The 57,671-nt window shown below is 29.8% G+C and carries 60 protein-coding genes and 1 pseudogene (1 of these 61 running past the window's edge); 49 read left to right on the forward strand and 12 right to left on the reverse strand.

Annotated elements, in window-relative coordinates:
• Positions 1–149 precede the first annotated feature (149 nt).
• The 3 genes from HBE96_RS09920 (at position 150) to HBE96_RS09930 (ending at position 4,641) form a co-directional block, all read left to right on the forward strand.
• Positions 150–1,925: an ABC transporter ATP-binding protein gene (locus HBE96_RS09920; protein WP_169297620.1), complete on the forward strand. Its 1,776-nt coding sequence runs from the start codon at positions 150–152 to the stop codon at positions 1,923–1,925.
• A complete protein-coding gene (locus tag HBE96_RS09925) occupies positions 1,918–3,648 on the forward strand; it encodes an ABC transporter ATP-binding protein (protein ID WP_169297621.1) in 1,731 nt (576 codons plus the stop codon). Before HBE96_RS09920 ends, HBE96_RS09925 begins: the two co-directional genes overlap by 8 nt.
• A gap of 123 nt (positions 3,649–3,771) precedes the next feature.
• Entirely contained in the window at positions 3,772–4,641 is an 870-nt protein-coding gene (locus HBE96_RS09930) for an NAD(P)/FAD-dependent oxidoreductase (RefSeq protein ID WP_169297622.1), read from the forward strand.
• A 246-nt stretch (positions 4,642–4,887) separates the two neighbouring features.
• On the opposite strand, the gene HBE96_RS09935 is transcribed toward HBE96_RS09930, so the two are convergent.
• Positions 4,888–5,448 (reverse strand): Uma2 family endonuclease, encoded by a 561-nt coding sequence (locus tag HBE96_RS09935; RefSeq protein WP_169297623.1) that lies wholly within the window; start codon positions 5,446–5,448, stop codon positions 4,888–4,890.
• A 333-nt stretch (positions 5,449–5,781) separates the two neighbouring features.
• On the opposite strand from HBE96_RS09935, the gene HBE96_RS09940 reads away from it, so the two are divergent.
• The 21 genes and pseudogenes from HBE96_RS09940 (at position 5,782) to HBE96_RS10030 (ending at position 19,137) form a co-directional block, all read left to right on the forward strand.
• Positions 5,782–6,105: a DMT family transporter gene (locus HBE96_RS09940; protein ID WP_169297624.1), complete on the forward strand. Its 324-nt coding sequence runs from the start codon at positions 5,782–5,784 to the stop codon at positions 6,103–6,105.
• Positions 6,106–6,153: 48 nt separating this feature from the next.
• The gene (locus HBE96_RS09945; RefSeq protein WP_169297625.1) at positions 6,154–6,600 is read left to right on the forward strand and encodes a MarR family transcriptional regulator; all 447 of its coding nucleotides are present in this window, start codon (positions 6,154–6,156) and stop codon (positions 6,598–6,600) included.
• Between the two features lie 335 nt (positions 6,601–6,935).
• Entirely contained in the window at positions 6,936–7,064 is a 129-nt protein-coding gene (locus HBE96_RS26660) for a hypothetical protein (protein WP_281064339.1), read from the forward strand.
• A pseudogene (locus HBE96_RS09955) lies at positions 7,042–7,827 on the forward strand (MutS-related protein); the annotation flags it as partial. The gene HBE96_RS26660 and the pseudogene HBE96_RS09955, both read left to right, overlap by 23 nt.
• Positions 7,828–7,925: 98 nt before the next feature.
• A complete protein-coding gene (locus tag HBE96_RS09960; RefSeq protein WP_169297626.1) occupies positions 7,926–8,372 on the forward strand; it encodes an HIT family protein in 447 nt (148 codons plus the stop codon).
• A gap of 134 nt (positions 8,373–8,506) precedes the next feature.
• Positions 8,507–8,929, forward strand: coding sequence for an N-acetyltransferase (locus tag HBE96_RS09965; protein WP_169297627.1), 423 nt, complete (start codon positions 8,507–8,509; stop codon positions 8,927–8,929).
• A 71-nt stretch (positions 8,930–9,000) separates the two neighbouring features.
• Positions 9,001–9,282 (forward strand): YbhB/YbcL family Raf kinase inhibitor-like protein, encoded by a 282-nt coding sequence (locus tag HBE96_RS09970; protein ID WP_169297628.1) that lies wholly within the window; start codon positions 9,001–9,003, stop codon positions 9,280–9,282.
• A 698-nt stretch (positions 9,283–9,980) separates the two neighbouring features.
• On the forward strand, positions 9,981–10,739 hold the full coding sequence (locus HBE96_RS09975) for a class I SAM-dependent methyltransferase (protein ID WP_169297629.1): 759 nt from the start codon (positions 9,981–9,983) through the stop codon (positions 10,737–10,739).
• 85 nt (positions 10,740–10,824) lie between these two features.
• A complete protein-coding gene (locus HBE96_RS09980; RefSeq protein WP_169297630.1) occupies positions 10,825–11,340 on the forward strand; it encodes a GNAT family N-acetyltransferase in 516 nt (171 codons plus the stop codon).
• 29 nt (positions 11,341–11,369) lie between these two features.
• Entirely contained in the window at positions 11,370–11,744 is a 375-nt protein-coding gene (locus HBE96_RS09985; protein WP_169297631.1) for a DUF3795 domain-containing protein, read from the forward strand.
• Positions 11,745–11,835: 91 nt separating this feature from the next.
• Complete coding sequence (locus tag HBE96_RS09990) at positions 11,836–12,285, forward strand: hypothetical protein (RefSeq protein WP_169297632.1); 450 nt, start codon at positions 11,836–11,838, stop codon at positions 12,283–12,285.
• A gap of 185 nt (positions 12,286–12,470) precedes the next feature.
• Entirely contained in the window at positions 12,471–12,980 is a 510-nt protein-coding gene (locus tag HBE96_RS26255; protein WP_243186887.1) for an alpha/beta fold hydrolase, read from the forward strand.
• Positions 12,977–13,276 carry an alpha/beta fold hydrolase gene (locus HBE96_RS26260; RefSeq protein ID WP_243186888.1) on the forward strand — a complete coding sequence of 100 codons (300 nt, stop codon included), beginning with the start codon at positions 12,977–12,979 and terminating at the stop codon, positions 13,274–13,276. The genes HBE96_RS26255 and HBE96_RS26260 overlap by 4 nt, the downstream gene beginning before the upstream one ends.
• 220 nt (positions 13,277–13,496) lie before the next feature.
• Entirely contained in the window at positions 13,497–14,771 is a 1,275-nt protein-coding gene (locus tag HBE96_RS10000; protein WP_169297633.1) for an alpha/beta hydrolase, read from the forward strand.
• Positions 14,772–14,989: 218 nt separating this feature from the next.
• Positions 14,990–15,310, forward strand: a complete 321-nt coding sequence (locus HBE96_RS10005) for a hypothetical protein (protein ID WP_169297634.1) — start codon at positions 14,990–14,992, stop codon at positions 15,308–15,310.
• A 63-nt stretch (positions 15,311–15,373) separates the two neighbouring features.
• Entirely contained in the window at positions 15,374–16,069 is a 696-nt protein-coding gene (locus HBE96_RS10010; protein ID WP_169297635.1) for a class I SAM-dependent methyltransferase, read from the forward strand.
• Positions 16,070–16,170: 101 nt separating this feature from the next.
• Positions 16,171–16,587, forward strand: coding sequence for a nuclear transport factor 2 family protein (locus HBE96_RS10015; protein WP_169297636.1), 417 nt, complete (start codon positions 16,171–16,173; stop codon positions 16,585–16,587).
• A 128-nt stretch (positions 16,588–16,715) separates the two neighbouring features.
• On the forward strand, positions 16,716–17,306 hold the full coding sequence (locus tag HBE96_RS10020) for a GrpB family protein (protein WP_169297637.1): 591 nt from the start codon (positions 16,716–16,718) through the stop codon (positions 17,304–17,306).
• 230 nt (positions 17,307–17,536) lie between these two features.
• Positions 17,537–17,857, forward strand: coding sequence for a TfoX/Sxy family protein (locus HBE96_RS10025; protein WP_169297638.1), 321 nt, complete (start codon positions 17,537–17,539; stop codon positions 17,855–17,857).
• Positions 17,858–17,908: 51 nt separating this feature from the next.
• The gene (locus HBE96_RS26665) at positions 17,909–18,037 is read left to right on the forward strand and encodes a hypothetical protein (protein WP_281064340.1); all 129 of its coding nucleotides are present in this window, start codon (positions 17,909–17,911) and stop codon (positions 18,035–18,037) included.
• A 626-nt stretch (positions 18,038–18,663) separates the two neighbouring features.
• Positions 18,664–19,137: a DUF3888 domain-containing protein gene (locus tag HBE96_RS10030; RefSeq protein ID WP_169297639.1), complete on the forward strand. Its 474-nt coding sequence runs from the start codon at positions 18,664–18,666 to the stop codon at positions 19,135–19,137.
• Between the two features lie 89 nt (positions 19,138–19,226).
• Here HBE96_RS10030 and HBE96_RS10035 read toward each other — a convergent pair whose 3' ends face one another.
• On the reverse strand, positions 19,227–19,790 hold the full coding sequence (locus HBE96_RS10035; protein WP_169297640.1) for a TetR/AcrR family transcriptional regulator: 564 nt from the start codon (positions 19,788–19,790) through the stop codon (positions 19,227–19,229).
• Positions 19,791–19,903: 113 nt separating this feature from the next.
• On the opposite strand from HBE96_RS10035, the gene HBE96_RS10040 reads away from it, so the two are divergent.
• A complete protein-coding gene (locus HBE96_RS10040; RefSeq protein WP_243186889.1) occupies positions 19,904–20,953 on the forward strand; it encodes a sugar phosphate isomerase/epimerase family protein in 1,050 nt (349 codons plus the stop codon).
• 110 nt (positions 20,954–21,063) lie between these two features.
• Here HBE96_RS10040 and HBE96_RS10045 read toward each other — a convergent pair whose 3' ends face one another.
• The 3 genes from HBE96_RS10045 to HBE96_RS10055 all read right to left on the reverse strand — a co-directional run bounded on the left by HBE96_RS10045 (position 21,064) and on the right by HBE96_RS10055 (position 22,806).
• A complete protein-coding gene (locus HBE96_RS10045) occupies positions 21,064–21,771 on the reverse strand; it encodes an SMI1/KNR4 family protein (protein WP_169297641.1) in 708 nt (235 codons plus the stop codon).
• A gap of 14 nt (positions 21,772–21,785) precedes the next feature.
• Positions 21,786–22,145, reverse strand: a complete 360-nt coding sequence (locus HBE96_RS26955) for a transposase (protein WP_169297696.1) — start codon at positions 22,143–22,145, stop codon at positions 21,786–21,788.
• A 199-nt stretch (positions 22,146–22,344) separates the two neighbouring features.
• The gene (locus tag HBE96_RS10055; RefSeq protein WP_243186891.1) at positions 22,345–22,806 is read right to left on the reverse strand and encodes an EamA family transporter; all 462 of its coding nucleotides are present in this window, start codon (positions 22,804–22,806) and stop codon (positions 22,345–22,347) included.
• A 134-nt stretch (positions 22,807–22,940) separates the two neighbouring features.
• Between HBE96_RS10055 and HBE96_RS10060 the strand changes: the two genes are divergently transcribed.
• From HBE96_RS10060 to HBE96_RS10125, 13 genes are all read left to right on the forward strand, one after another.
• Positions 22,941–23,855, forward strand: coding sequence for an AraC family transcriptional regulator (locus HBE96_RS10060; protein WP_169297642.1), 915 nt, complete (start codon positions 22,941–22,943; stop codon positions 23,853–23,855).
• A 295-nt stretch (positions 23,856–24,150) separates the two neighbouring features.
• Positions 24,151–24,828, forward strand: a complete 678-nt coding sequence (locus HBE96_RS10070) for a response regulator transcription factor (protein ID WP_169297643.1) — start codon at positions 24,151–24,153, stop codon at positions 24,826–24,828.
• Positions 24,829–24,945: 117 nt separating this feature from the next.
• Positions 24,946–25,845 (forward strand): ABC transporter ATP-binding protein, encoded by a 900-nt coding sequence (locus tag HBE96_RS10075; protein ID WP_169297644.1) that lies wholly within the window; start codon positions 24,946–24,948, stop codon positions 25,843–25,845.
• A 51-nt stretch (positions 25,846–25,896) separates the two neighbouring features.
• A complete protein-coding gene (locus HBE96_RS10080; RefSeq protein WP_169297645.1) occupies positions 25,897–26,655 on the forward strand; it encodes an ABC transporter permease in 759 nt (252 codons plus the stop codon).
• 102 nt (positions 26,656–26,757) lie between these two features.
• Entirely contained in the window at positions 26,758–27,441 is a 684-nt protein-coding gene (locus tag HBE96_RS10085; RefSeq protein WP_169297646.1) for an ABC transporter ATP-binding protein, read from the forward strand.
• A gap of 5 nt (positions 27,442–27,446) precedes the next feature.
• Entirely contained in the window at positions 27,447–30,071 is a 2,625-nt protein-coding gene (locus tag HBE96_RS10090) for an ABC transporter permease (RefSeq protein ID WP_206154887.1), read from the forward strand.
• A gap of 48 nt (positions 30,072–30,119) precedes the next feature.
• Positions 30,120–31,025: a sensor histidine kinase gene (locus HBE96_RS10095; protein WP_169297648.1), complete on the forward strand. Its 906-nt coding sequence runs from the start codon at positions 30,120–30,122 to the stop codon at positions 31,023–31,025.
• Positions 31,026–31,837: 812 nt separating this feature from the next.
• The gene (locus HBE96_RS10100; RefSeq protein WP_169297649.1) at positions 31,838–33,871 is read left to right on the forward strand and encodes a methyl-accepting chemotaxis protein; all 2,034 of its coding nucleotides are present in this window, start codon (positions 31,838–31,840) and stop codon (positions 33,869–33,871) included.
• Positions 33,872–34,223: 352 nt separating this feature from the next.
• The gene (locus HBE96_RS10105) at positions 34,224–34,718 is read left to right on the forward strand and encodes a GNAT family N-acetyltransferase (protein ID WP_169297650.1); all 495 of its coding nucleotides are present in this window, start codon (positions 34,224–34,226) and stop codon (positions 34,716–34,718) included.
• A gap of 201 nt (positions 34,719–34,919) precedes the next feature.
• A complete protein-coding gene (locus tag HBE96_RS10110) occupies positions 34,920–35,876 on the forward strand; it encodes a serine hydrolase domain-containing protein (RefSeq protein WP_169297651.1) in 957 nt (318 codons plus the stop codon).
• 84 nt (positions 35,877–35,960) lie between these two features.
• Positions 35,961–37,340, forward strand: a complete 1,380-nt coding sequence (locus HBE96_RS10115; RefSeq protein ID WP_169297698.1) for a TldD/PmbA family protein — start codon at positions 35,961–35,963, stop codon at positions 37,338–37,340.
• Positions 37,341–37,357: 17 nt separating this feature from the next.
• Complete coding sequence (locus HBE96_RS10120) at positions 37,358–38,710, forward strand: TldD/PmbA family protein (protein ID WP_169297652.1); 1,353 nt, start codon at positions 37,358–37,360, stop codon at positions 38,708–38,710.
• Positions 38,711–38,901: 191 nt separating this feature from the next.
• Positions 38,902–39,591, forward strand: a complete 690-nt coding sequence (locus tag HBE96_RS10125) for an SMI1/KNR4 family protein (RefSeq protein WP_169297653.1) — start codon at positions 38,902–38,904, stop codon at positions 39,589–39,591.
• Between the two features lie 670 nt (positions 39,592–40,261).
• On the opposite strand, the gene HBE96_RS10135 is transcribed toward HBE96_RS10125, so the two are convergent.
• The 6 genes from HBE96_RS10135 to HBE96_RS10160 form a co-directional block, all read right to left on the reverse strand.
• The gene (locus HBE96_RS10135) at positions 40,262–40,909 is read right to left on the reverse strand and encodes an ABC-2 transporter permease (protein ID WP_169297654.1); all 648 of its coding nucleotides are present in this window, start codon (positions 40,907–40,909) and stop codon (positions 40,262–40,264) included.
• Positions 40,909–41,751 (reverse strand): ABC transporter ATP-binding protein, encoded by an 843-nt coding sequence (locus HBE96_RS10140; protein WP_169297655.1) that lies wholly within the window; start codon positions 41,749–41,751, stop codon positions 40,909–40,911. The genes HBE96_RS10135 and HBE96_RS10140 overlap by 1 nt, the downstream gene beginning before the upstream one ends.
• Positions 41,748–41,978: an AbrB/MazE/SpoVT family DNA-binding domain-containing protein gene (locus tag HBE96_RS10145; RefSeq protein ID WP_169297656.1), complete on the reverse strand. Its 231-nt coding sequence runs from the start codon at positions 41,976–41,978 to the stop codon at positions 41,748–41,750. The genes HBE96_RS10140 and HBE96_RS10145 overlap by 4 nt, the downstream gene beginning before the upstream one ends.
• A gap of 679 nt (positions 41,979–42,657) precedes the next feature.
• Positions 42,658–43,791, reverse strand: coding sequence for an alpha/beta fold hydrolase (locus tag HBE96_RS10150; protein WP_169297657.1), 1,134 nt, complete (start codon positions 43,789–43,791; stop codon positions 42,658–42,660).
• A gap of 190 nt (positions 43,792–43,981) precedes the next feature.
• Entirely contained in the window at positions 43,982–44,422 is a 441-nt protein-coding gene (locus HBE96_RS10155) for a hypothetical protein (protein WP_169297658.1), read from the reverse strand.
• Positions 44,412–44,867 (reverse strand): LytTR family DNA-binding domain-containing protein, encoded by a 456-nt coding sequence (locus HBE96_RS10160; RefSeq protein ID WP_169297659.1) that lies wholly within the window; start codon positions 44,865–44,867, stop codon positions 44,412–44,414. The genes HBE96_RS10155 and HBE96_RS10160 overlap by 11 nt, the downstream gene beginning before the upstream one ends.
• Positions 44,868–45,161: 294 nt before the next feature.
• Between HBE96_RS10160 and HBE96_RS10165 the strand changes: the two genes are divergently transcribed.
• The 5 genes from HBE96_RS10165 (at position 45,162) to HBE96_RS10185 (ending at position 49,608) form a co-directional block, all read left to right on the forward strand.
• On the forward strand, positions 45,162–46,703 hold the full coding sequence (locus HBE96_RS10165) for an AAA-like domain-containing protein (protein WP_169297660.1): 1,542 nt from the start codon (positions 45,162–45,164) through the stop codon (positions 46,701–46,703).
• A gap of 220 nt (positions 46,704–46,923) precedes the next feature.
• Positions 46,924–47,457 (forward strand): histidine phosphatase family protein, encoded by a 534-nt coding sequence (locus HBE96_RS10170; protein WP_169297661.1) that lies wholly within the window; start codon positions 46,924–46,926, stop codon positions 47,455–47,457.
• Between the two features lie 29 nt (positions 47,458–47,486).
• A complete protein-coding gene (locus HBE96_RS10175; protein WP_169297662.1) occupies positions 47,487–48,302 on the forward strand; it encodes an EFR1 family ferrodoxin in 816 nt (271 codons plus the stop codon).
• A 78-nt stretch (positions 48,303–48,380) separates the two neighbouring features.
• Positions 48,381–48,758, forward strand: coding sequence for an HIT family protein (locus HBE96_RS10180; protein WP_169297663.1), 378 nt, complete (start codon positions 48,381–48,383; stop codon positions 48,756–48,758).
• A gap of 16 nt (positions 48,759–48,774) precedes the next feature.
• Entirely contained in the window at positions 48,775–49,608 is an 834-nt protein-coding gene (locus HBE96_RS10185) for a hypothetical protein (RefSeq protein WP_169297664.1), read from the forward strand.
• Positions 49,609–49,677: 69 nt separating this feature from the next.
• On the opposite strand, the gene HBE96_RS10190 is transcribed toward HBE96_RS10185, so the two are convergent.
• Complete coding sequence (locus HBE96_RS10190) at positions 49,678–50,076, reverse strand: NUDIX domain-containing protein (protein ID WP_169297699.1); 399 nt, start codon at positions 50,074–50,076, stop codon at positions 49,678–49,680.
• 140 nt (positions 50,077–50,216) lie between these two features.
• Between HBE96_RS10190 and HBE96_RS10195 the strand changes: the two genes are divergently transcribed.
• The 6 genes from HBE96_RS10195 to HBE96_RS10220 all read left to right on the forward strand — a co-directional run.
• Complete coding sequence (locus tag HBE96_RS10195; protein WP_206154888.1) at positions 50,217–51,893, forward strand: AAA family ATPase; 1,677 nt, start codon at positions 50,217–50,219, stop codon at positions 51,891–51,893.
• A 253-nt stretch (positions 51,894–52,146) separates the two neighbouring features.
• Entirely contained in the window at positions 52,147–52,821 is a 675-nt protein-coding gene (locus HBE96_RS10200; protein WP_169297666.1) for a response regulator transcription factor, read from the forward strand.
• Positions 52,818–53,846, forward strand: coding sequence for a sensor histidine kinase (locus tag HBE96_RS10205; RefSeq protein WP_169297667.1), 1,029 nt, complete (start codon positions 52,818–52,820; stop codon positions 53,844–53,846). Before HBE96_RS10200 ends, HBE96_RS10205 begins: the two co-directional genes overlap by 4 nt.
• A gap of 277 nt (positions 53,847–54,123) precedes the next feature.
• A complete protein-coding gene (locus HBE96_RS10210; RefSeq protein ID WP_169297668.1) occupies positions 54,124–55,380 on the forward strand; it encodes a S41 family peptidase in 1,257 nt (418 codons plus the stop codon).
• Positions 55,381–55,784: 404 nt separating this feature from the next.
• Positions 55,785–56,549, forward strand: coding sequence for an ABC transporter ATP-binding protein (locus HBE96_RS10215; protein ID WP_169297669.1), 765 nt, complete (start codon positions 55,785–55,787; stop codon positions 56,547–56,549).
• A protein-coding gene (locus HBE96_RS10220) for an FtsX-like permease family protein (RefSeq protein ID WP_169297670.1) crosses the window boundary here: on the forward strand, positions 56,536–57,671 show its 5' portion. 751 nt of this gene lie beyond the right edge of the window; only the first 1,136 of its 1,887 coding nucleotides appear in the window; its start codon is at positions 56,536–56,538; the stop codon falls past the right edge of the window. The genes HBE96_RS10215 and HBE96_RS10220 overlap by 14 nt, the downstream gene beginning before the upstream one ends.

Raw genomic sequence — 57,671 nt, forward strand, 5'->3', positions numbered from 1 at the left:
TTGTTTGGTGAGAGATTCAATTATAACATGAAATAGGGGGTCATTGTTTTTTTATTTAAAAAACTCTGTAACCCTTGATATATAAAGAAAATTTATAAAAATAGTGTAAAAAAATTTTACACTAACAGTTAATTAAGGGGAGGATTACTATGAGAATAAATGCCAAAGTAGAAAAAAGTAGTTTGGTTCAACAGAATGAGAATTATAATCAAGGTATATGGAAATCATTTTTTCATCTGTGCCTCTATGCTAAACTTCCTATTGTCTTGATTTTGGTGTACTGTGCAGTAGCAATGGGGTCATCAAAATTAATGCTGTTGATACCAGATAAAACAGGACAACTATTTGCAGGTAATGTAAGTTCAAAACTTGTATTTACAGTTATTGCACTTCAGATTACTGGCAGCTTAATTTCACAAGTTGTTATATTAATTCTACAAATTGTAAATGCAAAAATAGATCGTAATTTTCGAAATGTATTGTGGAAAAAGTTGTTATCATTGAAACCTGCGTTTTTTGACAGAATTCCAGCAGTTAGTTTAATTAGCCGTATTACTGGCGATACGCAAAATTTACGTAGTTTTATTATGGATATTATTATACAAGAATTAATTAATATATATACTTTTTACATTACTCTGTCTAAAATTTCACAATATGATAAAAGTTTAATGTATATTTTGCTCGTATTTATCCCTATATCCTTTTTAATAGCTTTTTTCTTTGGAAGATTATTTATGAGGGTATCTATAAAGGTACGTGATAATGTTTCTAATTTAACCGGATTTTTGAGCGAATTGATTAATTGCATTCCACTTATAAAATCATTTAATAAGGAAAAGTATGAAAGTAAACGTGGTAATGCTGTAATAGATGATTTATATAAGGCAAATCGCAGTCAAGTATATGTTGATTTATTAAGATCACCTATAAATACAGCAGTTTCATTATCACAGCAAGTTATATTAGTGCTTGTGGGTATTCCTTTCTTGAAGAGCGGAAAGTTGGACGTCGCTGGATGGTATGCATTCTACATGTATGCAATAACCTTGCTCACCGAAATCATGGGTAAATCCCAGAAATGGCAGGACATCAAAGCTGTACAGGGTTCTGTATATCGTATATCAAAAGTTTTAGAAGAACCTGCAGAAGGTATAGAATCTTATGAAAAGGAAGTAATGGAGTCAGGAGATATTATTATTGATAAGGTAACTTTTGGATATGACAAGACGGATATTTTTAAAGAAATCTCCTTTACGATTCCGGAGAAAAAAACAACTGCAATTGTGGGAGGTAGTGGTGCTGGAAAGACCACAATATTGAAATTGATAGAACGCTTTTATCAACCTAGAGGAGGTCGCATTCTTTTTCATGGAAAATCAATTGATGAATATGATATTAAGAGCTGGAGAGCCAATATTGCCTATGTGTGCCAGGAAGTTTCTATGATGTCAGGTACCATTCGAGAAAATATGGTTTATGGTGTAAAGCGGGATGTTTCAGAACAGGAACTGATGGAGGCGGCTAAGCTTGCTAATGCTTATGATTTTATTCAGAAACAACCAAAGGGATTTGATACTCAAGTTGGTCAGTTTGGTTGCAGGCTTTCTGGGGGTCAGCGACAAAGAATTTGTATTGCCCGTGCATTTTTACACAATTCAAAATATTTGGTTTTAGATGAGCCTACTTCAAATTTGGATGTTGTTTCTGCAGCGGAAGTTGTTAAAGGTATTGAGAACTTGAAGCGTGGCAGAACAGTGTTGGTGGTTGCACATGATACAAAGGCAGTTATGAATGCAGATAATATCATAGTCTTTAATGATGATGGATCTGTATCTTCAGGTTCACATAATGAACTTTTGATATGTAATTCCTTTTATCGTAGTATGGTAAAAAGGCAAAGGGGTGGTATAAAAGATGAATAGCAACAAGAATAAAAAAAATCAGCATAATTCATGGAAAGCATTTTTTAAATTTTATAAAAATGTAAAATTACCATGGTTGCTTTATCTTGGAACTTTTATATTAAGTTTTGGAGTGACAAAAGTTAATCTTATGCTTGTACCATATACAACACGTTTGTATCAAGGTGAAATTGGGAAGGAAAATTTTTTGAAGGGTTTTGTGATTTGGACATTAGTCAGTGCTGCAGTGTCGCTAGCTTATTCAGTTGTGTGGGGATTTTGTAAAATTATTTCCTATAGAAATACAAGAAAAGTTTTATGGGAGAAAATACTTCGCATACCAGTGTTTGTATATGACAGGGAACAGCCTCAGGGATTGATTTCAAGAATTACTAACGATGTGGAACTAGCAGTTAATGCTCCGGGTTGTGTTGCAACATTTTTTAGTTCCTTATATGGAATAACAATGGCGTATATTGAAATGAACAAAATATATCCTACTCTCGCTAAACTAATACTTTATGTAATTCCAGTGGCCATTATCGTTATTATGATTAATGGAAAAATGCAATTTAAAATTAATTTTGTTGTACAGAATGCATTTTCTGAAATTACTAATTTCTTTGGAGAACGTTTGAACAATATGAAGCTTATAAAGAGTATGAGTACCGAGGATGAAGAATATAAAAAAGGGATTATGGCTAGCCAGATAAAATATAAAGCAGATGTTTTAGCAGGAATATTGTTTACTCTTCAGCTTCCAATTGGATATATAGTACAGTATACTATTATGGTTATTGTTTTTTTGGGGGGAGCATATTATGTTCGTTCTGGGCAGATGAAGATAGATGGTTTGGTTGCTTTCTACAATTATTCCATGATTCTCATACCGTCCTTCTTTGAAATTGTAACTCAATGGCAGTCAATTAAGAATTCACAAGGTGGTTGTGCAAAGATTATTTCATTAATGCAAGAAGAGGAAGAAAAACAAGAGGGTACAGTATCTATGCAGGTACCTGATGAGAATCTTGCATTTGAAAAGGTATCTTTTGCTTATGATGAAGGCAGCGAAATACTTTCTGATATTAGTTTTATTGTTCCAAAGGGTAAAGTCACTGCCATTGTCGGTGAAAATGGATCTGGTAAAACTACTATATTTAAATTACTTGAACGCTACTATAAACCAAAGAGCGGAAGTTTAAAATTTGGTTCTAAAGACATTGCAAATATTAAATTGAATGAATGGAGAGATGCAATTGGCTATGTTTCACAAAATAGTCAGCTGATTTCTGGAACTATTCGTGATAATATTGCCTATGGAGCTTCAAATGGATATACAGAAGAAGCAATCATTAGAGCAGCTAAGCTTGCCAATGCTTATGACTTTATTCAAAGCTTTGAAAAAGGACTGGATACAGAAGTTGGTGAATATGGAGAGAAGCTTTCAGGTGGTCAGAGACAGAGGATTGCCATTGCAAGGGCTATCATGAAGGATCCTGATTATTTGATGCTAGATGAGTCAACAAGTAGTCTTGATGTAGTTAGTGAAGCAGAGGTTGTAAAAGGACTGAAAAATCTTATGGATGGACGTACAACTTTGATGATTAGCCATGATATGGAGATGGTGAAAAAAGCAGATCATATTGTTGTCATAAAGGATGGAAATGTTGAGGCACAAGGACATTATGATGATATTATAAAGACTAGTGAATCCTTGAAAAAGTACACGATGGCACAAGTATAATACAAAAAATTTTATTTCTTAAATTAAAAAACTTTCTTTAAAGTAATTTACGTCACTAAGTAAATTACTTTGGCCTTTTTTAATGAATATTATTTATAATTTATATATGAGGAGATTGAGACAATGGAGAATGAATATGATATTGCAATTGTAGGAACTGGCCCTGCAGGACTATCAGCTGCTATTAATGCTAAGATAAGAAATAAAAGCATAATAGTATTTGGAAATAAGGATTTAAGTAGCAAGTTAATAAAAGCACCCAAAATAAATAATTATTTAGGCTTTTATGGTATAACTGGTAAACAGTTAAAAGAAAGCTTTGAAGCACACATTAGTAATATGAAGGTAAATATTACAGAGGAAAGAGTAAATGCAATTTATTCTGTTGGAAATTATTTTGTTCTTATGGTAAATAACAAATGCTATGAAGTAAAGGTGGTTATTATTGCAACAGGTATGGAGTACACAAAACCTATAAAGGGAGAAGAAGAGTTCCTTGGAAGAGGTGTAGGATATTGTGCAACCTGTGATGCACAATTGTATAAGGATAAAGTAGTTACAATTATAGGATATACAAAGAAAGATGAGGAAGAAGCTAACTATGTAAATGAGTTTGCATCGAAATTGTACTATATACCAATGTATCATAGTGACTACAACTTAAAAAGTGAAATAGAAATTGTAAAAGATAAACCAATTGAAATATCAGGACAAGATAAAGTTAATAAGCTTATATTAAAATCATCTGAAATTTTAACTGATGGAGTATTTGTTTTGAAGGAAAGTGTTTCACCAGCACAGCTTGTCCCAGGCCTTATAACAGAGGGAGAGCATATAAAGGTTAATAGGGATATGAGTACCAATATAAAAGGCTGTTTTGCAGCTGGTGATTGTACCGGAACCCCATATCAATTCATGAAGGCAGCAGGTGAGGGCTTAGTTGCAGCATTAAGTGCGGTGTCATATATAGATTCTAATAGTGAATTGTATTGATGCTAAAGTACAGTATAGGTATATGAAAGAAAATAGAATGCATCTTCTTTTATTTGTTAGGACTAAAAAGTTCAATTCATGTGATACTGTAAATACAATATAAAAACAGGATATAGGTAGTGAGTCATTTTTTAAAGCCTAGAAAAAGGAGCTGTCGCACTAACTTTTTAGTGGGATAGCCCTTCTAAAACTTTTTGGTGGCAGAAGTTTCAAACTGGAATTGATGAAATATTGAATTTTCTAGATTTATTCAAAGATATCTTTCAAATTTATTTTCAATCCATTAAAAGTAGCCGATTCAAATTCTTCTTCGTTTTTGTAAACACCAAATTGTTCATAAAGACCTTTCTTATTTAGAGAGTATAAGGAGGTAGTTTTAATTTTGGGATTTACTATCCAATATTCTTTTACACCAAATCGTTGATATAAATTCATTTTTGTAACCAAATCATGAGCTTCATTTGATGGACTTAAAATCTCTACAATTAATGTAGGTATTCCAATATAGTTTTTATCATTGAGTCCACTTTTATCGCAAATTATACTTATATCTGGGATAACCTTTCTTGGATATTCGGTTTGCTCATTCTTTAATATAATATCAAAAGGAGCTATAAAAGGCTTGCAACTTTTGTTTTTAAAAAAAATATTGAATTCAGTAGCAATATTAATAGCTACAATTTGATGGATTTTTGATGGTGATGCTTGGTTATAAACAATCCCATCAATATATTCCAATAGTTCCTCTGTATTTTCGTCCATATTTATAAATTCATCATATGTAATATGTTTTGGCTCAGTTAACATATAATCAAATCACCTCAATATATAAAATTATATCAAGCTCAGCTGATGCTTCGCAAGTTCCACAGGGAGTGGTTAATAATTTATTATTATTTGTTTGAACATATTATATATTTACTCATTCTATATAATATTTCCTTACATTTTAACAATTAGTCTGTACATACATGTGGCTTGGAATTACACTATAGAAGAATTATACCATATAACTAATGTACACATAACTACTTAAAAATATTTAATGAACTAAAGCTTGTATGTTGACAAACTTCATAAATTAAATTACACTAAAATAGTCCATAAATGGACTATTTTATAATAAAAGGAGTTTTTTATATGGAATGGATTTATTTAATTCTTGCAATTTTATTTGAAATCACGGCAACAACTTTGATGAAAATGTCTTATGGATTTACTAAAATACTGCCAACAATAGGAACATTTTTAGGCTACATAATATGCTTTAGTTGTTTTTCTATGGCATTAAAAAAAATAGATATAAGTGTAGCATATGCTGTATGGTCTGCAACCGGATTAATTGTACTATCAACAATTGGAATATTTGTTTTTAAAGAAAGCATTAGTGTTCTAAAAGTAGTATCTTTAGCCTTTATTGTATTAGGAGTTATTGGACTAAACTTAAGTGGAGTAAGCCATTAATTTGATTAAGATACACTATTTAATAATAAAAGAAAGAGTGAATGAAAAGTGGATAGTAGAGAGAAAATTAATGATCAGATAGATAGTTATTATGATTTGTGGTTTAAGATAAATGATGTATATAGTGATTGGGCAAAAAGACATCATATTCAGGAAAACATTTTGTTTGCTTTGCATGTTATAAATAGTGCAGTGCCATATTGTACACAAAGCCAAATTTGTAATAAGTTATATTTGCCTAAGCAAACAGTATCTCAGATGCTATCTGGGCTTGAAAAAGATGGGTATATATCTAAAGAAACAAATCCCGAAGATCGTAGAAACAAGATTATTAAATTTACTGAAAAAGGGGAATGCTTTGCAAAGCGTATTCTTGAAGAAATGAAATCAGCAGAAATTGAAGCCTTTAGTGAGCTGTCGGAAAAGCAACGCAGCACTATAATAGAAGGTCTTGCTTTGTTAAATAATGCGTTAATTAAAAGTTTTTCCAAATGAAGTTGATAAAATGTATATTTTGATATATAATATTTGATAGTAGATAGATTTCAAAAAAAGAGAGGTATTTTTGTGAGTGTTTAGTATCTAAAATAGGTAACTTAATATTAATTCTAAAATTGAGGGTGTAGTACCTTTAATTGTTATGGAATTAATTACTATTTATAGATACGAGTCCACGAAACTACTTTGGGGTTTATTACCCTTTATTAAGAGAGCAATTGAAGCTGTGGAGTATCCATGGCTTTTTTTATTTTATAATAAACAATGTAGATTGAGAATGAAATCTATCTAGGTTTCGTTGACTTGAATAAAGTTAAGGAAGGAATTTTAGAATGGATAACACAACATTAGAAAAACTACATTATTATGAATTAAAGGAAATAGTAAAGGAATATTGTTCAAGTGGCTTGGGCAAAGCCTTATTAGATAAACTAGAACCTATTTGTAGATATAGGCGATAACCAAAGTATAGAAAATGCTTTGAGTACTTTTTCCTCTCATGTGAAGAACTTAGCAGATATAATAAGAGAAAGCAATAAATCAACATTATTATTATTTGATGAAATTGGTAGTGGTACAGAACCAAATGAAGGTGCAGCTTTAGCCATAGCTATTTTAGAAGAATTGTATCATAAAGGATGTATAATAGTAGCAACAACCCATTATGGAGAAATTAAAAACTTTTCTTGTCAGCATCCAGACTTTGAAAATGCAGCTATGGAGTTTAGATGTGATACTTTAGAGCCATTATATAAGCTTAATATAGGAAAAACGGGAGATAGTAATGCTCTTTATATATCAAAGAAAATGGGCATTTCAGATAATATAATTGAAAGAACTAGAAGATATATACAGTGTAAGGATTATAATTATGAATTAATAAGAGAAAGCAAGGTTAACAAGAAAAAAGACATTCAAGAAGATAAAGGTGGAATATATGAATTTGCGGCAGGAGATAAAGTTCTTTGGATGGATAAGAATGAAAGTGCTATTGTTTATAAAGAGAGGGATATCTATAATAATATAACTATTTTATTTAACAAAGAATTTGTTAGTGTAAATTACAGGAGATTAAAATTAGAGATTAAAGCCTCAGAGCTGTACCCAGAAGGATATGACTTAAATCAATTATTTACTAGCTTTAAGGAAAGAAAGCTTGAAAGAGATATAGAAAGAGGGTCTAAGAAGGCTTTAAAGGAACTTAAAAAAAGTCATTTAAAGTAGATATTTAACTTGTTATACCAAATTATGGTATAATATTTTTATTAATTAAGTTGTAACTGTAATATAATGCGAAGAAAGATTATTTGGGGGGGGATAATATGCAATGCAAGATGTGTGAACAACAAAAGAACATTACAAATGATCCATATTTTATTATGGAACTTGAAACTGGATATGTTATCTTAGGATGGTATCAGAGGTTCAAGGGATATACTGTTTTTAACTGCAAAGAACATGGTCCAGAATTACATAATTTAGAACATGATTTTAAAATTAAACACCTTGAAGAAATGTCGATAGTTGCAGAAGCCGTTTCTAATGTGTTTAAGCCAGACAAAATGAATTATGAGTTGCTTGGCAATGGATGCCATCACATTCATTGGCATTTGTACCCAAGAGTGAAGGGAGATACTCCTATCATAAGCTCGGTTTATCAACTGCCGAATAGTGTATTGTTTGATGAAACCACAAGACCAAGCGATGAAGTAAGAAAAGATTATATAAATAGAATTAAGAATGAAATTGAAAGATTGCTGGCATTGTAAGCATAATTTACAATGCCAGCAATTTCGCATTCTTCATATTATTCGTAGTTATTCAGTATCTAGGATAACTGCATTTGTAACTTAATGGGTCAGTTTTTGTCCCTAGTTATCTATATACAACAAGGAGGTCACACATGATTAGAGATTTTAAAAGGACAGATATTGATAAGGTAATGGAATTATGGCTTGAGATGAATATTCTGGCACATGATTTTATTGATAGTGGATATTGGCGAGATAATTTTGCAGCAGTTAAGGAAATGATGCCAAAAGCAACGATTTATGTGTATGAGCAGAGTGGTGAAGTATTAGGATTTATTGGTTTAATGGAAAACTTTGTGGCAGGAATATTTGTGTCAAATAATTTTCAGTCAAAAGGAATTGGAAAAGAATTACTTGATTATTCAAAAAGTAAAAATAATGAATTGTCTTTGTGTGTTTATAAAAAGAACAACCGTGCGTTAAGCTTTTATTTAAGAGAAGGCTTTACAATTTTTACAGAGCAAATAGATGAAAATACTGGTGAAACAGAGTTTATTATGAAGTGGAAAAGTTGAGAGTAATTAGAGATTTATAAAGTCCAACATTATTTAGTTGTTAATAAACAATATGTAGATATTAATACTTAATGAGACTGGCTGCGAAAGACAACGAGAGTCAGACATCAGATGATTTTATACAAGGTATAAATAGTTGGACTAGTTTACAAGGAAATCAGCAATCAAGAAAACTATCTTGTTATTATGGTGGTATGACACCACCAGATAAATCACATTTATATGAGCTTCATGTTTTTGCTTTAGATAAACTGTTAAATCTAAAAGTAGGTTTCTTGCTAAATGAACTATACCATGAAATGGATGGACATATTTTAGAACAATATACGTTGAAAGGAATTTATGAAAATTAATCTTCACTGGGGATTAAGTTGGAATGTTCTTGTTTAATCAAACAACTGAAAAAATGAACTGTTTGCAAAAACACTGCATTATTCAAAGGTTGAATTGTGTGGTGTTTTTGATTTGTAATTCAAAGATAAAGTGAACTTATTGTAAATTTTCTTCTGATTAATTAATAACTTAAAAGAATTCATATTATTAAAGTTAAGAAAGCTAATCAAAGAATGAGATAAGACACATTAGTAAAATGAAAAAATTATGACACAAGCATTGAAAACAAAAATGCGAACTATGAGCTTTGAAAATTGAATAAAATATGGTGTTACGTTGTGGATATACTTTGTTGTAATTCATGGTATTGGTGAAGAATTAGAAAATATATGTTATAATTTTTAGTAAAAGTAGTAAAATATGTATGAAGAGAAAGGGTGTTAAAAAATAAAAAAGCTATAGGGAATGTTAAAATCAATTTTAGCTAAGAAAATATTTTTCTTATTCAACGTCACAACTGAAAAAACGAACAATTTACGCAACATCGCATTACAAATACGAAAGTAGGTGAGGTCTAAAAATGGGAAAAAATCGAATTAATTACTTAGTGCAGTTATAATAACTGATAGTAGATTGTACTAAGATTAAATTTAAACATACTATCAGGAAACTGCACCAATTTTCTAATAAGCAAAAATAAAAGAAAAGGTGGACAGTTATGGACTATAGTGAATTAAAAGAATTATGGAGAAAAGAGGAGAAAAATGCATTTGAGGGATGGGATTTTTCTTATTTAAAAAATAGATGGAAAGATGAAGGATTACCTTGGGATTATAAAGAGATATTAAAAAAATATTTAAATTCAGATCATAAATTACTTGATATGGGTACTGGTGGAGGAGAATTTCTATTATCATTGAATCATCCTTACAATAATACATCAGTTACAGAAATGTGGGAGCCTAATGTAAAGTTGTGTAAGAAAAAATTAGAACCACTTGGAATTGAAGTAAAGCAGGCATTTAATGATTCAAAATTACCTTTTAAAGATAATGTTTTTGATATGATTATTAATAGACATGGATCTTTTGATATTAAAGAGGTCAAAAGGATATTGAAGCCAAATGGAATATTTATTACACAACAAGTAGGTGGGAAAAATAACGAAAAATTATCTAATGCATTAATTAAGAATTTTAAGCCATTATTTTCCCAAAATACTTTAGAGAATAACCTAAAAGAAATAGAAAAAAACTTTTTCGAAATTTTATATGCTAAAGAGTTTTTTCCATACTTACGTTTTAAAGATATTGGAGCATTAGTTTATTTTGCAAAAATCATTAAGTGGGAATTTCCAAATTTCTCTGTAGATAGTTGTTTTGAAGAATTATGTAAGTTGTATGAAGAATTAAATGTTAAAGGTTATATAGAGAGTATTGAACACAGATTTATTATAGTTTGCAGAAAGCGAAAGTAATTTGTATTAATTAAATTTTTAAGAGCAGGGCAAATTACAATTTTAGGTTGAGTATTATAAATTAGTAATTTGGAGGTGAATTGATATGAATTTGAGATTGGCTAATATAAACGACTTATCCAAACTCAAAGCTGTGTATGGAAACATAATTGATAATATGAACAGAAACAACATACCAATTTGGGACGAAATCTATCCGTGCGAGTTTTTTAGCGATGATATTGAAAATAATCGCCTTTATTTATTGGTCGAGGAGCATGATGATATAGTTGCAGCGTTTGCATTATGTGAATCAAATGCTGGAGAAAGTTATGTGAAATGGGAAAATGCCCATGATAAGGCATTATATCTTGACCGCTTTGGAGTTAATGTTAATTATTCAAGACGAGGAATTGGCGGTATAATGCTTAAACATGCTATTACACTCACTAAGCAGAAGAATGCTAAATATTTAAGGCTTTTTGTTGTGGATATAAATAAACCAGCTATTAATGTATATTTAAAAAACGGATTTAGGCAGGTAGATGGAATCTATGAAGAAAGAATCGATGATGACCTTATATTGCGTGAATATGGATTTGAAATAGAAGTATTAAGGTAACACAAATAGTAATTTGTAGGGGAGTTAAAATGAGAAGAGAATTAAGAATTGCACGTTGTGGACTTGCTTGTTGCTTGTGTTCAGAGAATATAAAATGTTCTGGTTGTAATTCAGGTGAATGTCCAGATAAAGAATGGTGTGAAAATCGTAAATGCTCTATTAAAAAAGATATAACTGCTTGTTATTTATGTAAGGAAGAATGTCATAAGGGGTTATTAAACAAAATAAAGCCTTATGGATTTACTTTATTTATTAAGAGATATGGAATTGAAGAACTTCTTGATTGTCTAGATAGAAATGAAAAAAATGGAGTAGTATATCATAGAGAAGGAATAAATGGAGATTATGATGATTTTGATAATGTTGAGGAACTAATATCTTTTATTAAATCTGGGATTCAATAAATAGTAGCAAGTTCAGCAAAGGCTTCACAACGCCCCCCCGGGGGGCGTTAACAGATTGTTAATAATTTGTTTTGCTATAGGAGGGAAAATTATGGAGAAGTTAAGCAAATGTGCTATAATATTCATCTTATCTTCAGTAATATTCACTATGTTTATAACTTATAGTAATAAACAAAACTCAAAAAACACTTTAGATATGGACCAATTTGTAAATCTAATGAAAGCAAAGAGTTATAAATTTGAGCTGAAAGATGTAGAAAAAGACTTTCTGCCAACTACAAGGAAAAGGATGATAATTGATAAAGAAGCAATAAATATTTACTTATACAATAGCAATAAAGAAGTTGAGAATGATGCAAAAAGAATTGATGATGGTGGTTGTGAGTATAGTGATGGTACTAAATCTATAAACGTTAGCTGGACTTCATATCCTCACTTTTATAAAAAAGGAAGTATAATCGTTCAATATGTTGGAAAAAATGAAAAAGTTATTTCTGATTTGAAGGATATATTTGGGGAGCAGTTTGCGGGATATAAATAATCATTATTACATTATTTAGTTGTTAATAAACAATATGTAGATATTAATGTATAAAATACATTTAGTACTTAATGAGCCTGGTTGCACAATTTTTTATAAAGAATAGATAACAATAAGATGCAATTTAAGGTGAGCAATATAAATAGTAATTTATCGTGAATGATTGCAATGTTACTTAATGTTTTATGCATACGGAAGCGAGGTTGTGTAAGGTGAATGGTAAGGAGTTAAAGACAAGAAGGGGTACTGTTTATTATTGGATTAGTCGCAACAAAAATCCAAACACAAAATGTATCGTTTTTACGCATGGGGTAACCGCCGACCACTCCATGTTTGAAAAACAGGTGGAATACTTTAAACAAGAATATACAGTAATTACATGGGATGTTCCTCTTTATGGTCTTTCACGCCCATATTCAAATTTTACATATGAGAATTGTGCACATGATCTGATGAGAATATTGGATCAGGAAAAAATTGATAAGGTAATATTGGTCGGTATGTCTATGGGTGGCTATCCTAGTCAGGAGTTTGCATTTCATTATGCTGAAAAAGTAGAAGGTTTTATAGCACTTGATACTACACCTTTTGGCATTAGTTATTACTCAGGATTAGATATTTGGTGGTTAAAACATGTTGCTTTAATAGCAAAATGTTTTTCAGCAAATGCTTTGCGAAAAAGTATGGCAAAATGATAGAAATGCTTGCAACATTTACAAAATCTGAAATCATTGAACAAATGGATATTGCTTATGGTACCTTTATAAAGGAAAATAAAGATGTTAGTTTTTCTTTCCCGGTACTGATTTTGCTTGGTGAATTCGATAGAATTGGAAAAGTAAATCAATATTGTGAGGCATGGTCAAAGAAAGAGGGATATCCACTTCATATAATAAGTAATGCATCACATTTTTCAAACGGAGACAATCCACAACAGGTAAATTCTGAGATACAGGAATTTATAAATGTATTAATTAAGTATAATGTATAGAACTGATAAGTTCCAATTTTAGAGTTAAGTATTATAAATAATAAATTAAGTGGTAATAATAAACAAAGCTATAGATTAGCTTTAACTCTTCCTCCTGTCAGAATAAAAAACATAATGGGGTATTTTATTCTGACAGGAGGAAGCAAATCTTCGTAGGTCTTATAATAGTCTCCCTCTGGGCGATAAGAAAGGATATTATATAAAATATATAGAATGAATTATGATTAAAAATAATCTCGAAACAGAATTAATAAAAAAATTAAAATTTAATATTCAAATTGACGAAAAAAAAGCTTTGAATGAATTTCTTGAATTTTTAAAAGAAAAAGGTAATCCAATTATTGAACCAATAATTGATGAAATAGATTATTCATTAGTTACAATATTCCATTTTGCTGAACAACAGATTAACAATGTGCTTATAATTTCACAAATACTACCGGCCTTAACTGATGAGAATATTGAAGAGCATCTTCTTAAGCGTATCCGTGATACAAATTTATGGTATGGGACTTATAAAGTTAGAAATGACATAAAATTTTCGTACAATTTGTTTCCTAATGATTCTCTACTTATAAGATGTAAAGAACGATGCAAAAATATGAGAGCAGATAAATTCAATAAAAATAAACTGACTTTTAATAGACCAGGTAGTTTTAAAGTGGAAATACCATATGTAAAAATGCCTAATTCAGGGGAAAATCTTTGGCTTGAAGAAAGAATCGACATACCAAAAGGAACTATTACAAAGTATGAATTTGAAAGCTCATATTTCATAGAACCTAGAGGCATAAATGTTTACAAACCATCTGGTTATAACAAGGATTCATCACCTTATGGTTTTATTACATTGACAGATGGCTATGATTATATAAATGTTCTTAAAGCAGAACAAGTCTTGAATAATTTGATTGCTGATAAAAAAATCCTGCCTATTGTAGCAATTTTTATTGATTCAACAGATAAAAGATCTGAGGATTTATCGTGTAATGATTTATTTTGTAATTCTGTAGTAAATGAAATGATACCTTGGCTTAGAGAAAAATATAACTTATCAAAGGATCCTCAAAAGGCAGTAATTGGTGGCTTGAGCCTTGGAGGACTAACGGCTACATATATGGGATTAAAACATTCTGAGGTGTTTGGAAACGTACTTTGTCAATCAGGTTCATTTTGGTATAAGCCTATAAAATCAGACAAAAAAAAGGAATGTAAAGTAGAGCTTGAAAAGAGAAGTAGTGAACTTGATTGTTGGATGAGTGAGCAAATAAAGTTAAGTCCAAAACTGCCATTAAAGTTTTATATGAATATAGGCGTTCTTGAAAATAAAAAAACAATGATTAACAATTCATTAAATGTTAAGAATACATTAGAATCATTAGACTATCATGTTGATTTTGAATTTTTTAAAAGTGGACATGACTATCTGAGTTGGGGTCAGATGCTTGCCACTGGATTAATTACACTTATTGGATACCAGGATGATACAGAATAATGTAATAATTATATGAAGGCTATTAAAGTAGGAAGAGAAGCACTTAGAAAGTACTTAAATAGTTAAGTTCGTAATAATGGTAAAGATAAAGTGTATCTATTGAGAATTTAAGATGGATACACTTTATTTTTTATTGCAATAAAGTAAAGTTTGATATTTGTAAACTATGTTATAATTTGGTAAAAGGTAAAATAGTAATTTAGCGAGGTACTTTTGATATGAAATCTGATATTTGGTTAAATAAAGGTTATAAGAAAGGCTATGAAACTGAAATAACCCAAAAAATAAGTTATCATATTTGGACAAATCAGAATGATGAACCTATTGGGGTTACAATTGATTTTGAATATGCCAATGATGTACATTACGAATTAAATTATGAGGATTGGATATTATTTTTACAAAAATTGCTGCATATAACAGTTCCTTCTGCATTTGACGAGGTGTTAAGAAACTCATTTTCAAAAGCTGATTATCTTTCTTTTGAAGAAGAGCTTACTAAAAACGAAATCGAGTTTAGTAAAATTGTCTACTATTAAGCATAGAAAAATTCCAATTTAAGATTGAGTATTATAAATAGTAAATTTATTGGGGGGATACAAATGGATAGTACAAATATTTCAGTATGGGAATTATTGCAAAAGCAAATAACATGGAGTCAGTTAAGTTTTATACATAATAAAAGAGTATTGGATTTTGGAAGCGGAAGGGGAATAACTGCTTCATATTTTGCAAGTGACAATGAAGTGGTTGCAATTGAACCAGATGATAAAATGCTTTCAGAAAGAATTGCTGATAATGATTATACTCAAATACATGGAGATATGCAGGCTCTGAAGGAACTTGAAGATGAATCATTTGATGTTATATTATGTCATAATGTTTTTGAATATGCTCTAGAAAGAGAAGGGATTGCTAAGGAATTTGCAAGGATTCTAAAAAAAGGCGGAGTTCTTTCTATATTGAAACATAATAGAGCAGGAAGAATTATGCAGATGGTTGTTTTATTAAATAATTTTGAGCATGCTAATGAATTATTAGAAGGAAAGAATGGAAAAGCAGCAAAGTTTGGAGATATTCATTATTATGATGATATGGATATTTTAAAGTGGTCAGATGATTTTGAAATAGAAAAAATATTAGGAATGAGAACTTTTTGGGATTTACAACAAAATCAAGATATACAAAAAGATGAAAAATGGCAAAAGCAAATGCTTACTATAGAGCAGAGGGTTTGTGAAAAGGAGGAATTTAAAGCAATTGCATCCTTTCATCATCTGATACTTCGAAAAAAATAATATATTCTAAGGAGAATATGTAGTTTGCAAATTCCAATTTAAGATTGAGTGTTATAAATAGTACCTTGTACACTAGATATTATAGAAAGGATGATTTGATTATGGTTAAGTATGAGCATACAATTGGATTATGGTTCAATATGTGGTTAGAAGGAAAAGACTTAGGTATCAAAAACATTTTTTCTTCCAACTGTATTTATATTGAAAGTTGGGGACCGAAATATATAGGTGTAGAAGCAGTAAAACATTGGTTTGATGAATGGAATACTCGTGGAAAAGTTCTCACATGGGAGATTAAGCAGTATTTTCATAAAGAAAATCAAACGGTTGTAGAATGGTATTTCAAAAACTCAATGAAGGATGGACGAATAGAAAATTTTGATGGGACATCTATTATTGAATGGGATGATGATGGAAAAATTAAATATTTAAAAGAGTTTGGGTGTAAACTTCCAAATTATAATCCTTATGAAAATGGAGATGTTCCAAAATTGAAAAACATTAAAATGTGGACTTAAACAAATTCGAAATTTAAAAGGGACAGTGACATAATATGGTATAATACTTTTATTGATAAATCGTAACTGTAAACAACTGAAATAAAGATTTATCAACAATACTTTTTATGCTATGGAGGATACAAAAAGTGGCGAAAGAATTATGGGAGATGACATTAGAAGAATTATGGGGACTGTTTCCAATTATACTTAAGGAATATAATACTGCATATCCCAAATGGTATGAAATAGAGAAAGAAAAACTGGTAGAGAACTTTGATGATGGAACTATTGTAAGAATCAGCCATATAGGAAGTACAGCAGTTCCAGGAATCATTTCAAAACCCACTGTAGATATTCTAATGGAGATATCATCTAGAAGTAATATAAGTCTAATAACGGATAAGCTAAAATCAATGAAATGGGGACTGATGAATTTTTCAAAAAAACCGATTTTCAGACAAACATACAGCAAAGGCTATACGAAATATGGTTTTGAAGAAAAAGTATATCACCTCCATGTACGTTATGCTGATAATTGGAGTGAATTATATTTTAGAGATTATTTGATTGAACACCCAGAGGTTGCTAAAGAATATGTAGATTTAAAAATGCAGTTAAAGGAAAAATATGAACATAATAGAGATGCATATACTGATGCAAAAGAAGAATTTATTAGTAAATATTCTGAAATAGCAAAAATACAGTACAAAGAACGATACAAGATAACTCCTGTTTAATTACTATTAGGTGAAGGTTTATGTTCTCAAAAAAAAGAGTCACAACATTCATATTATATGTAGCTGACCAATATTTAGGACAGCTACGTTTGTAACTTAATGTGTCAATTTTTGTGTCAAATAATTTTCAGTCAAAAGAAATTTAATACTTAATGAGGCTGGTTGCACAATTTTTTATAAAGAATAGATAAGAATAAGCTGCAATTTAGGTTGTGAAGAGGAGATAAGAGATGGCTTCTAGTCAAGAATATTTAGATTTTATTATTGGACAATTAGATACACTAGATAATATTTCTTCCAGAAAAATGATGGGGGAATATATTTTATATTTTCGAGAAAAGATTTTTGGAGGAATATATGATGACCGTTTTTTGGTTAAGATAACCAAAGCAAGTAGACAGTTGATGCTAAAGGCAACCGAGGAATTACCTTATGATGGTGCCAAACCAATGCTTTTGGTTGATGATGTTGATAACAAGGAGTTTCTATGTCAACTGATTACAGAGATGTATGGAGAACTTCCTACCCCAAAAGTAAAAAAGAAAAAGTAATTTTCAAATTTCAATTTAAGATTTAATATTATAAATAGTAAATTTGAAAGGATGAATGAAGTGATGGCAGTTTTCGATAGGTATGATAATTATTATGATAGAGCAATGGAGGCTTATTGTTCTAATAAGAAAATAGATCCTAAAGATATTAATGATGAGCAGAACAAGATAAAAGCATAAAAAAGCGGATTAACTTTCCATATGATTAGTTTCTTTAACAGTTTTTTTATGCCATTAAATCCATTATAATAACCAGTAAGAATTATAGACATAATACTTGGCATAAATGAGCCTACTATTCGAAAAGGTCCATTTAACCTGGTTGAAGTAAATGCAATGCTCCAAAATATCCAAGTAGATAGAAAAGTCATAATTAAGTAAACTATTAGTTCATGTCTTTTTAAATTTTTTATTATAATCACTTCATATAAGTATATTTGAAAGATAAAAGGTCATACGCATATAACTTATCCCACAACACTAAATAAGTGTATATTTATATATTATACCACCACTTAAATACCAATATATTGATAAAATATATTATATCATCAATAAACCATTGATTTAAGGCAAAATAAGAGAGTGCAAAAATCAATGGAATTTTGTGCTGAAAAATTATTGTATTAAGGTGACAATGTGTCATTTTGATATTTACAAATAAGAATGATAGTATAATATTTTTATTGATTAAGTTGTAACTGTGATTAAATATGTCGTAGTATTTTAGAATATAATCACAAATTATTTTTTATTTATAATAAATCCACTGATAAGAGAAACTATTGATATAACATTCTTTGGAGGTGGCTTTTTTGAAGAAAATTGTGTTTGGAATAAGTTTTTTCACAGTAATTACATCTTTTACATTTCCATGCTATGCCTATGAAGCAACTATAAAACAACCAAATAAAATTGAATCAGCACAACCAACAGAAAATTCAACGGAAATTATATATAGAGATGTAATTACTTCACTGCTTGTGCCCTATATACAAAAAGAAATAAATAATTATTACAAAGAATATTTAACAGAATCTCCTCAACTCTCTGCATATAGTATTGATATAGTAAGTGCTAAGAGAAAATTTAAAACTGGATATTTAATCGAATTGGAAGTTATAGCACATCCATACGTTGGACCACATAATACTGTTGGAGATGACAGAATGATAATTGAAACGGGAGGACTTGGTTCGGTTGAAATTAAGAAATTTGAGCATATTAAAAGTTATCAATTACCTTGGAATTGGCAGCACATAGTAAAGAAACCATACTAAGTACATTTAATGAGTAATGTTCATGTTATCCGTAGTTATTGCATATCTATAATAATTACGGATTGGTTTACAACTGCGTTATGCGATTATCAACTACCAATTGTTCTTCCAGCAATATATAAAATTAAATTTGCTTCTTCTTCTGGTGACTTCAAGCAATCTGAGAGAATCCATTCTTTAAGAAGTCTTACTGTTCCATACTGAACATACGAAGCAATGGCCTTCTTTACCTCCAAATCCAGGTTTTTTGGTAAGTGTTTAATGACCATATGATCAAACTGCGGTAGTGAGATTGTGATGTGGGTGATTAGGTCATAATTATCTAAATCTAATATAAGTTTTGCAAATTCAAGATTGTCTTTCATATATTGTAGAACCCGAGTTAGACATTCGTGGATATTTTTGCCTGCTGCAATATCATTTATAACAGTAAATGAAGTGCTTTGTATGTACATCTCAGCAATTTCATTTAATACATCATATTGACTTCCATAGTGATTATAGAATGTAGTACGATTAATTCCTGCAATTTGGCATAATTCCCGTATGGATATTTTATTAATATTACGTGTCTTTAACATTTTTAATAAAGCCTCATGAATCAAGCGTTTTGTTAACATAACTCTCTGGTTTACATTATTTTTTTCTGACATAGCTCCTCCATTGAATTCAACATTTTTAAAACATCTGTCGGTTGCAAAATAAACAGATGTTGATATTATTATAACGTAGTAATGAAATAAGTCAATGAAAAGGAGATGTGAAAATGAAAAAAAATATGAAAAAAGTATTAACAGTAATCATTGTGTGCATTATGCTTGTGATAATAATTATTGCTGGTTATGAAATCAAAGAAAATGTCCGAATTAATAAAATTGTGGCCTCACACCAAACAGGGCAAAACGCAAAACAAAATGATGTTGTAAGAAGCAATGATAAGAATAATTCTAAACATATTACCACTGCAGTTCAACAGATTATGATAGGAACAATGTGTAATAATTATGATAATGCTTTACACACATTACTTGATATCAAAAACGCAGGATATGAATCTATCGAATTAAATGATTTTATGATTCACAAGTCTCCTATGATTGTAAAACTAATGACAAAGTTCTCAGGAATGCCTATTGGCAATGGTGGTAAGCTTGATTGGACAAAGCTGATTAAAGAAAGTGGACTAAAGGTCATAAGTTTACACAGTGATCTAGGGAGCATTGAGAATGATCCGAAAGCAGTAGCTGATGAAGCGAAAAAATTTGGGACAAACACTGTAGTTATTACTGGTATGTACAAATTTGATTATAGTAGTTTAGATGATGTGAAAAAGCTTGCCAAACGTTTGGATCAGGCTGGAAAAGCTCTTTCTAAAGAAGGAATACATCTTTTGTACCATAATCATAATTGTGAACTGCAAAAGGTAACCTCTAAAAAAACAGCTTATGACATTTTTATTGAAGAAACAGATCCTGAATATGTAAATTTCGAGTTTGATAGTTACTGGATGACCGATGGTGGTGCTAATGTTCCAGTTTTGATGGAAAAACTGGGTAGCCGAATGAAATTATGGCATATCAATGACCGCGGTTGTACCAAATCAGGTCCTTATATGACACCAATACTGGAAGAAAATGCTACTGAATTAGGACATGGAAATATGGATCTTAATACACTCTCAGCAATTGCTATAAAAAACGGAGTAGAAGGTGTTATATTAGAAACTCATAAAAATTGGGTAGATAACGATCCAATTAAAAGTCTACAGGTTAGTGCAAAATATATGCAGGAGAAGTTTGGTGACAAAGAAAATTAAAATAAAAACTGCTGGCAAAAATGTTTGTCAGCAGTTTGAAGAGTTTTCTGTTATAATGTATTTGCATTATTAAAAAATTTTATCAGATCATATTCTGTACCTAAATTATATTATCCCAGACTACCAGGAGTTATACTATTTAAAATTTCAGTAAGCCATTTTTCATACCATTCCATAAATGTAAGTCCGGTAAAAAAAGGTCTTAATTCAGGTTCTACATTCCAGTCCATGTAAACAATCTGTCCTCGTCCAATTCCATTAATGATGCATAAGTTGCTATATGTACACCCTTTAGAACCAATCAATTTAACTCCACGAAGAACAGTGTCATATACATCATTGTCTTTCGATAACTCTTCCAGCATTTTTGGATCTAGCATTTTGGAATCAACTTCTTCGTCACCCATTGCATAATCCCACATAGCGTCGGTTAGGTCTACATCAATAAAAGCTTTTTTAGACATACAATATTTTTCATTGTCCATTATATCTTCTAATGGAAAAATTCCGTAATCTGGACCTGCTCCGCCATCACCAATCTTTGTTAAGAAGAAACGATATTCTTCTGGTAGTACAATTTGGTGCTCTTTTTCGAAGTTTTTTACTTCCTCTTCGGAAATAATAGGATTTAATTTATATTGATGTTTACGTGAACCAAATGTCTTTCTTTCAACATCATACTCTGATGCCTTATTTAGTAAATCCTTAATATAATCTGCATATTTATCCTCTAAAAGCATGTATATAAATTCCTCTTTTCTAATAAGATTTATATCTATCATAGCATATTTTGAAACTTGTTTAAGTAAACTAATCATAACTTCAAGTGACTTTAAAACAGCCTTTTTTGGAGTTTAGGTCCATTGGTTCTTTTGTCAATTGTTTGATTTTCTGAGCAAAGTCTGTTTTTCTCCTTTTCGGAAAAAAGCAAAGTAAAAGCAAGAGGTAAAAAAGTATTGTCGTCTGACCAACCAAGGGTAAGAAGGCGAAAGCTTTTGACATATTTATGGTCAACATGGTTACGAACTCTTGCAAGAAGTTCAACAGATTTACTTCTGCACCTACTGTATAAAGAATCATCAACTACAAGTATATTAACTCTATATTCTGAAGTAAGTGGTACAATAACATTTTTTATGATTATGGAAGAATAAAGATAATAAAAGAATGTCTTTAGCCGCTTTAAAGATATTGAATTTGATTATTTAGCTCTACGTATTATAATTCACATCCTTATAGGGCTAGAGCAAACTACCCGTTTTACGGGTGGTTCTGATTTTGATTTTTGCATAAAACTGCTCAATTTCAGAAACAAATTATAGAACGAAACTGCCACCGCTTATGCGGTTTAGTTCATTATCAAAAATACGAACTGACTGCAGAGAAGAAACTTACTTTTTACTAATAAAAAATAATCCAACAATACATAATAGTATACCTAAAATTTGATTTATTGATATATGTTCTTTATATAATAAGATGCCAACAAATATTAATAAAATCGCAAGACAGATATTTGTTACCAATGAACAAGTACTAACAGTCCAACCTGATCTATATGCTTGAATATAGCCATATTCTGATCCAATTATTAAGAATCCGAATATAAAGCTTGCCCAATTTATATTTTTAAATTGTGAAAAAATGCCTTTTGATAAATTGTTATTCAAACATACTAAAAGAAATGTAAATATAGCAGCTATAGTATATGTTACACTTAATGATGCAAAAGCGTTTGTTTTTTCTGGAATTGATTTAGCACAAATATTGTAGAAAACATTAGAAAACGTAATAAGTATAATTGGAAAAATAAAATTTAACATCTTGTATTCACTCACTTTCTTTACAATCATTTTGAACAAGTTATAAGTATATTGCAAGCATATTGATTTATATAAATAAATATGTAATAATTTTATTACTATTTTAAATATATAACAATTAATATATTGCCAAAAAATAAAACTATATTAGCGAGATGATAAAAATGAAGATGTCAAAAATAGAAGTAGATGACAACTTACAGGATACAACAAGATATGGTTCTTACGATTTTCCAATAGCAATTTATACAGATAAATTTAATCTTTTTGAAGGTGGCTACATCAAGTGGCATTGGCATAAAGAATTACAATTTTCCTATTGTCTTTATGATAAGGTAACTTTTTACGTTGAAAATCAAAAAATTACCTTAGAAGCTGGGGAAGGAATTATGGTAAATTCAAATGTAATTCATCAACTTAAGCCATGTAATAATAATGGTAATAATGATTGTATGGTGTTGTCTATTGATCTAGACCCAACCTTTATTGGGGGCAATAAGAATTCACTTATTGAAAAGAAATATTTAAATCCTATCCTTGAAAGTAATAATCTAAAATTTATCTGTTTAAAGCCTGATGTTTATTGGCAGAAAAATATATTAAAATATATAAAAAAAGTATCTTACTTGTGGAATGAAAAACCCTATGGATATGAACTGGAAATAAGAAATCATCTAGGCGTTCTCTGGTTAAATATAATTAGAGAAGTGAAAGAAGAGTTTAAAGATTCAATATTAATAGTTTCCCATGATGAAGAACGTGTAAAGTTGGCATTGCAGTATATACACGAACATTATTCAGAGAATATTTCATTAGATGATATTGCAATGACAGCAAATATAAGTAAAAGTGAATGCTGTCGTAGTTTTAAGAGGATTTTGAGAGTAACACCTTTTGAATATTTAATGGAATATAGAGCTTTAAAGGCATCAGAACTGCTTTTAAAAAGTAAAAAATCTATTTCTATCATTGCTTTTGATGTGGGCTTTAATGGAATAAGTTATTTTGGTAAAGTATTTAAAAAGTATATGAATTGTACGCCTTCTGAATATAGAAATAAATATAGTAATTATAGATAATCGCCATAAAGAGCGCCATTTTCACTTCCATAACCACATGTAACACGGTATGAAGGCTTGAAGGAAATAGAGTTACACAAAGATAGTGGATAACTTTAGATTAAAATTATGAACATAATTTATCCGATGACTACCCGCTCTAATACTCACGCTTCCTTAAGCGTACGTTCCGAGCGGCTACGTCCCTGGATAACGATTCCTAAGCATCAGGTGGAATTAAAACTCCATCTGATGCCAAGAACTCTGTTTATGGATGAGACGTTTTCCAATATTCTGTCTAGAAGGAGAGATAAGGATGAAAAAGATATTAGTTGTAGAGGATGATCCTAAAATCAATAAAATGGTACAAACTTTGTTGAGAAAAAATGAATATGAAGCAGTAGCTGCGTTTTCTGGTACAGAAGCGCTTTTATTATTAGAAAAAGAGTCTTTTGATTTAATTTTATTGGACTTAATGCTGCCAGGATTAAGTGGGGAAGAAATTTTAGCGAAGATTAATGAACAGTTTCAAATTCCTATTATATGTGTATCAGCAAAAGATGATTTAAACACTAAACTTGAATTGATTCGACATGGGGCAGATGATTATATAACAAAGCCATTTAACAATGAAGAATTAATTGTACGGATAGGTGCAGTATTAAGAAGAATGAATAAGGGTACAACCATAGATAAAACCAACATATTTCGATTTAAAGATTTGGCTTTAGATAATGAAAATCATATTGTAACTATTAATAATGAGCCTATTGAACTTACTGTAAAAGAGTATAGTATATTAGAATTATTAATTAGTAGTCCTAGAAAAGTATTTACCAAACAGAATATATTTGAGAGTGTTTGGTCTGAAGAATATATTATGGATGAAAGAGTGGTAACAGTACATGTTAGTAATTTGCGTAATAAATTGAAACATGGAGAAGAATACATAAAAACAGTTTGGGGAATAGGATATAAAATGCAAGACAATTAATTTATCAAACTTGATACTTTCTTGATAAATTCTAAATTCTATTTTAATACCTTTCATTTATTATTTAAATATAGCATTAAATAATACTTTATCTTAGAAAGAAGGAGGTAAAAATATATGAGTTTAGTATTACAAACTAATGATTTAACTAAAAAATACGGAAAACAAATAGCTGTAAATAAGGTTAATCTTAATATTGAAAAGGGCGATATTTACGGTTTAATAGGGAAAAACGGTGCAGGCAAAACAACAATTATGAAAATTGCCTGTGGACTTATTTATAAGGATCAGGGGGATATTCAACTGTTTGAAAGTAGCAATTTAGAAAAAGCCAGAAAAAGAATGGGATGTGTTATTGAACAGCCAGCACTTTATCCTAACATGACAGCAAGGGAAAACTTGATTTATTATGATAAGCTGCTTGGTATTACAGACTATGGTAATGCGGATGAGGTTCTAAGCTTAGTTGGTTTACAAAATACAGGAAAAAAGAAAACTAAAGCTTTTTCTCTTGGTATGAAACAGCGTTTATCCATTGCAATTTCCTTATTAGGTAATCCTGATTTTCTTATCCTAGATGAGCCTATTAATGGATTAGATCCCTCTGGTATTAAAGAAGTTAGAGAATTACTATTAAAATTAAATAGTGAAAATGAAATTACTATTTTGATTTCCTCTCATATTTTAGGAGAACTTACTAAGATTGCAACAAAATATGGAGTCATACATAAAGGAGTACTTATTGATGAATTTCAAGCAGTAGAATTGGAAGAACGCTGCAAAAAGTGTCTTACCATTATAGTGAGTAATTCTGAAAAAGCAGCCTACGTTTTAAAAAATAACATTAACAGCTCAGATTTCAAAGTATTTGATGAAGGAAAAATTTGCATTTATGATTATTTGGATATACCAGAACAAATTAATAAAGAATTGGTTGAAAATGGTGTTTTAGTATCAAGGATTTGCTTAGAAGGCAATGATATAGAAGGATATTTTGTAAAGTTGATGGGAGGCTAAACAATTAATAATTGTTTAGGACAGCATAAGGAATACAGGAGGGAATTAATAATGATGAATGTAATTTCTAGTGAATTTTATAAAATATTTAGAAGCAGGATTTTTCATGTTGTTTCAGTTATATTGCTAGCAATGAATGTTATTGCCTTTGTTTCTATATTAATAGAAAGATCAACTTCTCTTTCTACTGGGACAAAACATCGGATGATGGAAACGGCAATTTCTAGTTATCAAGAATCCTATAGTGCAGATTTTATTTTCTATATGATCCTCATATTTGTGGCTTGTATGATTACTGCTGAATACTCTGGTGGAAATATACGACAAATGACTTGTCATGGAATAGCCAGATGGAAATTAGTTTTTGGACAGTATATAGCGATGTCTTCTGCCATTACAATAATTCTATTAGGTTTTGGCATTTTAAATTTATTATCAACTATAATGCTATTTCAACTAGGACAAGTTGATGCAGCTGCATTTATTCGAATGAATATTGGAATGATTTGCATGTTTTGGGGTACTGCAGGAATTGGTGCTTTTTTATCTTATCTATTAAAAAACGAAGGTATTACAATTATAATTTCTATTTTGTTAGTGGCAAGCAGCAGTTTCATAGTAAGCCTGTTTACTTTGATAACAAAAAATGATGCTTTTAAAAGGTACTCCCTTACAAATATGCGTAGTACCATAGTTAATTTAAATTCAAAACCAGAGGATGTTGTGAATTATTCAATTGCATTTTTGTTAATTGGAATAGTTACAATTTTTGCATCTAGTTTACTATTCTCAAAGAGAGATGTAGATTGATTGATAAAAATGAACAAAACTTTGTAAGGTATATTACAAAATGTATTTAGATAAATTAGATGATTTGAGAATTGTGTGCTAAAGGAGAGAGGAGAGAATATTTTGGATATATTAAGAACAGAAAATCTTTCAAAAATCTATGGAACTGAAGATACAAAGGTTATTGCATTAGATAACTTGAATTTGAGAGTAGAAAAAGGCGAATTTGTTTCAATAATTGGACCAAGTGGATCAGGAAAATCTACACTTTTGCATATGTTAGGAAGTGTGGATCGTCCTACAAAGGGGAAAATATATATAGAGGGAACCGATATTTCATCAATGAATGAAACCCAGTCGGCTTTATTTCGTCGACGAAAAATAGGACTAATTTATCAATCTTATAACCTAATTCCTACACTGAATGTGGAAAAGAATATAATGCTGCCTATGCTGTTAGATGGTGTAAAACCTAAACAAGAGGAATTTGATGAGATTGTAGGGATGCTTGGCTTAACAGAAAGGCTTAATCATTTGCCAAACCAGCTTTCTGGGGGGCAGCAGCAAAGAGTTGCTATAGGGCGTTCATTAATTTATAAGCCATCCATTATTTTGGCTGATGAGCCTACTGGTAATCTTGATAGAAAAAACACCAAGGCAACTCTTGACCTGTTGAAACTTTCAAATAAGGAATACAACCAGACAATTGTGATGATTACACATGACGAAGAAATTGCCTTATCAGCGGATAGAGTGATTACAATTGTTGATGGCAAAATAGTATCAGACGAGGTGAGCAAGCAGTGAAAATTATGAATGAATACACGTATCACCAAATAAAAAAGAATAAGCGACATACAATTTCTATATTAGTTGCTATAATAATTGCTTCTGCACTGTTGTGTTCATTATGTATATTTCTATATTCTATATGGGATACAAGGGTAAATTCAACAATTGAAAAATCAGGTTATTGGCAGGGAGAATTATGGGATAACGTATCTGGTGATAAATTAAAATATGTTACAGAAAATCCAGCTGTTGAAGCTACAATGATTAAAGGAAACTGGGTTACTGCTAAACTTTCTAATACAAAACGTCCATATCTATTAATGAGAGATGCAGATAAAAATTTTTGGACCGACATGAATCTGAAAAACAATCTTACAAGAGGCAGCCTTCCTAAAAAAACTGGAGAAATCGTCGTATCAAAATTATTCTTTACAGATAATCCTACCTATAAAATTGGTGACAAATTAACACTTCCCATAGGTAATCGTATGATAGATAATAAAATAATTGAAACTCAAGCTTACAAAAATTCTAGTGAAATCTTTGAGAAAACAGGAACTAAAACTTACACAATAGTTGGAGAATTAGACATTTCTGGAATTTCAGCTTATCCAGGATATATTGCTATGGGGTATTTGAAGCTTTCAGATATTCAGTCAAGCGATAAACTTACGGTTTATATGCGTCTTGTGAATCCTCGTAACATATATAAAGAATTACCCAAAGTGGCAAAGTCTGCTGGATTAGCCAAAGATGAATATGGACAGTATGAAGTTAAGTATAATACCCAGTTATTAAGTTTATATGGAATTAGCGATAAAAGCAATACAAACACTGAATTTGCTATAATTTTCGCTATAGTTGCAATTCTATTTTTATTAGTTATGGGTGCATTTGTTCTCATTATATATAATGCATTCTCTTTATCTGCTAACAGCCGAATTAAGGAATTGAGCATTTTAAAAAGTTTAGGAGCAACTCCAAGACAAATTAAGTATTCTGTGCTTTATGAAGGATTTTTGCTGTGGATTATTCAGCTGCCAATTGGTTTAATGATAGGATATGCATTTAGTTATATTGTATTTTCTAAGGTTAATGGAATTCTTAGTATTACAGAAAATTATAAGAGTATACATGTTTCCTTTTCATGGGCAGTAATTGCTTTTTCTGTAATCATCTCCTTAATTACTGTTTTAATCTCAGCATATATTCCGGCAAGAAAAGTGGCGAAGGTGCCAGCTATTTCTGGAATACGTCAGAATAATCAAAACATAAAAATTAAAAAGCAAAAACGCACTTCAATAATCAATAGAATATTTGGTATAGAAGGTGAACTGGCAGGTGCGCAATTTTCCGCTAATAAGAGAAGCTTACGTACAGCTATCCTATCTCTTTCAATGTGTTTTATATTAATAGCAGGATATATTAGTATTATTTCAATATATAATTTAGCTGATTCTAAGAATAACAAAGCGGTTAGTCATGATGTTAAGCTTAATCTAGATATTGTTGATGAACCAAGCGATAAAATGATTAATGAAATTATCTCACTACCTGAAGTTCAAGATAGTGTGGTTAAAAGGCAGGTACGTACTTCAACCTATGTAACATCAGATGAGGAGTCAAATATTTTTGCTAAATCTGGTGGATTTGCTGGACTAAACTATAAGTATAATGTAATAAAGGAAAATGGAAAGTATAGGATTATAGTAAACTTAGTTGGATTAAGCGATAAATCCTTCAAAAAGTATTGCAAAGAAGTTGGCACTGATGCTGACAAATATTATAAGGAAGGTACAGTAGCAGGTATACTTCTAAATAGCACATATCACAAACCTGATAATTCAAAGGTTGTACAACAAATACCTCTATTAAATATAAAACAAGGAAGTAAAATGCTTTTACATGAAAAAGTAGAAGATGATATGGAAACAAATAATAAATTTGATGTTCAAATAGGACATGTTACAGAAGTTTCTCCTAGCGACCTTGGAGGGAATAGATATAGCTTAGCTTTTATTATTCCTATGAAAAATTATGAGCAGATAGTTAGTGGCTTTTCATCAGATCGTAAGCTTGAGTCTAGCATAATGTCAATTGATTTGCTAGTGGGAGATAAGGTTAGTCCAAAGGTAAAGGAAAAAATAACAAAGATTTGTAATTCCTACTTAGGTTCACAGGACTTTAGAATATGGACTTTAGTGGAAGAGAGGAATCATAAAGAACTGCTTCAGAAAGCTATTACAGTTGGTGTTTATGCTGTTGCATTAATGATTGGCATAATTGGTGTTTTTAATGCATTTTCCACGGTTTCAAATAATATCAGGCTGCGTAGAAAAGAATTTGCTATGCTTCGGTCAGTGGGATTAACACCTAAAGGATTAAATAAAATGTTGATATTAGAAGGTCTGTTCTTTGCATTAAAACCAATTATTATTAGTATTCCAGTGGTGATCATTATTTGTTGTTATATGTTAAGCTTAGCATCAATAATATGGAATGAATTTATGACTGTTTTTCCAGGTGAAGCAATTTCAATTTATGCTATACTAATATTTGTAGCTATATTTTTATCCTATTGGTTTTCTTCAAAATCAGTTAAGAAAAGCAATATTATAGAAGCAATGAAGGACGAAATAGTATAATTGTTATATTTGTTATAGGTACGGATTAAGTAATGCAAAGGAGTTAATATGGAAAGCATTTGGATAGTTACAACTTTTTTATTAATGTTTATGTTTATCATACTTGTTTTTTATCATCTGTATTATCGCAGGAATATTAAGCATATTACAAAACAATTAGAGGAAATTATGAATTTAACAGATACCAATCAGTTATTGACAGTAGTAGCAAAACAAAAGGATATTGCAAACCTTATTAATCAGCTCAATAAGTTAATAGGAGATGTCAGACTGTCCCGTATACGAATTAAAAGGTTAAACAAGAATTTTAGACAGAGCATAACTAATATTTCACATGATTTACGCACTCCGCTTACAACTGCTAGTGGGTACGTTCAAATGCTACAAACAAGTTCTACAGAGGAAGAACACCAAGAGTACTTAGCGATAATATTAGAACGACAAAATATGGTTAAGATGCTGCTGGAACAATTATTTGAGTATGTACGTATTGAATCAGGTGAGATTACTTATGAACATGTGACTATAGATGCAAAAAAAATTTTGGTAGATACACTTGCCATGTACTATGACGATTTTTATAAAAAAGGACAAGAACCAACTGTTCATTTGCCAGAGCAACCCTGCATGATACTAGGAGATGAACAAGGAGTGAAAAGAATATTTTCAAACATTTTATTTAATGCAATTGTACATGGTAAGGGAGAATATTGTTTTGAAATTCAGGAATCAGATGGATATACATTTACTTTTTCCAATCTTAGTGAACCTATGACCAAGGATGATCTAGATTATATCTTTGAACGTTTTTACACAAAGGATAAATCTAGAAATAAAAATACTACAGGATTAGGCTTGGCAATAGCTAAGGAAATTACCAAACGGTTAAATGGAACAATAGAAGCTTTTTATAATAATGGGAAATTCTTAGTGTCTATTTCATTTCCTGGATGATTATGCTAACGCTAAAATAATATCGTTAGAAGATGTACTATCCTTTGAACCTTTATTAGAAGAGGTTTTTAGCAATTTGGGATGTACTTATGAATATTCAGAAACTGAAAATAAATTCGTAGAAGTTAAAGAATAAGGAATTGATATATAGATAAACATCACTGACAATTAACTTGCATCATTGTATATGCTGCGAAACTTCAGTAGGATAAAAACTTTTAATCATTCTAAAGTGTTTCTTTAAGGATGATTAAAAGTTTTATTTATATCAGAAAACACTATTATTACTCATATATTGCGTACATAATAGTGCCTATTATAAAAAGAAAAATATCTAGCAATAATACTATCAAAGAGGTTTTTAATAGCCTTTTATTATTTTTAACAATTCCAACCCAAAGTCCTATTGATGAGGATATACCAATAATTATAAATAATAACATACTTTGTTTTCCCTTCATTAAATAAATTAATTTGTTACTTTATAATAATTTGAGTAAATTTCACATTTTTTAATCATTTAATTTACTTCATAGTTATTAGTGGATTGTAAAAGTGAGTTATCTTCTCTGAGAAGTTATAGTGGTGGTGATTTAGATATCACATTAATTAAGAAATTTTGAATAAACTCATCCTAAATTTTAAAATACTAATTGTTCAATTCCCTAAATTTTCCAATGTAAGTTGATTGTTAGAAATAGCATATCAAATTTGTATAATGGCATATAGATTCCAAAAAATACATTTCAATATTTTTTGGAAAAGTAACGATTATACAAGTATATATTTTAATAAAGGAGAGGGGGCATTTTATGTCAATAAAGAAAAAAATCCCATTACTGATAGCATCGATTATAGTAATATTAATGGTAACGACAACTTTATTTATGAGCAATCGCTCAAGCAGTATAATAACTAGTAAGACGGATATGGAAATGCAGCAAATATCTAATAGGTTGGTTGAAACTATAAGTACAATGGTTGAAAAAGAGCAAATGGCAGTTAGGATTTTTTCAGAAAAAAATGTAGTTATAAATTTGCTTAAATCAGCAAAAGAGTCTGAAAGTAGCGATACATTTATTAAACAGAATCAAGATATGGAAGTTACACTAGAAGCTTATGCAAAGGAGGCAAAAAATCTTGATCAAATTTTTATAGTAGATACAAAGGGAACTATAATATCAAGCAGTCTTAAAGATTCTATAGGCAAAAGTTTAACTGATAGATCTTACAATAAACCAACCTTAGAAGGTAAAGCATCTATAAGTGAAATGGTTTTATGTAAAACTACTAATATTCCTATAATAGTTTTTACAAATCCTATAAAAAGCGGTAATGAAGTTATAGGGTATGTAGGTACAACAGTTATTGGAAGTAGCTTTTCAAAATATTTAAATAATGCAAAAATAAGCAACTGCCCATCAAGTTATGTTTTTCTAGTTGATTATAAAGGAAATTTAATTTACCATCCTACTAAAGAAAAAATAGGTAAAGCTGCAGATGTTACTGAGATAAAAAGTATAGCTAATAAATTAGATAGTGGCGAAAATGTAAAGGGAGATATACTTAAGTATACTTATAATAATGAGAAAAAAATAGCAGCATATTCGATAGTTCCTGAAACAAACTGGGTTTTAGTAACTACTGGTGATGCAGTCGAAGTTACTAAAGATGTAAGAAATATGACATACTTAATAATAATTATAGCAAGTATATTATCATTAATAGCTATGGGAGTAGGATATTTATTTTCACTAAAAATTACAAAACCTATTGTAGAAATAACTGAACTTGTAAATAGAACCTGTGATTTGGATTTGAAAGATGATAAAGATTATGAGGGATTGTATAAATATAATGATGAAGTAGGAGAAATTTTTAAGGCAGTTGGCAGTATGAGAAAAATTCTAAGAGAAATGGTTGAAAGCTTAAGTTCAGCTTCACAAACTATAAATTCAAATGCAGCGTTAGTTGAAAGTTTAACTGTTGAATTAAAAGGTTATGCTGAGCAAACAGCATCTGAAAGCCAAAATCTTTCAGCAGGTATGGAACAAAATGCGGCTACAGTAGAAGAAGTTTCAGCTTCTTCTGACGAAATGGGGAATGCAGTAAATTCTATGGCTGAAAAAGCTACAGATGGTTTAAGTAATGCTAATGCTATTGCTGAAAGAGCAGAAAAACTTAAAAGTTCGGCAGTTGAATCTAGCACAAAAGCTAATTCAATATATACTTCAGTAAAAACTGATTTAGAAAAGGCTATTGAAAATTCTAAATCTATTGAAAAAATAAATGAGTTGTCCTCATCTATACTTAGTATTACAGAACAAACAAATTTGCTTGCGCTTAATGCAGCTATAGAAGCAGCTAGAGCTGGAGAAGCTGGAAAAGGTTTTGCTGTAGTGGCTAATGAAGTTGGCAAATTAGCAGAAGAATCAGCAGTAACAGCTGGTAATATTCAAAATATAGTTAATCAAGTAGTAGGTTCTGTAAGAGATTTATCAGATAACTCAACTAAACTGCTTAAATTTATTAATCAAACTGTATTAACGGATTATAATAAATTAATGGATACAGGTGAAAAATACAATGAGGATGCTGATTTAGTTAATAATTTTATGCTTGATTTTAGTGCTTTAGCTGAAGAATTAAGTTCATCTATATCTGACATAGCTAATGCTATAGGTGAAGTAGCAAACACTGTAAGTGATGGAGCTAGAGGTGTAACTGAAATAGCTAATAAAGCATCTAATATAAATGAAAAATTAGAAAGTATAAAATCCACTACTGAAATTAATAAACATAGTGCGGAGGAATTACAACAAATTATATCTAAATTCAAACTATAACATAATTAAGTGTAGTTAACATAACACCACTTAGATGAATAAGCGACTATCACCAAATCAGAGATTTGATGATAGTCGCTTAAACTTTTTTACTAAGACTATTAGAAAAATATTTAAATCTACTTTCAGCTTTGGTATTACATTTCTCTGCATAAGTTAAATTTCTAGTGTTGTTATTTTTTTGAATATGCCTTATATAATAAAGCTTGTATAAAACCTATTTTTTATATAGGTGATAATAGAATGTTAATTACATAAAACATGTGCTATAATTTCTATATATTAACATATAATTGTAAAAAATAACAGAACACCATTGTTTTAAAAATATGTTTTGGGGATGATAAATAAAATGATTAAGCAAGGGAGTATTTGTATAAGAACTATTGAAGAATGTGATTTGAAAGTAATATATGAATTAAATTCACAAAAAAAACGAGGGAATTATCAGGAATTTCAATTTGAGTCATTTCGTAAACTACAAATGCAATATGAAAAAGATGGCTTTTGCTCTTCTGAATTCCAAATGCTGAATGTAGAAGGAGGAGAAAAATCAATTGGTTTGGTGTATCTTAGCTTTTATAGGCAAGGGATTGCACGAATTGGTTTAGTTCTAAATCCTGATAGCTGTAATAAAGGAAATGGAAAAGTTGTACTCGATTTAATAGTAAAATATATATTTGATAATTATCCAATAGTAAGGATAGAAGCAGACACTGATGTAGAAAATATTATTGCACAAAAAGTACTTGAAAAGTTTGGCTTTTTAAAAGAGGGTACATTAAGAAAGTACCGTTATCATCATGGTACATATCATGATTCATATATGTATAGCATTATAAAATAAATATGTGGCCAAATTACTTAAAAGATAATTAATAAAGATTATGTCATACCCTAGAATATGGAAGTAAACTAACTTGCCCAAATATAATAAACAATTTATAAAAACACTGAGTTATTGGAATTTTACAGTATTTTTATGGCGTAACAAAAAAATTTCTATATCTTAATAAACAATTGTAATTAGTTAAGGGAGGTTTAGAAAATGAAATGTGGTGATTGGAATGTATCAACATTGAAAAAAGAGGGTATGAGTGAAAGTCGAATCAATGAGCTAATAGATTTTATTAAAAAAGAAAACAAGACTATACATAGTATAGTTGTTATAAAAAGTGGTAATATAGTTAAAGATATAAGTTTTAATGGATATTCAAGTGAAGATAGGCACGCCATTTACTCATGTTCTAAAAGCATAACTTCTGCACTAATTGGAAAATCAATTCAACAAGGTTTTATTAAAGATGTCAGTCAAAAGGTATTAGACTTTTTTCCAGAGATAACACTTAGAGAAGAAAATAGAAGATTAGAAAATATGTCTATAGAAGATCTTTTAATTATGGCCACTGGTTTAGAATGGAATGATATGAAGAATTATAATGAAATGTGGGACAGTGATAATTGGGTGGAATACTTCTTTAGCCGGCCTGTGCAGTGTCTTCCAGGAACTAAATTTACTTATTGTAGTGGGGTAGCACATATACTTCAATTTATAATAGAAAAGGTCACAGGTGAAGAAGTGTTTTCCTATGCCAAAAGGGTATTATTTGAACCATTAGGTATATCAAATGTTTTGTGGGACAAAGAAAGTAATGGAATGTTAGGCAGTATAGAAATGACTCCATTGGATATGGCAAAGGTTGGCTATATGTACTTAAATAAAGGAATATGGAAAGGTGAAAAAATTATTCCTGAACATTGGGTTACTATTTCCACGTCCAAACATATAGATACCCCAAACAACTTGAACGAAATAACAAACTTTGGAGCAGGATATGGATATTTGTGGTGGAATAACTATTTTGGAGGATATCATGCAAATGGATTTGGAGGACAATATATGTTTGTAGTACCCGAATCAGATATAGTAGTTGTTTTTACAGGAGAAGTCTTTGGACAAGACTTTTTTATGCCACAATTAGCAATGGAGAAGTATATTATTTAACTTGCTAAAGAGCGAAAAAATGGAAGGAATTTCAAATTAAATATAGAATATTAATCTTAGAAGTAGGAAGGGGTTGGTAATATGATGATTTCAAAAGATATACTTCAGGAAGTATTATCAAAAGCATTACGCAGTGGCGGTGATTTTGCTGAAATATTTGCAGAGGATACCATAAAAAATAACATAAACATGACTAGTGGTAAAATTGAAAATGCTGTATCCGGCAGAGATTTTGGTGTTGGGGTAAGGATATTTAAAGGACTAAGATGCGTATATGCATATACTAACGATAAAAGTAGAGAAGGTTTGCTGGAAACTGCTTACAGGGCAGCAAGTGCTTTAGGAGAAGGTAATGAGGAAAAAGACATTAACCTTATGGAAAGAATAAATTCAAATATTCATCCAATAATGTATGTGCCTTCTTCAGTAGGAAATGCGAAAAAGGTAAATGTAATGAAGCAAGCTTATGGAGCTGCTAAGGATTACAGCAGTGAAATTGCTCAGGTAGGTGTTTATTATGGCGATGTAGATCAAAAAATACTCATTGCAAATAGTGAAGGACTTTTAACAGAGGACAGAAGAATAAGAACAAGATTATTCATACAGTCTATTGCCAGTAACGGAAAGGAAAATCAGGTGAGCATGGAGGGACCAGGAAGAAGAATGGGCTTTGAAATGTTTGAAATTATAGATCCTGTTTTTTATGCTAGGAAAGCAAGTGAAACTGCTGTAACTATGCTTCATGCTGATTTTTGTCCTGCTGGAAAAATGACCGTTGCAATTGACAATGCCTTCGGTGGTGTAATATTCCATGAAGCCTGCGGACATTCTTTAGAGGCAAGCTCTGTGGCTAAAGGAAATTCTGTTTTTGCAGGAAAACTGGGGCAGAAGATAGCATCAGAAAAGGTAACAGCAATAGATGACGGAACTATGCCAAATCTCTGGGGGTCATTGAATATTGATGATGAAGGAATGCCAACAAGAAAAAAGGTTCTTATTGAAAAAGGTATATTAAAAGGATACATGGTAGACAAACTTAATGGAAGAAGAATGAACATGGAGCCGACAGGAAGCAGTAGAAGAGAATCCTATAGATATGCGCCTACTTCAAGAATGACTAATACCTTTATTGCAGCAGGTGAGGACTCAAATGAGTCTATTATTGCGTCTATAGACAATGGACTCTATGCTAAAAAGATGGGTGGAGGTTCTGTAAATCCTGTTAATGGGGAATTTAACTTTGCAGTAAATGAAGGTTATCTTGTAAAGAATGGTAAAATTGATAAACCAGTTAGAGGAGCTACTTTGATAGGTAAAGGTGACGAAATCCTCATGAACATAGATATGGTAGGAAAAGATATGCAGCAGGGTCAAGGAATGTGTGGTGCTGCTAGTGGAAGTATTCCTACTAATGTTGGACAGCCTATGATAAGGGTTTCTGAAATAACTGTTGGTGGAAGGTAAGAAAGGGGGTTTTTCAGATGACATTAGATGAATTTAAGAAAGCTGTATTTGAGAAGGCAGAGCTTAGTGGTTTTAGCGAATATGAAATATATTATTCAAGTGGAAATTCTCTTGACATACAGGTGTTTGAAGGTGAAATAGATAAATATACTGTAAGCGGAAGTAAAGGTCTTAGTTTTAGAGGATTATTCAAGGGAAAAATGGGTTATGCCTACACTGAGATATTGGATGAAGAAGCTGTTAATTTTGTTGTAAATTCAGCAAAAGAAAATGCTTGCGTTATTGAAAAAGAGGATAAAGAAATTATATATGGGGGAAATGACAGATATAGTGAGTTTGATGGCTTTGAGGAAAAGCTTTCAAAAGCTCCAGTTAATGAAAAGATAAAGCTGGCTTTTGATTTGGAAGATGAGACTAAGAAGCAGGATAAAAGTATTGTAAGAGTTGACAGTGAAATAAATGAAGCAGAAAGTTTCACTGAAATAATAAATTCAAAGGGGCTTAATTTGTCCTTTAAATCAAACTTTATATTTGCTTTTGCTGAGGCAGTTGTTAAAGATGGTGAAAGAATGAATTCAGGTTATGCATTCAAAGCGGGTAAAAGTCTTGAAGAAATAGATGTGAGCAGGCTTTCTAAAGAAGTTGCAAGTAATACATTAGCCTACAAAGGAGCCCAAACAGTAAAATCAGGTAAGTACAGAGTAGCTTTCAAAAATGATATAGCAGCTAAATTACTTCAAACTTTTTCAGGCATATTTAGTGCGGATAGTGTACAAAAGGGAATGTCTTTATTAAAGGATAAGATAGGAGAAACAATTGGTAGCAATGCAGTAACCATCGTGGATGACCCACTTCTAAAAGAAGGATTAAAGTCCAGACCTTTTGATGCTGAAGGAGTTGCAGCTTATACTAAGAAGGTTGTAAAAGAGGGTAAACTTAAAACTCTGCTTCACAATTTGAGAACTGCAGCTAAAGAAGGAGTGAAAAGTACAGGAAATGCTTCAAAAATAGCTTATTCATCACCTGTTGAGGTTGCTCCATCAAACTTTTACTTTAAACCAGGAAAGAAGAATTATGAAGAAATTCTTAGTGTCTTAGGAAATGGTATTCTTATTACAAACCTTGAAGGTCTCCATTCAGGTGCAAATCCTGTGTCAGGTGACTTTTCATTGGCTGCTAAAGGATTGTTAATAAAGGATGGAAGGGTTCATAGGCCTGTAGAGCAAATTACGGTTTCAGGAAATTTCTACGATCTTCTAAAAAATATTGAAGAGTTAGGTTCGGATTTAAAATTTGGAATTCCTTCAGGAAAAGGATATTTTGGCAGTCCAACAGTAATAGTTAAGGAGCTTTCTATAGCTGGAGAATAAAAATAAATTTTAAAATACTAAAAACTATATATATTATTAATAATGTTCTATTTAAGTACAATTTGACCTAAAGTTTACTACACAATGTATTTTAAGCTTACTAGGGTTGATTATAAAAATCCATAAGTGATATAATTTAGATACTGTAAATACATGTATTAAATATTGGCTAGTGGAAAAGGAGACAGGCAATGGAAAGCAAGCAGTATAATTTAAACCCTTATGAATTATTAAGTAAGATATATAATAACAATATTGAAGGATTTTCAGAAGAAGAAATATCTGAAGCTGAAAAACGATTGAATATAAAGCTGCCCAAGCTATTAAGAGAGTATTATTTGCATTATGGAAAATTAGGCATTAACAACTGTGTGCATAGAATTTTTTCACCAGAGGAGCTTGATTTTTCTTATAATTATTTAATGGAAGAAGTAGAAGACGAAGATGAAGAAACTACCCTTGAGGACCTGAAAAAAACAAAAAATTATTTATTGTTTTGGATAGAAAATCAGGGATGTTGGTATCAAGGAGTAGATGTTGAAGATATAAAAAATGATAATCCCAAGATTCATATAACAACTAACGATGATTTATTTGAATGGGATGTTTGTTCCAATTCTTTTTATTCTCATATATTAAGTATGATATATGAACAACTAAGGGGCAGTGATTTAGAATATGAAGATATACCTAAAGAGGATATTAGATCAGTTTTAAAACAAAATGAAATTGACATAAAAAAATTAATACCTGCTGTAAACCCTTATGATTGTGTACATGTTGTCACTTGCTGGGATGAAGATAAAAAAAGGTTATTTTACTTTACAAGAGAAAAAGAGGAACTGGAAAGTTTAAATATTATATCAGCTAAAATTATATAATAACAAGTTGTTAAGCATTATGGATAGAGTGGATTATATAAAGATGCTGCTAAGTAAGGTATATAAAATTTTAGAAAAAAACAATAAGAAGCGGGTTAAAGTAAAATTACCTTAACCTGCTTTTACTTTAACCAATTTCACACCCTCTTTATAATAAAACATTATTTCCTTTCGATGGCAGAATATCTACAAGTAGAAAAATTATAAAAGGTGCAGGCCATTTTATGGCACTGCACCTGATTGTCTTATGTAAAATCATGATATTATATTTTACTGAATTACAGTTCTTTCTTGTTTTCGGAACCAGGTGTTGTAACGATAACCTTTTCTGGAGTAATAATTAGAGCTCCCTTTGCTGTTGCAGCACCATTTAACATTTAAAATACCTCTATTAGAAAATTTTTTGTTTTTCAACTACTTCACTTATTATAGAAAATTAACTTTTCAACAACAAGATATTAACAAATTAATTAGTTACTATTAAAATTCATAGTAACTTGTCAATTTTTATCAATTATTAAAGAAACAATATATAATATCAATACAGGTGTTACCAATAGTGGTATACATGATATACTAAAAAGAAACCTCTAGATAGAATAAAAAAACAGGCTAACAAACTAGCTAGTCTGTTGATTTAGATAGGTTCCATTATTTAGCTTCTATAACATTATAAATCAAAAGCTTCAAAAGCTTTAACTGATTTTCTATAAACCACATATGTAAGAAAGGTATAAATTATTATTCCTGCTGACAATACAATCAATTTATAAACAAGGTACTGTGGGTCTTTTGCATTCAGATAATCTCTTACAAATGGTACAACATGTACACAAGTTTCTGCAATTACTATGTAAACAGATATTGCAATAGTTGATTTTGCAAAAGCAGCTCCTACCTTGTTAACGTCTTTGTAGTAAATCTTAAAGAAAATGTAGTTGAATAAGCCAAGCATTATAAGTGAAACGCCGAACAAAGTAATATTTGCATTCATACCAACCTTATTACCAGGTACTGGCATATTTTGGCGTATGATCGCAAAAGGTATTGCTATAATTATCTGTGCTAGTTGTAGAAGAATTACAAAAGCAAAACGTGACTTTACAATATCTTTTTTTGCAATAGGCAGTGTTAGAGTATAAAAAACATCATTGTTTTCTCTGCCATTTAAGCATGTGAAAAACACAGCTAGTCCTGTATAAAAGAACACAACGTAGTATGTATAGTTGGGTATGATAAGCATCATGGAAAGAATAAGAAAAATAGGTGCTGTAGGATGCATAGAAAGCAATAATTCTTTTCTTAAAAGATTTCTCATTATTCTCCCTCCTTTTCAAGATGAACCATGATTGACTCTAAATCAGCATTTATATAATCAATACCTAAAGATGAAATATCCTTTGTCCTAATAAGTGCTGAAAAACCGTTTTTGCTTTTTTTACAACCAATCAGTTTTGGTTGTAAATTTTCGGTTAATTGATTTTTTGTAAGTTCTAAAACTTTATATCCATCTACAAATGATTTGATGTTGGATTCAGCAAAAATCATACCGTGTTTGATATAAATGATATTATCAGCACACTTATCAAGGTCAGAGGTGATGTGAGTTGAAAACAATATGGTAATTCCGTTGTCACAAAGTTCCATAAACACATCAAGCAAATCATCTCTTGAAATAGGGTCAAGTCCACTAGTAGGTTCATCAAGGATAAGTAGCTCTGCATTATGTGATAATGCAAGAGTTAAGGCATATTTGACTTTCATGCCTGCTGATAACTGTTCAGGTGTTTTGTTTTCATCCAATTTGAACATAGCCATATATTTGGAATAGGCAGCATCGTCCCATTTATCATAAAATGATTTAGTAATAGCTGTAATTGTTTTAATTCTTTTCTTTGAATAGTAATCAACTCCACCAGAAACAAAACCTACACGCTGTTTGGTACCAAATTCATTGTCACGAAAGTTATTATCAAAAAATATGATCTCACCATTATCAGGATGCACAAAATTGAATAGTGATTTTAACGCTGTGGATTTGCCTGCTCCATTTCTGCCTATGAATCCTGTGATTTTTCCCTTTGCAAGAGAAAATGATACGTTTTTTAGCTCAAAAGCAGGATATTTTTTACACAGATTTTTTACTTCAAGTACATTCATTTTTCATTATCATCTCTTTTCGGAAGGTCTTGGTTAAAAATTGTTTCGGCTAGCTCTGTAAACATTGATTTTGGGGGGATAGCAATCCCTTTCTTCTCATCACCAAGAACTATAATAGTATCTCCGGGCTTGATGTCAAAAATATCTCTGGCTTCTTTAGGAATAACAAATTGTCCTTTCTCACCAATTTTTACTGTCCATGCATATTTGCCATTTGGATGTTTCATAGTTTTTACCCCTTTCGTTGTTAGTAATATATGAAAAGTATGATTTGTATAACTACATTATACTCGGTTGTTTATAAAAATCAAGATCATCAATAAAAATTTACCAAATAATCAGGTAGCTTTTTTAATACAACAAAAATTATAAATCGAGCTGTGCTTGCAATAAATGCTAAAAAATTATGAAACAAAAATATTTTCGACAAAAAAATTGAAAATTTTTAAAATATAGAATATAATAAAAATATAAAAAATGCTCAGGAAAAAGTTATATTTTTAAATGATGACTAATAAATTTTAAATGTCCTAAGGAAGCAGAACCTTAGAGGAAAATAAAATCTATAGTAGTACATATAAGGTATATTTTAAAATAAACGCTTAGGTGAGACTAGGTGTTTATTTTGTTTTTAGAAGATACTATCAAAGCTGTAATATTAAAAAAAGAAATTAATGTGAAATTCAATTAATTATAAAATAAGATTGTTCTTACAAACAATGTATTGCCATGAGTTGAAAATAATGTATTTAGATTATATAATTAATCCATAAACTATAAATAAAAACATATCGGTGACATTAAAGCACAGGAAAAAATAATAAAAATTGATGGTGGGTTATTAGCTGGATTAATAACTGGACATTAAATTATTAAAAGTTAGCATGGAATTTAAATCAGTTCATGCTAACTTTTATTTTTTATATCCTCCTGTATAATTTGTATAACTTTTTCAGGTTCTTCAAACATTGGGCTATGGGCAGATTCATTAAAAAGATAAAAGCCTTTTACAGGTGCTTGAAGTTTCTTTAAATAGGCTTCTGACATGGAATAACTTACTGTATAATCGTATATTCCTGAAAAAAAGTATACTGGAACCTCAAGCTTTGTTACCTTGGTACTTAAATCTGTACTGTAAAGCTCCTTATTTAAAACAGTGGATTTTGAAAATGCCATTCCACGCCATATATTTATTTTTTCTCTCAAGGTATACTCAGAATTCTCCATAACCGGCATAAATATGCCTGTGATTACAGAGCCCATTTTATGAGTGGTTCCAATTCCTGCCCTATGCATAACATCATCTCTTATACGATCATACTCTTTTGGTATGTGATCCGTTGTTTTAAAGGATAATTTCTGAAGCTTATTTACAATTTTTTCATCTCCTGTTGTTTTGTAATACTTAAGCATATAGTCATAGGCAATTTTTTCAGATTCCAGTGTATTTGATATTTGTCCTATTCCAATATAAGCATGATATAATTCAGGTGCTTTTGCTACTGCTTGTATACCTATATAGGAACCCCAGGAGTGAGCCATAAGGTATATTTTATCTTGTCCAAAACGATTTCGGAGATATTTAGACACTTCTATAGTGTCAGATACAAACTGCTCTGTTGTCATTTTTTCTTTTGACATACCACTTTCATAAGATAATCCTGCACCTCTTTGATCCCACCATACTACTGTGAAATGATTTTCAAGGTCTGTAGGATATTTTTCAGTAAGAGGATATTCAGGCATACCAGGACCTCCATGAACAAACAGTAGTATTGGATTTGAGCTGTTTTTACTTTTAATAACCATACCCATATTAACTCCATTAATTTTTACATAGGCTTTTTCTGAAATACTACCTTTTATAACACTTTTGTTTTTATCCAATATGGGCTTTGTTTTTCCTGGACTTTGTATTAATAAAATGATGGTCAGTGCAATTATGCAGAAAGTAATTGCAGAAAGTAAAATTAGCATTATTTTCTTTACCTTACTTATTAAATTTCCTTTAAAAAAAGTAATTGTATTATGTTTTTTCATTTTAATAGTTCCTTTCTTTGGTTACTTAACTACATACTAACATGCACATATATGACCTGCAATAACAGCAGTCATGTGTTACAAATACCTTGTCATAAGTTACAAAAAGGGCTTCATTACTAAGAAATTTACACACAATGCATGATGATATTTACTCCTAGTATGGAAGCCCTTTACTATTTTTTTATATTTAATTATTGCTCTCTATATGATGTTTTATTCTCTTTTTTCTGATTTCTAATCTTTTATTAATGAATTCAGCATCTCTTCTAGCACCTACCAATCGCAGCAAATATCCAACTGCATATACAGGAATTGTGTAAATAAATGCAAACCATTCTGAATCTTTTGGATACCAGTTAAACTTTATTCCAAATAGAAAAAATAGGAGTACTACTGCTAAGTATTCTACAGCAAAAGAAACCACAGGTTTATTATCTAATACTGATCTGATTATAATCTCCACTAAACATATTATAAAGGCGTAAGCAACTATGGAGCTGATGACTTTAAAGTTTGACCATAAATGATAATAAAAAGCCTCGATGCAAAATACCCAAAATACAATAAGCATACTTACTGCAAGGCTTGCAATAATGTAATCTCTGATAACTTTTATTTTACTCTTCATAGAGTTTTGCCTCCCCATCCAGCCATTTTTTAACTTTCGGAATATAAGTTCTTGTAATAATAACCTTTTCTCCATTAACTAAGGTGGCTTTCAATCGGCTATTAAAGATAGTTTTTACACTATCTAGTACATCCATATTCATAATGCAGGATTTATTTATTTGAACAAAACCAAATTCCTTCAATTCATCAAGTAGCTCATATAGTTTTTTACTACTTCCCAAAACCTTATCTTTTGTATAAATAAAGGTTTTTCGCTCAACACTTTCAATATAAAAAATATCATAAATATTGAGTAAGACATTTCTTTCATTGGCACTGACCACTATTTTTATATCAAGGCTCTTAATTTTTTGTATAAGCTGTTGTACTTGGGAATTCATGCATGGATACTTGATTTGTATCTCAAGACTGCTATCCTTATCCTCTACAAGTATAATATCCAATTTGTAGCCCCTTTCTAAGTAAAAAAACAAGGCGGCATAAGCCCTGTATAAGATTTTAAGCATAGATATAGTTAACGATTAATGTGTAATCATCCATCCAATATTATACCAAGTATAAAAAGATAATTAAACTCTTAAATCTATCATAATTTTGGTTTAAATAAAGATGAACTATGATAAAATAATGATATAGCGTAATCACAGTGTTATTGAAGAAAGATGGTGTATTTAAAATGACATCCAAGTAGGGGAAATTTAAATAGAGCTTATGGTCATGAAGGAGGATCAATTTAAATGAAGGAATTTAATGTAACAGGTTTATGTATACCTGAAAAACATTTCATGGTTGATATAAGCGGTAAAGTAGAAAAAATTACTGAAATGGTAAATAAAGGGCGCTATTTTACAATAAACAGACCAAGACAGTTTGGTAAAACTACTGTCTTTAATCAATTAGTAGAAGAATTAAGCAAAAAATATATTGTAATTAAGACAAGTTTTGAAGGTATTGGCGATGATGTTTTTCAAACTGAAGAGAAGTTTTGTGAGATTATATTCAATATATTTGCTAGAAGTGTTAGATTTACTAATAAAGAGTTATATGAGAAATTAAAAAGTTATGGGGAGAAAACAAGAAATTTTAATGATTTGTCTGAAAATATTACTGATATGATTGATAAATATAATAATGATATGGTTTTAATCATAGATGAGGTGGATAAAAGTAGTGGCAATAGAGTATTTATGCAGTTCTTAGGAGTGCTTAGAAATAAATATTTAGCTATGGCTTCAAAAGAGGATATAACTTTTAAAAGTGTTATATTAGGTGGAGTAAATGATATCAAAAATATTAAGCTTCAGATTAGAGAAGAGAAGGATAGAGTTTTTAATTCTCCCTGGAATATAGCAGCAGATTTTAAAGTAGATATGTCTTTTTCTCAAGAAGAAATAAAAACAATGCTTAATGAGTATGTAAATGAGACTAAAATAGATATGGATGTAGAGCTTTTATCTGGTGAGATAAGAAATTTTACTAGTGGATATCCTTATCTTGTAAGTAGACTTTGTAAAAATGTTGATGAATACCTTGAAAGGGATTGGACATTAAAAGGACTTAAAAAATCCATAAAAATGGCATTAAATGAACATAATACTCTTTTTGATGATGTTATTAAGAATATTGAAAACTATAATGAAATAAAAACTGTAGTTTATCAGATATTAGTAGAAGGAAAGCAAATTCCTTATAGTCCTTTTGCTTATGAAAAAGCATTGATGTACGGAATACTATCAGAGGATACTGGCAGGCTTATTATGAACAATAAGATTTTTGAAATGTTAATATATGATTATCTTATTGCACAAAGGGATGTTCAGGAAGCTGCATCAAAACTTACACAAATAGATAAGGACGAGGTTTTAGATGCTGAAGAACTAAATATGGAAAAAGTTCTATTAAAATTTCAAGAATTTATGTATGAACAATATAGAAAAGAAGATGAACACTTTTACGAAACAAATGGCAGACTCATATTTTTAGCATACTTAAAGCCTATTTTAAATGGAAAAGGCTTTAGTTTTGTAGAACCTCAAACAAGAAAGAATAAAAGAATGGATGTAGTAATTACTTATGGAAATAAAAAATACATAGTAGAACTTAAAATATGGAATGGTGAAGCTTACAGAGAAAAAGGAGTACATCAGCTTGCAGAATATATGACGGAACAGGGGGTAAAAGAAGGATATCTTTTAACCTTTAACTTTAATAAGAATAAAAAATATACTGCAGAATGGATTAAAGAAAATGAAAAAGGGATATTTGAAGTAATGGTTTAATTACGAAATGAAGTTTCTTGAATGCAAAATAAAAGTAAAAATCAAATATATATCATAGTATTAATTAAGGATAATGGTGGAAAAACGTTATCCTTTTTATATTTTTATTGATAATAAAATCTAAAGTATTATATGATATAATTGTAAATATTGTAGTGAAAAACAATTAAATTTGGTTATTAGGAATATATAGACAATAGTCCCCTAAATGGAGGTTAAGATGAAAATTGGCATAGTACGACATTTTAAGGTTGATTATAAGCTTAAGATAATGATGAATTCTAGTGATTTTGAAGAGTATGTTAAAAGCTATGATAATTCGCCAGTTATAGAAAATAAAATTTATTTAAAGGATATTCAATGGAATAAATGTTATTGTAGTGATTTAAAAAGAGCTATAATAACAGCAAAGAGTATTTATAATAAAACATTAGAAATAACGGATTTATTAAGAGAAGTAAAAATGTATCCGATTAAAAAATCAGGGTTAAGAATACCTAGTTTTTTATGGAGTATTTCTTCTAGAATTGCATGGAAGTTAGACCATGTTTCACAATTAGAAACAGCAACCTATACAAGAAAAAGAGCAAAAGAATTTTTAAGTAAATTAGACTTAAATACTGATGAAAATATATTAATAGTATCTCACGGATTTTTCTTAATAACATTGATTAATGAATTGAAACTATTAGGATTTAAAGGGGACATACCTAGAAAAATGAAAAATGGATATTTGTACATACTTGAAAAATAATAGTAAAGGTTAATTGGAGAACAAAAGATATGAGCAGAATACAAATTTATTACTTTAGTGGAACAGGAAATACTGCATTTATAGTAAATAAAATTGCAGAAAAGTTAAGGTTATCAGGAAATGAAGTTAATTTAAGTAGTTGTGAAGAATGTAAAAGTATTGACCATGATTTTGATGTGCTTGGAATTGCATTTCCTATTCATTCATCTTATGCACCAAAGGTATTTTCAAGTTTTTTAGATAAACTTCCAAATAAAAATGCTACACCTTTATTTGGAATTGTTACATCAGGATATATGGCTGGAGATGTATTATCTTTTGAAGGTAAAAGGTTAGAAAGAAAGGGATATATACCTTTTTTATATAGAAACATAATTGTTGGAAATAATCTTCATTTACCAATTCTTTGTCCTCTTAAAGTAACTAAAAAGCAAGAAATAAATAAAAGATTAATAAAAATAGATAATCAAATCGAAGATATAGTTAAAAAAATTGATAACAGAAGTAAAGATATGAGAGGAAATGATTTATTTGGAAGACTATTTGGAGTGTTACAAAGAAGCATTGGGAAGGTACATGAAGAACTGAATTTTAAGGGTTTTAGCTCAGATGAAAAATGCACAAGATGCAAATGGTGTATAAAAAGCTGTCCTACTAATAATATAATTTTCAAGGATGATAAAATTGTCTTTGAGAATAGATGTATAATATGTATGAGATGTTATAACTTTTGCCCTAATAAGGCTATACAAATGACAAATAAGACAAAAAATATAACTAAATATATTAGATATGATGGACCAGAAGGCTTAGGAATTAGAACTATGTTTAATAAAAATAAATAAAAACAGCTATTGTTTTAAGTACAATAGCTACTTTAAGTATTAAAATAAATGTTTGTAAATTAAGAGGAGAGAATTAAAATGACAGATTGTATATTTTGTAACTATAACAAATCAGAAATAATAGCAGAAAATAAGCTTGCTTTTGCAATAATGGATAAATTTCCTGTAAATGAAGGTCATACCTTGATAATACCAAAAAGGCATTTCCCATTTTTATTTGAAGCTTCAGAGGAAGAAATAAAAGCTATATACAGCCTTATGCATGAAGTTAAGGAAATGTTAGATATTCAGTATGAACCAGCAGGATATAATGTAGGAGTTAACGTTGGTTATTATGCTGGGCAGACAATAAAGCATTTACATGTTCATATGATCCCTAGATATAAGGGAGATGTAGAAAATCCTAGAGGGGGAGTTAGAAATTTAAAGAATGCTTTAGTTGAGTATGATGGGTAAATTAGGATGGTGACAAATGCTTTATATTAGAGTTATTCAAGATGAGTATAATGAGGATTTGATATTTAAATTAAATCACTTCGTTTCAAATGAAGATTTTTATTTGAAACAGAATGATATTATAAAAGATATGATAAGTTTATTTTTTAGTAATAGCAGTGTATTTTTTAGGTATACGGAATATGATAAAGATTTAGATCCAGACAAAGAGGAAATGCGTAATTATGAATTTAAAGTTTTTTATGATAGCCAGTGCCCTGATAGGAGTGGATATTTAAGTAATCCTGTTAGAGAATTTTTATATAATTATTATAAATCAAATAATGAGAAGGATATTGAAAATATAGAAGCTATTAAAGAAAGTTTATTAATAAACTTTAGACAAACTCCATTAGACAATATGGATGAGAATGTAAAAAACTCTATAGCTGATATTTTGTATGACAGGTCGATGCTTTGTAAGCTAACAGATTATTCTAAGGAAACTCAGGATTTTGTTAATCAAAAATTAGTAATAACCTCTAATGAGTGGAATTTTCCTTATAATGAGCGACTAAACTCTGAAGAAGATCTTAGTTTTATTAGAGATCTGTGGGTAAAACTAGATGGAGAAGAAGATATAATTAATTGGCTTAAATACTTTTCTAGTGGATTTAGTTGTATTATTACAAAGGATGATAATATATATGATTACTCTTATTATTTGATGTATACATATGAAGAATGGGATACTGATGAAGAAATAGTAATTCATGTATTTGAAAAAGAAAGAGGTTCTTTTTTAAAGAATGTATATCCTATGCTAAAACTGAAGTTTAAGGATAGAATTTCAAAAATTAATAAATTATAAGTTTAAGTCAAAAGGTGATTTAAAGCAGAATTTTTTAGTAAAAAGTTCAGAAAAGGTATAACAGTTTTGCTATGCCTTTTCTTCTGCCAGCTTCACAGCAGCAGGAATATCTGCGGGAGCCCACTTTAAAGAAAGCAAATTTTCTCTTTTTAACCATATAAGTTTAGAATGTTCATTAGCAGTGGGTTTGCCAGATGCCAATTTACATTTTACAGTAATCAAGTTTACTATGAAGTTATCATATTCATGGGTGTTTTCATTAAAAACATCAACAGCTTTGATATTACAATCCAATTCTTCTCTTATTTCTCTTTCTATAGCTTGCTTTAAGTTCTCACCTTTTTCAACTTTTCCACCAGGGAATTCCCACATATTTGGAATGGACATGTTTGGAGAACGAAGAGCACACAGTATTTCATTATTTTCATTTTCTATGACAGCTCCAACAACTTTTAGTAGTTTTTTTATTTTAAATGCACCTCTTTTCTAGACAAGTTTAGCACAAATAAGTTTGATAAATCAATTTTATAATTTTAAATACTTAAATTATAGGCTATAATACAATTAAGAAAATGATCGGATCTCTTATAAGGAAAGAAGGTGCATTAATGAAGACAATACAAATAGGAACATCAGATTTTAAAAAGTTAATAGAAGGTAATAACTACTTTGTAGATAAAAGCTTATTGATAAAGGAATTTATAGAAAATGGAGCAGATATAATATTGACACCAAGACCTAGAAGGTTTGGAAAGACATTAAATTTAAGTATGCTTAAATATTTTTTTGACATAAGAACTAAGGAAGAAACTAAAAATTTATTTAAAGGTTTAAAAATAGAAAAGGAAAAGGAAATAATGAAGCTTCGGGGCGAATATCCTGTTATCTTCATTACTTTTAAAAATGAAAAATATATTTCTTATGAAGATTTTAAAGATGGTATTGAGTTCCTTTTATCTAGCTTGTATAAGGAACATGACTATTTGCTACAAAGTGATAAATTATCTGAAATAGATAAGAAAGAATATATAGAAATGATAGAGAGAAGAGCTTCAATAGCCTCTTTATGCAATGGTATTAGTTCTCTTATGGGTTATATGAATAAGCATTATGGAAGAAAGGTTATGCTTTTTATAGATGAATATGATGTGCCAATACAAGAAGGATATCTTAGAGGATACTACAATGAAATGATAGTTTTAATAAGAAATTTATTAACAGCGGCCTTAAAAGATAATCCATACGTTGAAAAGTCTTTGATAACAGGTATCCTTAGGGTTGCAAAGGAAAGTATTTTTTCAGGATTAAATAATTTAGAAGTAAATACTGTTTTAAGATATAATTTTAATGATAAATTTGGCTTTACAGAAAAAGAAGTGGAAGAACTAGCTAATTATTATAATGTAGTAGAAGATATGAAAAACATAAAGAAATGGTACAATGGTTATGTTTTTGCTGGAGAAGTAATGTATAATCCATGGTCAGTTTTAAATTATTTAAAAAATATAAGAGAAGGTTTTATGCCATACTGGATTAACAGCAGCAGCAATGATCTTATAAAAAGGCTTCTATTAAAAGGAGATAAAGAAATAAAATTAGATCTGGAATATCTTATTGAAGGAAAATCCATAAATAAGGTAATTGATGATACTATAGTCATGGCAGAGGTTGAAGATTCCAACCAAAATATATGGAGCTTTTTACTTTTGAGCGGATATTTGAAGGCTGTAAAGACAGAGAATATAGAAGGAATTTTAAATTGTGAACTTAAAATCCCCAATAAAGAAGTATTGATTTTTTATAAGAATTTAATAGTAAAATGGTTTCAGGAAGCTATGACTAATCAAAAGTATGAAGAAATGTTAAGTAATTTAGTCACTGGCGACATAGAAAACTTTGGCTATGCTTTTCAGGAATTTGTAATAAATAATTTGAGCTATTTTGACATATCAGGAAAAGAGCCAGAGAAAGTGTACCACGCTTTTGTACTTGGAATGTTTGTTTCTATTTCAAACACTCACAAGGTGAAGTCAAATAAAGAAAGCGGTTTTGGAAGGTATGATGTAATGATAATTCCAAAGGATATTTCAAAGCCAGGAATTATTATTGAATTTAAGAAAATAAATATTCTGTCAAAGGAAACAATAGAACAGGGAAAAGTAGAAGCATTAAAGCAAATAGATAATATGAAATATGGTGAGGAACTTATAAATTGTGGAGTCAAAGATATAATAAAGCTTGCTATTGTGTTTAAGGGTAAGGAAGTAATGATTTCTGAGTCATAGGAAACTAGAAGATTTGAGAATACAGCTTCTAGGCTTAATGTTGAATAGAACTATAATGCAATAAAATGCTAAAGTAGCCACACAGAGTTTATAGAAAAGGTATGACGTTTTGCTATGCCTTTTCTTATGTGAGTTGCATAGTGGCAGTAATATTTGCAGAAATCCATAAAGATATTTTTATAATTTTAAATAATTAATTATAAGCTATAATACAATTAGAAAAATGCAATATTTGTAACGTTGAGGTGAAAGTATGTATAAAATAATGACAGTAGAGGATGATTTAAAACTTTGCAAAGAAATACAAGAAGCTCTTTTAAAGTGGGGCTTTAATCCTGTTACAGTTAAAAACTTTGAAGATATACTTAATGAATTTGTACAAAATAAACCTGAGCTAGTTATCATGGATATAAATTTGCCATGTTTTGATGGATTTTACTGGTGTCAAAAAATAAGAGAAATATCAAAGGTACCAATCATATTTTTATCTTCAAGAAATACAAATATGGATATAATAATGGCAGTACAAATGGGCGGAGACGATTTTGTCACAAAGCCATTTTCTATAGATATATTGGTGACTAAGCTTCATGCCATGCTTAGACGAACATATTCTTATGGAGAAAATTTAGGAGATGTACTTGAGTGCAGGGGAGTTATTTTAAATATAAATAACAGCACCTTATCTTATAATGAAAACAAAATAGAATTAACAAAAAATGAATTGAAAATACTGCTTCTTTTGATGAAAAATATAGGAAAGATAATCTCACGAGATAGGATTATGAGAATTTTGTGGGATGATGATACTTTTATTAATGACAATACGTTAACTGTAAATGTAAATAGGCTTAGAAAAAGGCTAGAGGACATAGGTATTAAGGATTTTATAGAAACTAAAAAAGGACAAGGATATGTAATATTATGAGTTTAAAAGTATATTTGAAAAAGTCTATATGGGCAATTATACATTTTATCATTATAATCACAATAGTTAATTTAGTATTAATAGGAACCACAGAATTTTCAAAGATTATGTATGACGTTATATACATGAATATTTTGGTTTTTTGTGTTTCTATATTCTTTTTGACATTTAGATATAGAAAGTGGAAAGAAGGCTATAAAGATTTTTATGAAGGATTGATGCAGGAGAAAAACATAGATTTATTAATTCCTAAAGAGGATGGTTTTGAAGCAAAGCTTATTAAAGATACAGTAAAATTAAAAAACAAGGAGCTTTATGAAAATGTAAATGAGTTAAAAGAAGAACTTGATGAGTTAAATGAATATATAACAAAATGGGTTCATGAAATAAAGATTCCTATTTCAGTATGTGAATTGATATCGGACAAGTTAGAAGATACTATTGATACAAATAGTGATATTTCTGAAAGTTTAAGAGGTGAACTTGCAAGAATAAAGTTTTTAGTTGAACAGGTACTTTATGCAGGCAGAGCATCTAGTTACTCACAGGATCTTTTAATAAATGAAGTAAATATAAAGCAAGTAGTAAATGAAGCTGTTAAAAAGAATGCATTTTTTTTCATTTCCAAAAGGATAGATTTAAGACTAAAGGAATTACAATTTAACGTGTTAACAGATAAAAAGTGGCTTTCTTATATATTAGAGCAAGTTTTAAACAATGCTTGCAAATATGTAGGTGAAAATGGAATAGTGGAAATTTATTGTGAAGAAGATGAAAAGGCCATAAGATTATGTGTAAGAGATAATGGAATAGGAATATTGCCTAAAGACATATACAGGGTATTTGATAAAGGTTTTACAGGAAGTAATGGAAGAAAGAATGGAAAATCAACAGGAATGGGATTATATTTCTCTAAAAAAATGGCTGAAAAACTGAATCATGATATAAAAGCCGTTTCACAAGCTGGAAAATATACAGAATTTATTATAACCTTTTATAAATTATCTGATTATTTTAAGGTATGAGTTTAATGCTCATGCTTTTTTTGATTAAAAATATTTAACTCAACTTTTGCAGTTTAAAAAAATGCGAAGTAATTGTCCTCTGTTCTCTAAAAATGCTTATTATATTAAGTTAAAATTTTGTATGTGCGAAAGTTGAGTATTTAATGTTACGAAAATATCACATAGCACTTTAAAATGTCATGTAATGTGATGGAGAAGAAAGAATAAAAAGATTAAAATTAATACATAGGATTAAGAAGGGCCCTTTAAAGTATATTGCAAGGAGGAAAATAAGCTTATGCTTAAAATAAAAAGGAGAATAGCAGTTGTATTAATGATAGGTATAATGTTTGCTTTTTCAGGGTGTGATAACAGCAGTAAGTATGTTTGTAAAAGTGGAAATAGGGTAGAAGCTTGGCAGAAGGATTTGGACTATCTTAAGGAAGAACTTCCTAAAAAACATAAGAACCTATTCTTTAAATTGAGTAAGGAGCAGTTTAACAGTGAAATTGAAGGTTTAAAGCAGTCTTTAAATAAAATGAATGATGATCAAATTCAAATGGGTATAAACAAAATAATGACTTCTATTGGAGATGGTCATACAGGTGCTAACATAAGTTCAGAAAAAATGTTCCCATTAGATTTGTATTGGTTTAATGATGGCATTTATGTTATTAATACAACAGAGGAGTATAGCGAAATCAAGTACAAGAAGTTGGTAAAAATTAATGATAAACCTATAGAAGATGTAATTAAAAGTGTTTCACAGGTAATTTCTCATGATAATGAACAGGGCATAAAGAGTCAGATAGGTTATTATATTGCAATGCCATCAGTACTTCATGGACTTAATATCATAGAAAATATGGATAGTTGTAAATTTACATTTGAAGACAGTAATGGAAAAACAGTAGATGTGAATTTAAAACCATTAAGTGGTGATACAGTATTTAAAGCTGTAATTGGCAAAGGAAAAGAAGGAGATAATATTCCTTTGTACATGAAAAATCAAGATAAAGCTTATTGGTATAAATATTTAAAAGACAGTAAAACAGTTTATTTTAGCTATAATAAATGCTCTGAAATGCAGGAAAAAAGCTTTAAGCAATTTTCTAAAGAGCTTATGGATGTAATTAATAAAGAAGACGTGCAAAAGCTTGTTATAGACTTGAGGAATAATGGAGGAGGAATTTCAACAATAATCAATGATTTCGTTAAGGAAATATCAAAGAGCAAGCTAAATGAAAATGGAAAGCTTTATGTTATTACAGGTAGAAATACTTTTTCATCTGCAGTATTAAATGTTATAGATTTAAAGAAAAATACTAAAGCAATTTTTGTTGGTGAACCTACATCAGGAAAACCTAATCATTATGGTGAAGTTAAAAAATTTAAGCTTCCAAATTCGGGATTAACTATCAAGTATTCAACAAAGCAATTTAATAATTATGATAAGGACGATTCTACATTTAATCCAGATAAAGAAATAACACCATCAATAAAGGATTATATAGATAATGTTGATCCTGTGATGGAGTATATAATTAAAAAGTGAAACTTTGCATATACAAGATTTTGGGATAATAAGGGTATAATGTGGCACAACTTTTTTTGAGAGGACATTTGACAGAGGACAGAGGACAATGAAGGTGAGTTTTCCTCCTTACGTCGGAAAACTAATTTATTTTTTAAGCTTGTTTTGCTAAAGCAAAACATCGCTTAGGTAGGAAACTAAAATTTATGATTTTTAGATAATTTTGCTTTCTTAGAAAATATTTCTTAAAAACAAAAAACGTGAGTTTTTTTAAAATTAAAGATTTTTCGCAGCACAGCGGAGAAAAATCATCCTTCACTGTCCTCTGTCAATTGTCCTCTGTCCTCTGAAAAGGTTGCACTGCAATTTTTAAGTTGCGAAAGTTGAGTTGAAACAACTAGTTTTAATTAAAAGGAGTAGATAAAATGAGTACAGTAATAGAAACTAAAGATTTAGGAAAAATATATGGTTCAAAAGCAGTGGCTTTTACAGCACTTCATGGTATTAATCTTAAGGTAGAGGAAGGTGAATTCTTAGGGATCATGGGTCCTTCTGGAGCAGGTAAAACTACCTTGTTAAATTTACTTTCAACTATAGATGTACCAACCACGGGAAATATTATATTTAATGGTAAGGATATAACCCAATTAAAAAATAAAGAGCTGTCATTATTTAGAAGGGATAAGATAGGTTTTATTTTTCAAGATTTTAATTTGCTGGATACTATGACTGTAGAAGACAATATAGCACTGCCTTTAGCATTATCCAAGGTAAATCATAAAGAAATACAAAATAAGGTTAAACAATTAAGTGAGTTTTTTGGAATTGATAAACATTTAAAAAATTATCCATATGAGCTTTCAGGAGGACAAAAACAGAGAACAGCAGCAGCAAGAGCTTTGATAACAGAGCCTTCTGTAATATTTGCAGACGAGCCTACAGGAGCATTAGACTCCAAATCCTCTGCAGAGCTGCTTCAGTGCTTGAGCAGTATGAATGAAAAGTTCAATAAAACAGTAATAATGGTAACCCATGATGCTTTTGCAGCAAGTTACTGCAAGAGAATATTATTTATAAAAGATGGAAAAATTCATGCTAGAATTGATAAAAATGAATCCAGAAAGGAATTTTTCCAAAGGATAATTGAAATGCTAGCCGCTTTGGGAGGTGCAGTTAATGAACTCCTTTAGTATAGCTTACAATAATTTTAAACATAATATAAAAACTTATGCTTTAAACCTTATGGCAATGATTTTTTCTGTGGCAGTTTATTATAATTTTATAGCTTTAAATGATAATCCACAAATTGTTCAGCTTAATCAGATTATGAATATTGTTAGGTCAGCATCAACTTCAACAGCAGTGTTACTTCTTGTATTTTTAATATTTTTCATTTGGTATTCAAATTCCTTTTTCCTAAAGCAAAAGAAAAAGGAAATAGGAATTTATGCTTTTATGGGCATTGATAATTATAAAATAGGATTAATTTATGCCTTAGAAGGATTTTTACAAGGAGTTCTAGCTATAGTCATTGGCAGTTTCGTTGGAATATTATTTTCAAAACTATTTATAATGCTTTTATGTAAAGTTGCCTTTTTAGATGTGAAAATAAACTTTTTTATATCAGTACATGCATTGATTGAAACAATTATTACATTTTTAGTTATATTTTTTATAATTTCAGTTTTAGGTTATTTTAATATAGTAAGAAGTAAATTAATAGATTTATTTAATGCTTCAAAACAGCAGGAAGGACTTCCTAAGTTAAGTAAATTTAAAGCAGCAGCTTCAATCATAATAATTTTAATAGCATATGGTATGTGTATAGGCTTGCCCAAATTAACGGTAATTGCAAGCGTTCCTGTTATAACTATAATGGTTATTTTTGCAACTTACTGGCTTTTTGGTTCTTTCTTTTCAATGATAATGAGATATCTTTTAGATAAAAAACAAATTTTATATAATGGTACAAACGTTGTAAGCATATCCAATATTGTTTTTAGAATTAAAGGAAATTATAAAACCCTTGCAACTATTGCTATTTTGATTGCATCAGCAATTACAGCTTTAGGAACAGCAACTTCAATTAAATATAATACAAAAATAGAATTAGACCTTCCTTATTCTTTTACTTATGTATTAGATGGAAATACAGGAGATGAAATTGAACCTAAAGTTAATAATTATATTACTTCATCAAATCACAATATTTTATTAAAGGAAAAAGCAAATTTTATTTTTGTAAATAAGTTCAAAACTGATGAGAATTTCTCAGGTGATGAATTTATGGTAGTTAAAGCTTCTGATTTTAA

Origin of the sequence: Clostridium muellerianum (assembly GCF_012926525.1) — a bacterium.
In the GTDB taxonomy this organism is placed as follows: Bacteria; Bacillota; Clostridia; order Clostridiales; family Clostridiaceae; genus Clostridium_AM; species Clostridium_AM muellerianum.

Excerpts from the sequence above, each read along its gene's own strand:
- HBE96_RS09920 (WP_169297620.1), top strand. The coding sequence starts at position 150 with ATGAGAATAAATGCCAAAGTAGAAAAAAGTAGTTTGGTTCAACAGAAT.
- HBE96_RS09925 (WP_169297621.1), top strand. The coding sequence starts at position 1,918 with ATGAATAGCAACAAGAATAAAAAAAATCAGCATAATTCATGGAAAGCA.
- HBE96_RS09930 (WP_169297622.1), top strand. The coding sequence starts at position 3,772 with ATGGAGAATGAATATGATATTGCAATTGTAGGAACTGGCCCTGCAGGA.
- HBE96_RS09935 (WP_169297623.1), bottom strand. The coding sequence starts at position 5,448 with ATGTTAACTGAGCCAAAACATATTACATATGATGAATTTATAAATATG.
- HBE96_RS09940 (WP_169297624.1), top strand. The coding sequence starts at position 5,782 with ATGGAATGGATTTATTTAATTCTTGCAATTTTATTTGAAATCACGGCA.
- HBE96_RS26660 (WP_281064339.1), top strand. The coding sequence starts at position 6,936 with ATGGATAACACAACATTAGAAAAACTACATTATTATGAATTAAAGGAA.
- HBE96_RS09960 (WP_169297626.1), top strand. The coding sequence starts at position 7,926 with ATGCAATGCAAGATGTGTGAACAACAAAAGAACATTACAAATGATCCA.
- HBE96_RS09965 (WP_169297627.1), top strand. The coding sequence starts at position 8,507 with ATGATTAGAGATTTTAAAAGGACAGATATTGATAAGGTAATGGAATTA.
- HBE96_RS09970 (WP_169297628.1), top strand. The coding sequence starts at position 9,001 with ATGAGACTGGCTGCGAAAGACAACGAGAGTCAGACATCAGATGATTTT.
- HBE96_RS09975 (WP_169297629.1), top strand. The coding sequence starts at position 9,981 with ATGGACTATAGTGAATTAAAAGAATTATGGAGAAAAGAGGAGAAAAAT.
- HBE96_RS09980 (WP_169297630.1), top strand. The coding sequence starts at position 10,825 with ATGAATTTGAGATTGGCTAATATAAACGACTTATCCAAACTCAAAGCT.
- HBE96_RS09985 (WP_169297631.1), top strand. The coding sequence starts at position 11,370 with ATGAGAAGAGAATTAAGAATTGCACGTTGTGGACTTGCTTGTTGCTTG.
- HBE96_RS09990 (WP_169297632.1), top strand. The coding sequence starts at position 11,836 with ATGGAGAAGTTAAGCAAATGTGCTATAATATTCATCTTATCTTCAGTA.
- HBE96_RS26255 (WP_243186887.1), top strand. The coding sequence starts at position 12,471 with ATGCATACGGAAGCGAGGTTGTGTAAGGTGAATGGTAAGGAGTTAAAG.
- HBE96_RS26260 (WP_243186888.1), top strand. The coding sequence starts at position 12,977 with ATGATAGAAATGCTTGCAACATTTACAAAATCTGAAATCATTGAACAA.
- HBE96_RS10000 (WP_169297633.1), top strand. The coding sequence starts at position 13,497 with ATGATTAAAAATAATCTCGAAACAGAATTAATAAAAAAATTAAAATTT.
- HBE96_RS10005 (WP_169297634.1), top strand. The coding sequence starts at position 14,990 with ATGAAATCTGATATTTGGTTAAATAAAGGTTATAAGAAAGGCTATGAA.
- HBE96_RS10010 (WP_169297635.1), top strand. The coding sequence starts at position 15,374 with ATGGATAGTACAAATATTTCAGTATGGGAATTATTGCAAAAGCAAATA.
- HBE96_RS10015 (WP_169297636.1), top strand. The coding sequence starts at position 16,171 with ATGGTTAAGTATGAGCATACAATTGGATTATGGTTCAATATGTGGTTA.
- HBE96_RS10025 (WP_169297638.1), top strand. The coding sequence starts at position 17,537 with ATGGCTTCTAGTCAAGAATATTTAGATTTTATTATTGGACAATTAGAT.
- HBE96_RS26665 (WP_281064340.1), top strand. The coding sequence starts at position 17,909 with ATGAATGAAGTGATGGCAGTTTTCGATAGGTATGATAATTATTATGAT.
- HBE96_RS10035 (WP_169297640.1), bottom strand. The coding sequence starts at position 19,790 with ATGTCAGAAAAAAATAATGTAAACCAGAGAGTTATGTTAACAAAACGC.
- HBE96_RS10040 (WP_243186889.1), top strand. The coding sequence starts at position 19,904 with ATGAAAAAAAATATGAAAAAAGTATTAACAGTAATCATTGTGTGCATT.
- HBE96_RS10045 (WP_169297641.1), bottom strand. The coding sequence starts at position 21,771 with ATGATTAGTTTACTTAAACAAGTTTCAAAATATGCTATGATAGATATA.
- HBE96_RS10055 (WP_243186891.1), bottom strand. The coding sequence starts at position 22,806 with ATGATTGTAAAGAAAGTGAGTGAATACAAGATGTTAAATTTTATTTTT.
- HBE96_RS10060 (WP_169297642.1), top strand. The coding sequence starts at position 22,941 with ATGAAGATGTCAAAAATAGAAGTAGATGACAACTTACAGGATACAACA.
- HBE96_RS10070 (WP_169297643.1), top strand. The coding sequence starts at position 24,151 with ATGAAAAAGATATTAGTTGTAGAGGATGATCCTAAAATCAATAAAATG.
- HBE96_RS10075 (WP_169297644.1), top strand. The coding sequence starts at position 24,946 with ATGAGTTTAGTATTACAAACTAATGATTTAACTAAAAAATACGGAAAA.
- HBE96_RS10080 (WP_169297645.1), top strand. The coding sequence starts at position 25,897 with ATGATGAATGTAATTTCTAGTGAATTTTATAAAATATTTAGAAGCAGG.
- HBE96_RS10090 (WP_206154887.1), top strand. The coding sequence starts at position 27,447 with ATGAATGAATACACGTATCACCAAATAAAAAAGAATAAGCGACATACA.
- HBE96_RS10095 (WP_169297648.1), top strand. The coding sequence starts at position 30,120 with ATGGAAAGCATTTGGATAGTTACAACTTTTTTATTAATGTTTATGTTT.
- HBE96_RS10100 (WP_169297649.1), top strand. The coding sequence starts at position 31,838 with ATGTCAATAAAGAAAAAAATCCCATTACTGATAGCATCGATTATAGTA.
- HBE96_RS10105 (WP_169297650.1), top strand. The coding sequence starts at position 34,224 with ATGATTAAGCAAGGGAGTATTTGTATAAGAACTATTGAAGAATGTGAT.
- HBE96_RS10110 (WP_169297651.1), top strand. The coding sequence starts at position 34,920 with ATGAAATGTGGTGATTGGAATGTATCAACATTGAAAAAAGAGGGTATG.
- HBE96_RS10115 (WP_169297698.1), top strand. The coding sequence starts at position 35,961 with ATGATTTCAAAAGATATACTTCAGGAAGTATTATCAAAAGCATTACGC.
- HBE96_RS10120 (WP_169297652.1), top strand. The coding sequence starts at position 37,358 with ATGACATTAGATGAATTTAAGAAAGCTGTATTTGAGAAGGCAGAGCTT.
- HBE96_RS10125 (WP_169297653.1), top strand. The coding sequence starts at position 38,902 with ATGGAAAGCAAGCAGTATAATTTAAACCCTTATGAATTATTAAGTAAG.
- HBE96_RS10135 (WP_169297654.1), bottom strand. The coding sequence starts at position 40,909 with ATGAGAAATCTTTTAAGAAAAGAATTATTGCTTTCTATGCATCCTACA.
- HBE96_RS10140 (WP_169297655.1), bottom strand. The coding sequence starts at position 41,751 with ATGAATGTACTTGAAGTAAAAAATCTGTGTAAAAAATATCCTGCTTTT.
- HBE96_RS10145 (WP_169297656.1), bottom strand. The coding sequence starts at position 41,978 with ATGAAACATCCAAATGGCAAATATGCATGGACAGTAAAAATTGGTGAG.
- HBE96_RS10150 (WP_169297657.1), bottom strand. The coding sequence starts at position 43,791 with ATGAAAAAACATAATACAATTACTTTTTTTAAAGGAAATTTAATAAGT.
- HBE96_RS10155 (WP_169297658.1), bottom strand. The coding sequence starts at position 44,422 with ATGAAGAGTAAAATAAAAGTTATCAGAGATTACATTATTGCAAGCCTT.
- HBE96_RS10165 (WP_169297660.1), top strand. The coding sequence starts at position 45,162 with ATGAAGGAATTTAATGTAACAGGTTTATGTATACCTGAAAAACATTTC.
- HBE96_RS10170 (WP_169297661.1), top strand. The coding sequence starts at position 46,924 with ATGAAAATTGGCATAGTACGACATTTTAAGGTTGATTATAAGCTTAAG.
- HBE96_RS10175 (WP_169297662.1), top strand. The coding sequence starts at position 47,487 with ATGAGCAGAATACAAATTTATTACTTTAGTGGAACAGGAAATACTGCA.
- HBE96_RS10180 (WP_169297663.1), top strand. The coding sequence starts at position 48,381 with ATGACAGATTGTATATTTTGTAACTATAACAAATCAGAAATAATAGCA.
- HBE96_RS10185 (WP_169297664.1), top strand. The coding sequence starts at position 48,775 with ATGCTTTATATTAGAGTTATTCAAGATGAGTATAATGAGGATTTGATA.
- HBE96_RS10195 (WP_206154888.1), top strand. The coding sequence starts at position 50,217 with ATGAAGACAATACAAATAGGAACATCAGATTTTAAAAAGTTAATAGAA.
- HBE96_RS10200 (WP_169297666.1), top strand. The coding sequence starts at position 52,147 with ATGTATAAAATAATGACAGTAGAGGATGATTTAAAACTTTGCAAAGAA.
- HBE96_RS10205 (WP_169297667.1), top strand. The coding sequence starts at position 52,818 with ATGAGTTTAAAAGTATATTTGAAAAAGTCTATATGGGCAATTATACAT.
- HBE96_RS10210 (WP_169297668.1), top strand. The coding sequence starts at position 54,124 with ATGCTTAAAATAAAAAGGAGAATAGCAGTTGTATTAATGATAGGTATA.
- HBE96_RS10215 (WP_169297669.1), top strand. The coding sequence starts at position 55,785 with ATGAGTACAGTAATAGAAACTAAAGATTTAGGAAAAATATATGGTTCA.